The organism is Bacillus sp. FJAT-42315 (genome assembly GCF_002797375.1).
GTDB lineage: Bacteria > Bacillota > Bacilli > Bacillales > Domibacillaceae > Bacillus_CE.
This window is the reverse complement of the sequence record NZ_KZ454941.1, coordinates 3,308,425-3,366,095: the sequence shown is the minus strand read 5'-3', so window position 1 is coordinate 3,366,095 and position 57,671 is coordinate 3,308,425. Positions and strand designations below refer to the sequence as shown.

53 protein-coding genes, 2 pseudogenes and 3 riboswitches (1 of these 58 running past the window's edge) are annotated in these 57,671 nt (G+C 39.0%); of the genes and pseudogenes, 37 read left to right on the top strand and 18 right to left on the bottom strand.

The features are described from left to right. The 3 genes in view from CEF22_RS16385 to tatC are tightly spaced (at most 49 nt apart) and all read left to right on the top strand, a layout consistent with a single transcriptional unit that may run on beyond the window. A protein-coding gene (locus CEF22_RS16385) for a redox-sensing transcriptional repressor Rex (RefSeq protein ID WP_100403713.1) crosses the window boundary here: on the top strand, positions 1-592 show its 3' portion. Its footprint begins 68 nt before the window's first position; the window shows 592 of its 660 coding nt (coding positions 69-660); its start codon lies beyond the left edge, outside the window; it ends in the stop codon at positions 590-592. 49 nt (positions 593-641) lie between these two features. Next, positions 642-821, top strand: coding sequence for a twin-arginine translocase TatA/TatE family subunit (locus tag CEF22_RS16380; RefSeq protein ID WP_094833896.1), 180 nt, complete (start codon positions 642-644; stop codon positions 819-821). 16 nt (positions 822-837) lie between these two features. Then, positions 838-1,590, top strand: a complete 753-nt coding sequence (gene tatC, locus CEF22_RS16375) for a twin-arginine translocase subunit TatC (protein WP_095478772.1) — start codon at positions 838-840, stop codon at positions 1,588-1,590. A gap of 60 nt (positions 1,591-1,650) precedes the next feature. Here the strand turns inward: tatC and CEF22_RS16370 are convergent, their stop codons facing one another. Further along, positions 1,651-1,851 (bottom strand): YdiK family protein, encoded by a 201-nt coding sequence (locus tag CEF22_RS16370; protein ID WP_095478771.1) that lies wholly within the window; start codon positions 1,849-1,851, stop codon positions 1,651-1,653. A 29-nt stretch (positions 1,852-1,880) separates the two neighbouring features. Continuing rightward, positions 1,881-2,615 carry a CPBP family intramembrane glutamic endopeptidase gene (locus tag CEF22_RS16365; RefSeq protein WP_100403712.1) on the bottom strand — a complete coding sequence of 245 codons (735 nt, stop codon included), beginning with the start codon at positions 2,613-2,615 and terminating at the stop codon, positions 1,881-1,883. A 238-nt stretch (positions 2,616-2,853) separates the two neighbouring features. Between CEF22_RS16365 and groES the strand changes: the two genes are divergently transcribed. Together groES and groL are read left to right on the top strand one after the other, a co-directional pair. After that, on the top strand, positions 2,854-3,141 hold the full coding sequence (groES, locus tag CEF22_RS16360; RefSeq protein ID WP_094833892.1) for a co-chaperone GroES: 288 nt from the start codon (positions 2,854-2,856) through the stop codon (positions 3,139-3,141). Between the two features lie 43 nt (positions 3,142-3,184). Then, positions 3,185-4,816 carry a chaperonin GroEL gene (gene groL / locus CEF22_RS16355; RefSeq protein WP_095478769.1) on the top strand — a complete coding sequence of 544 codons (1,632 nt, stop codon included), beginning with the start codon at positions 3,185-3,187 and terminating at the stop codon, positions 4,814-4,816. A 113-nt stretch (positions 4,817-4,929) separates the two neighbouring features. Here groL and CEF22_RS16350 read toward each other — a convergent pair whose 3' ends face one another. Beyond that, positions 4,930-5,382: a VOC family protein gene (locus CEF22_RS16350; RefSeq protein WP_100403711.1), complete on the bottom strand. Its 453-nt coding sequence runs from the start codon at positions 5,380-5,382 to the stop codon at positions 4,930-4,932. A 105-nt stretch (positions 5,383-5,487) separates the two neighbouring features. On the opposite strand from CEF22_RS16350, the gene CEF22_RS16345 reads away from it, so the two are divergent. Next, positions 5,488-5,967, top strand: a complete 480-nt coding sequence (locus tag CEF22_RS16345; protein WP_100403710.1) for an Lrp/AsnC family transcriptional regulator — start codon at positions 5,488-5,490, stop codon at positions 5,965-5,967. A 102-nt stretch (positions 5,968-6,069) separates the two neighbouring features. On the opposite strand, the gene CEF22_RS16340 is transcribed toward CEF22_RS16345, so the two are convergent. Continuing rightward, positions 6,070-6,609 carry a hypothetical protein gene (locus tag CEF22_RS16340; protein ID WP_232726149.1) on the bottom strand — a complete coding sequence of 180 codons (540 nt, stop codon included), beginning with the start codon at positions 6,607-6,609 and terminating at the stop codon, positions 6,070-6,072. 487 nt (positions 6,610-7,096) lie between these two features. Between CEF22_RS16340 and CEF22_RS16335 the strand changes: the two genes are divergently transcribed. After that, entirely contained in the window at positions 7,097-8,287 is a 1,191-nt protein-coding gene (locus CEF22_RS16335) for an RNA-guided endonuclease InsQ/TnpB family protein (protein ID WP_100403709.1), read from the top strand. Positions 8,288-8,536: 249 nt separating this feature from the next. Here the strand turns inward: CEF22_RS16335 and CEF22_RS16330 are convergent, their stop codons facing one another. Together CEF22_RS16330 and CEF22_RS16325 are read right to left on the bottom strand one after the other, a co-directional pair. Continuing rightward, entirely contained in the window at positions 8,537-9,334 is a 798-nt protein-coding gene (locus CEF22_RS16330; protein ID WP_100403708.1) for a dihydrodipicolinate synthase family protein, read from the bottom strand. Between the two features lie 177 nt (positions 9,335-9,511). Then, the gene (locus tag CEF22_RS16325; protein WP_100403707.1) at positions 9,512-10,045 is read right to left on the bottom strand and encodes a cupin domain-containing protein; all 534 of its coding nucleotides are present in this window, start codon (positions 10,043-10,045) and stop codon (positions 9,512-9,514) included. A gap of 287 nt (positions 10,046-10,332) precedes the next feature. On the opposite strand from CEF22_RS16325, the gene CEF22_RS16320 reads away from it, so the two are divergent. Together CEF22_RS16320 and CEF22_RS16315 are read left to right on the top strand one after the other, a co-directional pair. Next, a complete protein-coding gene (locus CEF22_RS16320) occupies positions 10,333-11,220 on the top strand; it encodes a LysR family transcriptional regulator (protein WP_100403706.1) in 888 nt (295 codons plus the stop codon). An 80-nt stretch (positions 11,221-11,300) separates the two neighbouring features. Then, the gene (locus CEF22_RS16315) at positions 11,301-11,726 is read left to right on the top strand and encodes a Fic family protein (protein WP_232726148.1); all 426 of its coding nucleotides are present in this window, start codon (positions 11,301-11,303) and stop codon (positions 11,724-11,726) included. Between the two features lie 45 nt (positions 11,727-11,771). Here the strand turns inward: CEF22_RS16315 and CEF22_RS16310 are convergent, their stop codons facing one another. Together CEF22_RS16310 and CEF22_RS16305 are read right to left on the bottom strand one after the other, a co-directional pair. Further along, positions 11,772-12,539 (bottom strand): gamma-glutamyl-gamma-aminobutyrate hydrolase family protein, encoded by a 768-nt coding sequence (locus tag CEF22_RS16310; RefSeq protein WP_232726217.1) that lies wholly within the window; start codon positions 12,537-12,539, stop codon positions 11,772-11,774. Between the two features lie 132 nt (positions 12,540-12,671). Next, positions 12,672-14,108 (bottom strand): alanine/glycine:cation symporter family protein, encoded by a 1,437-nt coding sequence (locus CEF22_RS16305; protein ID WP_232726147.1) that lies wholly within the window; start codon positions 14,106-14,108, stop codon positions 12,672-12,674. A gap of 215 nt (positions 14,109-14,323) precedes the next feature. On the opposite strand from CEF22_RS16305, the gene CEF22_RS16300 reads away from it, so the two are divergent. The 6 genes from CEF22_RS16300 to CEF22_RS16275 all read left to right on the top strand — a co-directional run bounded on the left by CEF22_RS16300 (position 14,324) and on the right by CEF22_RS16275 (position 19,097). Then, positions 14,324-15,040, top strand: a complete 717-nt coding sequence (locus tag CEF22_RS16300) for a basic amino acid ABC transporter substrate-binding protein (protein WP_100403703.1) — start codon at positions 14,324-14,326, stop codon at positions 15,038-15,040. 43 nt (positions 15,041-15,083) lie between these two features. Next, positions 15,084-15,740 carry an amino acid ABC transporter permease gene (locus tag CEF22_RS16295; RefSeq protein WP_100403702.1) on the top strand — a complete coding sequence of 219 codons (657 nt, stop codon included), beginning with the start codon at positions 15,084-15,086 and terminating at the stop codon, positions 15,738-15,740. Continuing rightward, positions 15,737-16,459, top strand: coding sequence for an amino acid ABC transporter ATP-binding protein (locus CEF22_RS16290; protein WP_100403701.1), 723 nt, complete (start codon positions 15,737-15,739; stop codon positions 16,457-16,459). The genes CEF22_RS16295 and CEF22_RS16290 overlap by 4 nt, the downstream gene beginning before the upstream one ends. Positions 16,460-16,562: 103 nt before the next feature. Beyond that, entirely contained in the window at positions 16,563-17,234 is a 672-nt protein-coding gene (locus tag CEF22_RS16285; protein WP_100403700.1) for a response regulator transcription factor, read from the top strand. After that, positions 17,231-18,223: a sensor histidine kinase gene (locus CEF22_RS16280; protein ID WP_100403699.1), complete on the top strand. Its 993-nt coding sequence runs from the start codon at positions 17,231-17,233 to the stop codon at positions 18,221-18,223. Before CEF22_RS16285 ends, CEF22_RS16280 begins: the two co-directional genes overlap by 4 nt. Before the next feature lie 145 nt (positions 18,224-18,368). Continuing rightward, positions 18,369-19,097: a Fic family protein gene (locus CEF22_RS16275; RefSeq protein WP_100404048.1), complete on the top strand. Its 729-nt coding sequence runs from the start codon at positions 18,369-18,371 to the stop codon at positions 19,095-19,097. A 186-nt stretch (positions 19,098-19,283) separates the two neighbouring features. Here CEF22_RS16275 and CEF22_RS16270 read toward each other — a convergent pair whose 3' ends face one another. Further along, positions 19,284-19,826 carry a pyridoxamine 5'-phosphate oxidase family protein gene (locus tag CEF22_RS16270; protein WP_100403698.1) on the bottom strand — a complete coding sequence of 181 codons (543 nt, stop codon included), beginning with the start codon at positions 19,824-19,826 and terminating at the stop codon, positions 19,284-19,286. A 125-nt stretch (positions 19,827-19,951) separates the two neighbouring features. Between CEF22_RS16270 and pdxR the strand changes: the two genes are divergently transcribed. From pdxR to CEF22_RS16250, 4 genes are all read left to right on the top strand, one after another. Next, positions 19,952-21,382 carry a MocR-like pyridoxine biosynthesis transcription factor PdxR gene (gene pdxR, locus CEF22_RS16265; RefSeq protein ID WP_100403697.1) on the top strand — a complete coding sequence of 477 codons (1,431 nt, stop codon included), beginning with the start codon at positions 19,952-19,954 and terminating at the stop codon, positions 21,380-21,382. A 346-nt stretch (positions 21,383-21,728) separates the two neighbouring features. Next, a complete protein-coding gene (locus CEF22_RS16260) occupies positions 21,729-22,241 on the top strand; it encodes a GNAT family N-acetyltransferase (RefSeq protein WP_100403696.1) in 513 nt (170 codons plus the stop codon). A gap of 19 nt (positions 22,242-22,260) precedes the next feature. Then, entirely contained in the window at positions 22,261-23,970 is a 1,710-nt protein-coding gene (locus tag CEF22_RS16255) for a M28 family peptidase (RefSeq protein ID WP_157843257.1), read from the top strand. 113 nt (positions 23,971-24,083) lie between these two features. Beyond that, positions 24,084-25,631 (top strand): BCCT family transporter, encoded by a 1,548-nt coding sequence (locus CEF22_RS16250; protein ID WP_100403694.1) that lies wholly within the window; start codon positions 24,084-24,086, stop codon positions 25,629-25,631. A gap of 111 nt (positions 25,632-25,742) precedes the next feature. Here CEF22_RS16250 and CEF22_RS16245 read toward each other — a convergent pair whose 3' ends face one another. From CEF22_RS16245 to CEF22_RS18610, 3 genes are all read right to left on the bottom strand, one after another. Beyond that, the gene (locus CEF22_RS16245; protein ID WP_198508085.1) at positions 25,743-26,999 is read right to left on the bottom strand and encodes a D-alanyl-D-alanine carboxypeptidase family protein; all 1,257 of its coding nucleotides are present in this window, start codon (positions 26,997-26,999) and stop codon (positions 25,743-25,745) included. Positions 27,000-27,121: 122 nt separating this feature from the next. After that, positions 27,122-28,492: a sodium/glutamate symporter gene (locus tag CEF22_RS16240; protein ID WP_100403692.1), complete on the bottom strand. Its 1,371-nt coding sequence runs from the start codon at positions 28,490-28,492 to the stop codon at positions 27,122-27,124. A gap of 425 nt (positions 28,493-28,917) precedes the next feature. Further along, complete coding sequence (locus CEF22_RS18610) at positions 28,918-29,088, bottom strand: hypothetical protein (RefSeq protein WP_157843256.1); 171 nt, start codon at positions 29,086-29,088, stop codon at positions 28,918-28,920. A gap of 114 nt (positions 29,089-29,202) precedes the next feature. Here CEF22_RS18610 and CEF22_RS16235 point away from each other — a divergent pair, with 114 nt between their 5' ends. Then, positions 29,203-30,873, top strand: coding sequence for a voltage-gated chloride channel family protein (locus CEF22_RS16235; protein WP_100403691.1), 1,671 nt, complete (start codon positions 29,203-29,205; stop codon positions 30,871-30,873). 349 nt (positions 30,874-31,222) lie between these two features. Next, on the top strand, positions 31,223-31,987 hold the full coding sequence (locus tag CEF22_RS16230) for an SDR family NAD(P)-dependent oxidoreductase (protein WP_100403690.1): 765 nt from the start codon (positions 31,223-31,225) through the stop codon (positions 31,985-31,987). 215 nt (positions 31,988-32,202) lie between these two features. Here the strand turns inward: CEF22_RS16230 and CEF22_RS16225 are convergent, their stop codons facing one another. Further along, positions 32,203-33,363, bottom strand: coding sequence for a LuxR C-terminal-related transcriptional regulator (locus CEF22_RS16225; RefSeq protein ID WP_100403689.1), 1,161 nt, complete (start codon positions 33,361-33,363; stop codon positions 32,203-32,205). Between the two features lie 448 nt (positions 33,364-33,811). Between CEF22_RS16225 and CEF22_RS16220 the strand changes: the two are divergent. Both CEF22_RS16220 and CEF22_RS16215 read left to right on the top strand, forming a co-directional pair. Next, positions 33,812-34,576, top strand: a pseudogene (locus tag CEF22_RS16220) (DUF4352 domain-containing protein); the annotation flags it as partial. Positions 34,577-34,663: 87 nt separating this feature from the next. Further along, positions 34,664-34,927, top strand: coding sequence for a YiaA/YiaB family inner membrane protein (locus CEF22_RS16215; protein ID WP_100403687.1), 264 nt, complete (start codon positions 34,664-34,666; stop codon positions 34,925-34,927). A 31-nt stretch (positions 34,928-34,958) separates the two neighbouring features. Here the strand turns inward: CEF22_RS16215 and CEF22_RS16210 are convergent, their stop codons facing one another. The 3 genes from CEF22_RS16210 to CEF22_RS16200 form a co-directional block, all read right to left on the bottom strand. Continuing rightward, a complete protein-coding gene (locus CEF22_RS16210; RefSeq protein WP_100403686.1) occupies positions 34,959-36,041 on the bottom strand; it encodes a metallophosphoesterase in 1,083 nt (360 codons plus the stop codon). A 147-nt stretch (positions 36,042-36,188) separates the two neighbouring features. Beyond that, positions 36,189-37,355: an ABC transporter permease gene (locus tag CEF22_RS16205; RefSeq protein ID WP_100403685.1), complete on the bottom strand. Its 1,167-nt coding sequence runs from the start codon at positions 37,353-37,355 to the stop codon at positions 36,189-36,191. Continuing rightward, positions 37,348-38,094 carry an ATP-binding cassette domain-containing protein gene (locus CEF22_RS16200; RefSeq protein ID WP_100403684.1) on the bottom strand — a complete coding sequence of 249 codons (747 nt, stop codon included), beginning with the start codon at positions 38,092-38,094 and terminating at the stop codon, positions 37,348-37,350. Before CEF22_RS16200 ends, CEF22_RS16205 begins: the two co-directional genes overlap by 8 nt. Positions 38,095-38,257: 163 nt before the next feature. Between CEF22_RS16200 and CEF22_RS16195 the strand changes: the two genes are divergently transcribed. The 7 genes and pseudogenes from CEF22_RS16195 to CEF22_RS16165 all read left to right on the top strand — a co-directional run bounded on the left by CEF22_RS16195 (position 38,258) and on the right by CEF22_RS16165 (position 43,991). Further along, complete coding sequence (locus CEF22_RS16195) at positions 38,258-38,959, top strand: LytR/AlgR family response regulator transcription factor (RefSeq protein ID WP_100403683.1); 702 nt, start codon at positions 38,258-38,260, stop codon at positions 38,957-38,959. 13 nt (positions 38,960-38,972) lie between these two features. Next, positions 38,973-39,917 (top strand): GHKL domain-containing protein, encoded by a 945-nt coding sequence (locus tag CEF22_RS16190; protein WP_100403682.1) that lies wholly within the window; start codon positions 38,973-38,975, stop codon positions 39,915-39,917. Between the two features lie 72 nt (positions 39,918-39,989). Continuing rightward, the gene (locus tag CEF22_RS16185) at positions 39,990-40,178 is read left to right on the top strand and encodes a hypothetical protein (RefSeq protein WP_100403681.1); all 189 of its coding nucleotides are present in this window, start codon (positions 39,990-39,992) and stop codon (positions 40,176-40,178) included. A 58-nt stretch (positions 40,179-40,236) separates the two neighbouring features. Beyond that, a pseudogene (locus CEF22_RS16180) lies at positions 40,237-40,437 on the top strand (metallothiol transferase FosB); the annotation flags it as partial. Positions 40,438-40,524: 87 nt separating this feature from the next. Next, complete coding sequence (locus CEF22_RS16175) at positions 40,525-42,156, top strand: putative polysaccharide biosynthesis protein (protein WP_442857376.1); 1,632 nt, start codon at positions 40,525-40,527, stop codon at positions 42,154-42,156. Between the two features lie 69 nt (positions 42,157-42,225). Continuing rightward, positions 42,226-43,548: a DUF2252 domain-containing protein gene (locus CEF22_RS16170; protein ID WP_100403678.1), complete on the top strand. Its 1,323-nt coding sequence runs from the start codon at positions 42,226-42,228 to the stop codon at positions 43,546-43,548. Further along, a complete protein-coding gene (locus tag CEF22_RS16165; RefSeq protein WP_100403677.1) occupies positions 43,545-43,991 on the top strand; it encodes a 2-thiouracil desulfurase family protein in 447 nt (148 codons plus the stop codon). The genes CEF22_RS16170 and CEF22_RS16165 overlap by 4 nt, the downstream gene beginning before the upstream one ends. Positions 43,992-44,061: 70 nt before the next feature. Here the strand turns inward: CEF22_RS16165 and CEF22_RS16160 are convergent, their stop codons facing one another. Together CEF22_RS16160 and CEF22_RS16155 are read right to left on the bottom strand one after the other, a co-directional pair. After that, entirely contained in the window at positions 44,062-45,171 is a 1,110-nt protein-coding gene (locus tag CEF22_RS16160; protein WP_100403676.1) for an ABC transporter ATP-binding protein, read from the bottom strand. A 117-nt stretch (positions 45,172-45,288) separates the two neighbouring features. Next, the gene (locus CEF22_RS16155; RefSeq protein ID WP_100403675.1) at positions 45,289-46,188 is read right to left on the bottom strand and encodes a PucR family transcriptional regulator; all 900 of its coding nucleotides are present in this window, start codon (positions 46,186-46,188) and stop codon (positions 45,289-45,291) included. A gap of 252 nt (positions 46,189-46,440) precedes the next feature. Beyond that, a riboswitch (cyclic di-GMP riboswitch) is annotated at positions 46,441-46,526 on the top strand. A gap of 55 nt (positions 46,527-46,581) precedes the next feature. On the opposite strand from CEF22_RS16155, the gene CEF22_RS16150 reads away from it, so the two are divergent. The 7 genes from CEF22_RS16150 to CEF22_RS16120 all read left to right on the top strand — a co-directional run bounded on the left by CEF22_RS16150 (position 46,582) and on the right by CEF22_RS16120 (position 57,570). Beyond that, the gene (locus CEF22_RS16150; protein WP_100403674.1) at positions 46,582-47,754 is read left to right on the top strand and encodes an ATP-grasp domain-containing protein; all 1,173 of its coding nucleotides are present in this window, start codon (positions 46,582-46,584) and stop codon (positions 47,752-47,754) included. 25 nt (positions 47,755-47,779) lie between these two features. Beyond that, positions 47,780-49,465 (top strand): methyl-accepting chemotaxis protein, encoded by a 1,686-nt coding sequence (locus CEF22_RS16145; RefSeq protein WP_100403673.1) that lies wholly within the window; start codon positions 47,780-47,782, stop codon positions 49,463-49,465. A 126-nt stretch (positions 49,466-49,591) separates the two neighbouring features. Beyond that, positions 49,592-50,419 carry an ammonia-dependent NAD(+) synthetase gene (nadE, locus tag CEF22_RS16140; protein WP_100403672.1) on the top strand — a complete coding sequence of 276 codons (828 nt, stop codon included), beginning with the start codon at positions 49,592-49,594 and terminating at the stop codon, positions 50,417-50,419. A gap of 309 nt (positions 50,420-50,728) precedes the next feature. Continuing rightward, positions 50,729-52,108, top strand: a complete 1,380-nt coding sequence (locus CEF22_RS16135; protein WP_100403671.1) for an alanine/glycine:cation symporter family protein — start codon at positions 50,729-50,731, stop codon at positions 52,106-52,108. 44 nt (positions 52,109-52,152) lie between these two features. Continuing rightward, positions 52,153-53,829: a M20/M25/M40 family metallo-hydrolase gene (locus CEF22_RS16130; protein ID WP_100403670.1), complete on the top strand. Its 1,677-nt coding sequence runs from the start codon at positions 52,153-52,155 to the stop codon at positions 53,827-53,829. 149 nt (positions 53,830-53,978) lie between these two features. Beyond that, positions 53,979-54,080, top strand: a riboswitch (purine riboswitch). A 130-nt stretch (positions 54,081-54,210) separates the two neighbouring features. Continuing rightward, complete coding sequence (guaA, locus tag CEF22_RS16125) at positions 54,211-55,731, top strand: glutamine-hydrolyzing GMP synthase (RefSeq protein WP_232726216.1); 1,521 nt, start codon at positions 54,211-54,213, stop codon at positions 55,729-55,731. A 302-nt stretch (positions 55,732-56,033) separates the two neighbouring features. Next, positions 56,034-56,135, top strand: a riboswitch (purine riboswitch). Between the two features lie 100 nt (positions 56,136-56,235). Then, the gene (locus CEF22_RS16120; RefSeq protein ID WP_100403668.1) at positions 56,236-57,570 is read left to right on the top strand and encodes an NCS2 family permease; all 1,335 of its coding nucleotides are present in this window, start codon (positions 56,236-56,238) and stop codon (positions 57,568-57,570) included. Positions 57,571-57,671: the final 101 nt, after the last annotated feature.

The window sequence follows — 57,671 nt, the reverse complement described above, 5'->3', positions numbered from 1 at the left end:
CCAAAATTTACATTCTTCTGGAAAACAAAGAGTCTCTTCAGCAGAATTAAGTGAGGCCGTTAAAGTGGACTCAGCAACGATTCGCCGGGACTTTTCTTATTTCGGAGCACTTGGAAAAAAAGGGTATGGTTACAATGTCAGCTATTTGCTATCTTTCTTTCGGAAAACATTAGACCAAGATGAAGTGACCAATGTAGCGTTAATCGGTGTAGGGAATTTAGGGACGGCTTTTTTGAATTATAATTTTATGAAAAATAATAATACGAAAATCCAAATGGCCTTTGATGTAGCTCAAGATAAAGTAGGGACCATTATCGGGGATGTTCCGATCCATCATTTAGATGATTTAGAGGAAAAGCTGAAGGAAGAAGCGGTGCAGGTGGCTATTTTGACTGTTCCATCTCAAGCGGCTCAAGGCATTACCGATCGGCTAGCCGCTTCTAACATTAAAGGACTATTAAACTTTACACCAGCAAGGTTAACGGTCCCGGCGTCAATTCGAGTTCATCACATTGACCTTGCTGTCGAACTGCAGTCATTAGTCTATTTTTTAAAGCATTATCCAGAAGCAACAGAAGAAAAGTCGCAATAGAAATATGGCGAAAAATGGGGTATGATGAAGGGAAGGAGGTGTTGCACGGATGACAATGGGTATAGGCAGTATCATATTAATCGCTGTCGTAGCACTATTGATTTTTGGACCGAAAAAGCTTCCTGAACTTGGACGGGCAGCTGGAGATACATTAAAGGAATTTAAACATGCAACAAAAGGGTTGGCAGACGATGACGACAAGCCAGCAGATAAAAAAGATCCCCAGTAATGAAGGATGAATGATCATGAGTCGACAAGACATGACGGTATATGAACACATTGGCGAATTGCGAAAACGGCTCATCATAGTAGTCGTTTTCTTCTTCTTTGCTATGATCGCTAGCCTATTTCTAGCAGAACCAATTATTCGTTATTTACAGCACGCCGATGAGGCGAAGGAATTAACGATGAACGCTTTTCGGGTAACAGACCCATTAAAGATTTATTTTCAAATGGCTTTTGTGCTGGCCATTATTATGACATCACCGATGATCCTCTTTCAGCTTTGGGCATTTGTTAGCCCTGGATTATTAGAGAAAGAGAGAAGGGCGACGCTTAGTTATATTCCGGTATCGGTGTTGCTTTTTCTAGGGGGACTGTCATTCTCTTACTTTATTTTGTTTCCGTATATTATTCATTTCATGATGAATTTATCAGGGCAATTAAATATTGAGCAAGTGATTGGCATTAATGAGTATTTTCAATTTTTGTTTCAAATTACGATTCCATTTGGTTTTTTGTTTCAATTGCCTGTTGTCACTTTGTTTTTAACAAGATTAGGCATTATCACTCCGATGTTTTTGTCGCAAATTCGTCGATATGCCTATTTCGTCTTACTAGTTATTGCTGCACTTATTACGCCGCCAGATATCATGTCCCACATGATGGTGACTGTACCACTGTTCGTTTTGTATGAAGTGAGTATTTGGATTTCGAAAATCGGTTACAGAAAAGCGATAGCGGCAGAAATTGAAGCAGAGAATGTAGAACACGAATAAAAAAGGCTGTCCAAAGGGCAAGTCCTCCGAATTAGAGGACCATCCCTGTATGGAACAGCCTTATTTTTTTATGCCTTTCTTTAGACGGAAATGCATAAACACTAGGCGAATACCTGAACCGATATCCATGGTAGCCAGTAAAATTAACACATAAGTGAAAAAGCCAAAGCCGCTAGAGTTGACCGTTTCAATCGCCCAGTAAGTAAATAAAACACCGAGAAATAAATAGAAAATCCCGGCATTTAATGGTGATTGTCTCATTCAAATTCCTCCAAATTTAGTTAAACAGGCTATGAAAGCCAGGCAATGATACTTTGTAGCTGTTCTGCTTCTTTCATCATTCGTTCGATTTCATCTTTAAAAAAGTATTGCACTATTACAACGGTCGAATTCATTGCCACATGGGCAAAAATCGGCACGATCAGCCTTTTCGTTTTCACATACAGAAAAGCGAATGTAAAGCCCATAGCGGAGTATAATAAGATGTGTTCTAACTCCATATGTGCAACGGCAAATATAACGGAGCTAAGTAGTGCCGAAATCCCGAAAGAAAATTTTTCATGCAAGCTGCCAAAGATAATTTTACGAAAGACAATTTCTTCTAAAATCGGGCCAAGTATAGCAACCGCTAGCATTGTAGCGGGGAAAAGCTCGATCACATCAACAATCATTTCCGTATTTTCAGACCCCATTTCAACTCCAAGCATCATTTCAATCGAAATGGCAATTCGTTGAGCGAAAAAGGCAAGAAACACGCCAGCAACCGCCCAAAATATAGATGGCCCTACAGGCAGCGGCTCCATTCGTTCTAAACGATTTTGGGAAGTTTTACGCAAAATGATCCACACAATCAAGAGCGTTACAGCAAAACTAATTAAAATCCAGTAACCAGGGGCTAATTCCTTCATTCGAATGGGATCAACGCCAAACGCTACACCAGCTTTATACGTAAGCGGTAAACCAATAAAGCTAGAAAGTTGCATAATCAAATACACAATGAGAATATAACCATATTCTTTTTTCAAATGAGAAGAGCTCCTTTATAAGAAATTCAATTAAAGCTTATTTTACTAATAAAAGATGTGGGATTCAAACAGAATGATTAGAGGGATATTTGGCAAGAGGGAATGATTTGTAAAAAAAATTAGGCTTCTTGCTTGCAAAATAATTCCGAATTAATTATTATAATAATTGTGTTAGCACTCATGATTAGAGAGTGCTAATAAATCAAAAATTACATACATTATGAGGAGGTTGTTTCACTTGTTAAAACCACTAGGTGATCGCGTTGTTATTGAACTAGTAGAATCAGAAGAAAAAACGGCTAGCGGGATTGTACTACCAGATTCAGCAAAGGAAAAGCCGCAAGAAGGCAAAATCGTAGCGGTTGGTACAGGCCGTGTTCTTGAGAACGGTGAGCGTGTAGCGCTAGAGGTAGCTGTTGGAGATCGCATCATCTTCTCTAAATATGCTGGCACAGAAGTGAAATACCAAGGATCAGAATACTTAATCCTTCGCGATAGCGACATTCTTGCTGTCATCGGAGAATAATAGACGAATACGAATATAAAAAATAATCAGGGAGGTTTTACACATGGCAAAAGAAATTAAATTTAGCGAAGAAGCTCGCCGTGCAATGCTTAGCGGGGTAGACCAATTAGCAAACGCTGTAAAAGTAACTCTTGGACCAAAAGGACGCAACGTGGTGCTTGAGAAGAAATTCGGTTCACCGTTAATCACAAATGACGGTGTAACGATTGCTAAAGAAATCGAACTTGAAGATGCATTCGAAAACATGGGTGCAAAGCTTGTAGCAGAAGTAGCAAGCAAAACAAATGACGTAGCGGGTGACGGTACAACAACTGCAACTGTACTTGCACAAGCAATGATCCGTGAAGGCTTGAAAAACGTAACAGCTGGAGCAAACCCAGTAGGCGTTCGTAAAGGTATGGATCAAGCAGTTCAAACAGCTGTTGAAGCGTTAAAAGAAATCTCTAAACCAATCGAAGGCAAAGAATCAATCGCTCAAGTAGCGGCGATCTCTTCTGCTGACGAAGAAGTTGGTCAATTAATCGCTGAAGCTATGGAGCGTGTAGGTAACGACGGCGTTATCACAATCGAAGAATCTAAAGGCTTCACTACAGAGCTTGATGTTGTAGAAGGTATGCAATTCGACCGCGGATATGCATCTCCATACATGATCACTGACTCTGACAAGATGGAAGCGGTTCTTGACAACCCATACATCTTAATCACAGACAAGAAAATCGCTAGCATCCAGGAAGTTCTTCCTGTCCTAGAGCAAGTGGTTCAACAATCTAAACCACTTCTATTAATCTCTGAAGATGTAGAAGGTGAAGCATTAGCTACGTTAGTAGTGAACAAGCTTCGCGGTACATTCAATGCAGTAGCAGTTAAAGCTCCTGGATTCGGTGACCGTCGTAAAGCAATGCTTGAAGACATCGCTATCTTAACTGGCGGTGAAGTGATCACTGAAGATTTAGGACTAGACCTTAAATCTGCTAACATCACTCAATTAGGACGCGCAGCGAAAGTTGTTGTTTCTAAAGAAAACACAACAATCGTTGAAGGTGCTGGCGACGCAGCTCAAATCGAAGCTCGCGTAAACCAAATCCGCGCTCAATTAGAAGAAACAACTTCTGAGTTCGACAAAGAAAAATTACAAGAACGCCTAGCAAAATTAGCTGGTGGCGTAGCAGTAATCAAAGTTGGAGCGGCGACTGAAACAGAACTGAAAGAGCGCAAACTTCGCATTGAAGATGCATTAAACGCGACTCGTGCAGCTGTTGAAGAAGGAATCGTTTCCGGCGGTGGTACGGCACTAGTAAACGTATATAACAAAGTCGCTGCTATCGAAGCAGAAGGCGACGTAGCAACTGGTGTGAACATCGTTCTTCGCGCATTAGAAGAACCAATTCGCCAAATCGCTCTAAACGCTGGCCTTGAAGGCTCTGTCGTAGTCGATCGCCTAAAACGCGAAGAAATCGGCATCGGCTTCAACGCAGCAACAGGCGAGTGGGTCAACATGATCGAAACAGGTATCGTAGACCCAACAAAAGTAACTCGTTACGCTCTACAAAACGCAGCATCCGTAGCAGCTATGTTCTTAACAACAGAAGCTGTAGTAGCTGACAAGCCAGAAGAAAACGCTGGCGGCATGGGCATGCCTGATATGGGCATGGGTGGTATGGGCGGAATGATGTAATTCAGCCATTGAAACCCTAATAAAGGTTTTAAGTAAGATATAAGAACTTTTAGAGAGGTGTCTCATAAGTTATTCAAACTTGTGAGACACCTCTTTTTTGTTCACAAATGCCATTAAGAGCTGATAATATTGAAGTCTGTTGTTTCAATAATTTCAATTACTTCTCCGTTTAATCCTTCAAAAAGGGCGTTATGTACAATTAGTTCTAGCTGGCCTAATGTTAAGAAGTCTGGTTTTGCTATTTCCACCGCCTTATTGTCTAAAGCCCTTTGGTACACTTTTTCAACATCTGAAACGTAGATGGCAAAGTGGAGTAAGGCACCGTAGCTGACATCAGTTCGGTCTGATGATTTTCTACCTTGAGCAGGTACTTCAGCTTTGCGATCAAATATTTCAATGCAAGTTACTTTATCTGGAGAAACTAACATAGTCGCTTCATCAATTTTATAAGAAGGTAATGTCCATTTATGTCCTTCTGTAAAACCAAAAACGGTTTTATAAAATCGAATGGTTTCCTCATAATCATTTGCCATTAATGCAATATGTGCAAGTCCTTGAGTTTGCATATCCTCATTCCCCTTTCTTATAATCATTGTATGGGATGAGCTAACAGATAAACATAAGAGAATCAAGGCGATTCCAAATATAACTTGCATAAAATAAGGAAATAAATGAATAAACTTTACTTAAATAAGGTGGCTTGTAGCATTGTGAATAAATCCAACCGTTTAGATCAGCTAGATTATCAAATACTATCTATATTAAAAGAAAATTCTAGAATACCTATTTCTGCGATCGCTAAAAAAATACATATGTCACAACCAGCAGTAAAAGAGCGGTTAATCAAAATGGAAGAGTCGAAGGTAATAGACGAGTATACACTTAATCTTGGAGAAACCATTCAGGGAATGATCACATTTATTTTGTTAAAAACAAGCATGTGTATGGAAGTCGAGAAATTTTGCAAAGATCATAAAAATGTTGTAGACCTTCATCGAATTAGTGGAGATGATAACTATTTATTGAAAGTGAGCACAAAAGATACAGACGAACTGACCAATTTCCAACAACAATTAGTGAAATACGGACCATCGAAATCATTGATTCGAACGAAAAGGATATTTGAAGACAATTACTCTTTGATGGATTGAGAGCATTTAGTTAGACCAGACTTTATTGATCTGGTCAAAAAGGAAGTCCATGATTTGCTTGATCTATACTTAGGTGCACTAAATTAAGAAATCCCGCATTCATCATGCGGGATTTATAATAATTTCCCCAGTATTTTTTGCTGTTTCGATCAGTTCAAATACTCTGGAGTAAGAGTCTTCGATAGTTTCTTTAGTTTCTTTGTGATCATACAAGCCGACGCCGAAATATTGCTCGTTATAATAGCCAATCAAATAATCACCGGACTTTGAGTCATGTGAATCTTCATAAGATAGGTCTTTATCTATAAAGGCTAAGTATACTTTGTCCGAGTTGATAAAGACAATGGGAACGAGGGAGTTTAAATAGACGTCCGCGTATTGACTGTTAGCTGCTTCAGGTAGGTGCTTTTTGGTGATAAAAACAGCATCTAGATTTTCGAATTTTTCTGCTACTAGATTATTTAGAGTCAATGATACGAACTCAACGTTTTTCTCTCTGACTTTTGGAGCTTCTCCTATGATACCGATCGTTAATGGTTCACCTGTGTAGGGAGGTGATAGAACATAGGTATTTGATTGGCAAGCTATTAGAAATAATGAGGTTAATAGAGCGTTTATAAAAATAAATAGAATTTTTTTCACTCGAATCCTCCTTGTTATAAATTACTAATAAATTAAAATTTTCACTAGGATTTATTATACAATGAAGAAGAGCTCGGTGAAATAATTCCCTGACACCTTAATGTACAAGAAATGAAGTGCTTAGGGTCAATGAAAATATTATTATTCAATTTAAGCCGCATTCTCCTATTGAGAATGCGGCTTAAAAATAGGTATCTTCTTAGTATAGTTTCATCATTTTCTATTTAGCAGTTACTTTAAAGTCTGTTCATTAAAATAAATAAACTCTTGGAAATTTAACATAATCCGAGAGAATTTCCCTTCCTCAAGAAGCGTGAAGGGCACAGCCCAGCGAGTAGGGAGGGGATGAATGTCGGTTCAGCACAGCCGAAAAGCATTTAGTGGAGGACCTCCCGAACTTTGTCGAAAGAAAAAAGGATGAAATTTTCCATTTGTTATTGATGGGAATATATGTTCTTTATATAATGATGACAAGGGAGGGGATCTCATGTATCGAACGTTGAAAACGGGCTTTACAGCGCCACAGTCAACACTTCAACAATTGTTTCACCTACGTCGGATTTGCGGAACGATTTGGAATGACTGCGTGCAGCTGGCTCGGTATTATTACCGGATTTATGGCACATGGATCAATAAAAGCGACCTTCAATCCGAACTAAAAGGCTTGTATCCTCTTCACAGTCAGACGATACAAGCCGTGTGTCACAAGTTTTTGCGTGCCCGAGAAGGGGTTCGCCAAGCGCGGAAAACGAACAAGTCCATCCGATATCCATACAAAGAAAAGTTCGTGTTCCATCCTAAATGGGTCGACAAATCCTTTGTACTCAAAGGACGCAAGCTGACGCTCAGCTTCGGCCGTTGGAAGGGAAAACAACAGACACCGCTCGTGTTGACACTCGCCTCAGTCCCAACCGGCACGGTCAAAGAAGTGGAACTCGTCTATGACGGACGGTGGCATGCCTGTTTGTCGTATGAAGACGGCATCGATCCCGTACCGATTCAAGACGGTCATACAGCCGCGATTGATCCAGGTGAGATTCATACGATTGCCGCCGTCAGTACTAGTGGACAAGCGCTAGTGATTTCTGGTAGGAAGATGCGCAGCGTTCACCGATTGCGAAACAAAAAAGTGAGAGAACTGCAAATGCTCATGAGTCGGTGTCAAAAAGGGTCCAGGAAATGGCGACAATACAACCGGGCGAAGAAGTACATTCTCTCAAAAAGCGAACGGCAGCTAGGAGATCTCCTACATAAGACGACTCGTGCTTTTGTGAACTGGTGCGTGGAGCAAAAGGTCGGGCATGTCGCTCTTGGTGATGTGGAAGGCGTCCAGCGACACACAAGCAAGCGAAACAAAAAACGAAAACGAATCCGTTCCAAACAAATCAACCAAAAACTTAGCAACTGGAGCTTTGGAAAACTCATCAAACAGTTGGCCTATAAATTAGAAGCGGCTGGCGTCTCATTATCGAAAGAAAATGAAGCCTACACGACGCAAGCATGTCCTGCTTGTGGAAAACGGAACAAAGTCCGTTCACGAAACTACCAATGCTTTTGTGGATATGAACGGCACCGGGATGTCCACGGGGCAGGAAACATCTTATCCCAGTATTTGCACGGGAAGTTTCGAGAAATGATGCTGACCAGTATCATGTATCTACGTCCTGTACAGGCGTAGTAGATGGGTAGAACCGCCCCAGAGGGAGATGGCCGTGTCTTCGATTTTCTCTCTGTTACTTACGGTGGCAGCAAGCCGTGGAAGAGACTTCTTGCGTCAAGACCACTGCTTCCATATGGGAGCGTCAGTCCCCGAGAAAGACGAGGGTGTCGTGTACACCTATGGACATCGTCCAGCTTCTGATTTCGAGGGGATCGACAAGAAACCCCCACCTCAAGTGCGAAGCGATAGGTGGGGGAGGTTCATATATTATTTAATAGGGGAACGGCAAGTCCCTACTTTTATACCTAAAGAATTATAGTGATTTTTTATGTTTACAATTGATTGATGACGTGTAACTTCGTCAATCAAATGATTGATTTTCTGAAGATCAATAGGTCTATTCATTAATAAGTCGTTAAAAGTTTGCTTAATTTCTTTTGGATAAACATTTCCTACCATACTGGAAAGTCCGTTACAACCATCAGTCATCTTTGTTGTGAGGTTCACGTCTCCACCAGCAAACATAATGAAATCATCAGGTAATTTTGTATTGTTATGACGTTTGACATCGCTCTCTTCTTTAAGTCCTACAAGATTAGAATGTTTTTGAGCGACAAGAGTCTTAAATGATTCAGCATCCAAGTCAAATCCTGTTCGAAAAGGGTTATTATAAAGCACAACGTTTTTGGTTGTGTGTTCCAGCAACTCATTAATATAGAGAATCGCTTGTTGTTGAGTCGGTTGGATATAAGGTGGGAATTGGATTAGAATTGAATCAAAAACAGAATTTTCAATCTTATCAATGAGTTTTATTGCATCTCTTGTTCTTGTAGCCGATACACCAAACATAAGTTCAACATGATTAAAATTTTGCTGGTTAAAATAATCGATGATTTCCATCCGTTCTTCAATACTCATTGAATTTTGCTCACCTGTCGTACCAGATACAAGTAATGATTCTATTCCGTTATCTGTTAAATATTCAACAATAGGATTAAAGCCTTCTAAATATAAACTTTCATCATCATGAAAGGGAGTGGGAATAGCAACATTTAAATTTTTCATCAATTATATCCTCCAATACCCATATACATTCCAAAAACTAAATTGGATATAAGCGTAAACATTCAAGTCTTTTACACAACATCCAAAAAGTATAATTAGAACAAAATGTCATATGGTCCTATTTAAATTTATCTTGTGTAGAGTTTGTGCAAGCTTTTAACCATTAGCTAACAGATTTTATTTTTTCTCTGTCTGGGTAACTTGCTTTACTATATGTCGTGGTGGAGTACCCACTGGCTCTTCTAAAAACCATGTGCCCATTGAAGTAAGAACCGGTACATCCTGAAAAGTAAAGAAAATGGCATCCTCTGTTTCTGAAGTGTTGCAATGTTCATGGGAAGACCATGGAGGAGCTAAGAATAAATCACCCTTTTCCCATTCGATCTTCTCACCATCTACAATACTAAATCCTTTACCTTGAAATACGAAATTGAGGGCTACATTAGTATGGCGATGGGGCTTATTGTGCTCACCAGGCTTGAAAATTTGTACTACCACATTCATTGTTGATGAAGTTCCATACGCATCTCCTGTATCCTTATGAATGAGTGATAGTGTTCCACGTCCAGCTTCAAGAAAGTCCTCCGATACCGATTCTTTAAGTAAGGGATAAATGTCTTTCCATTTCCAAGAACATGCTCTGATCGCAGGCTTCCTGCTTTTTTTTAAAAACTCACTGTAGTTAATAATATCTGTTGTCTGATTACTCATTTTGTTATCCTCCTCAAATTTTTAATCTACTCTTACTTAACTCATTCCTACTAAAACTTAAAAACCTCAAAATTTTACAATTTTGAAAAGTTGCCCACTCTTTAAATGAAGGAATTTAAAAAAATGGGGCTTTATTTAATTAAAAGTTTAAAATAGTTCGATTAATAGTTCAATTCAATTATTTATATGATAATAATAGGTATAACCTATGATGTAATCCTGATAAATACAGATTGTTAGGTTATATAGGAAAAAATTCACGAATCATTTAGATTGGAGGCCTTGAAATGGAATTAAGACAACTTGAATATTTTTATGCAGTATGCCAAGAACTTCACTTTACAAGAGCTGCAGAAAAGGTTGGCATTTCTCAACCTTCTTTAAGCCAACAAATTCGGTTGTTAGAACATGAACTCGGAACACCTTTATTTGATCGAATTGGTAAAAAGACGGCTCTTACAGAGTCAGGAAAACTACTTTTAAAGTATACTAGCAATGTTTTTTACGAATTAGAACAAGCAAAAACTTCAATAAATGAATTGAATGGGCTTGAAAGGGGAACAATTTCTATCGGCACATTGTTAACAGTTGAAAATTATCTTATTCCACCTGTCTTACTTAATTTTCATCGTCTATACCCCGGTATTAAGATAACTGTACTTGGGCTACGCACGGGGGACATTCGTCAATGCTTGTTAGAAAATAAGTTAGATTTAGGAATTGTTTTTTTGCCTATGAAAGGAGATGAATTAGAACAAATTTCTTTATATACAGAGGAAATGGCATTTGCAGTACCTATTGGACATCCGTTAGAGAAACAAGATATGTTAGGATTAGAAGCATTGCAAGCAACAACTTCCATCTTACTTCCAGAAAACTATTTTATAAGACAACTTATTAATAAAGGTTGTAAGGAATTAGGGTTTGTTCCTGAACCAGTCTTTGAAATTACGACAATGGAGTCTTTAATTAATATGGTTATTAAAGGAGTAGGGGTAACTATATTACCTAAACCCTACCTAGAGTACCTTAACAATCCTAATATAAGAATTATTCCAATTCCGAACTCTAGTCTTACTCGGGAAATAGGAATCGTCTACAGAAAAGACAAGTATCTATGTGCTGCTACACATATTTTTATGAATCAGTTAAAGGATACATCGCTTAAATTATAGTACGCATAAAAATAAGAAATGTAAGTTCATTAAGAGAGGCGATTCGCTATGTCGAGGAGATTGTTCAATGTGCTGAAGAGTTGTCGGAATGGCAAATTAAAGGCTTACATCGTCTTGTGTTAAAAGGAATCGACGATGAATATGCGGGAGTTTATCGTGATCAACAAGTGTTTATTGCTGGTGCGAAGCATACTCCTCCAGCCCATTACTTAATTAAAGAACAGATGGAGAGCTTGATGGAATGGTATGAATCAGAGGGTCAGCATTTGCATCCTGTTACACGAGGGACTATGCTTCATGCTATTTTCATCGGTATTCATCCGTTCATTGATGGAAACGGTCGTACATCACGATTATTGTTAAATTCAGAGTTAATGAAAGGAGGCTTCCCTCCAGTCATTATCAAAGTAGAGAATCGTCTAGCTTATTATGAAGCGTTGGATAAAGCTCATATAAGAGAGCCCAAAATGTTTCCAAATTGGGCTCTTGGAATGATTCCTTACTAGCTGAATGATAAGAATCGCATGAATCAAGAGGTTCACGTACTTGTTTTATGAACCAATAAATTCTTTGGCTTTGCTGCGTTTGCAATAATCGACGAATAGCTTAAAAAGTTTTAGTTGTTCCTGATGGACTTCGAACATCATCTCTGGGTGCCATTGAACTGCGACGACAAAAGGGTAGTCTTTGTGAACAATTCCCTCGACGACCTCGTCCTCTGATAAGGCTGTGATTTCGAGCCCTTGACCAAGGGTGTCTATAATTTGGTGATGAAAGCTATTAACCTCTATTTCTTCTTTTTCGAAGCAATGATAAAACACTGAACCCTTGGCCAGCTTTACTTTGTGTGCAATATTCCATCTAGGCCCCATGTAACCTGCGTGGTTAAGATCTGTTTGATGATGCTGATCCATGTCTTGGATTAACGTGCCGCCAAAAAAAATGTTTAAAAGCTGTAATCCTCGGCAAATGCCTAGGATTGGTATTTGCTTTTTGATGGCCTTTTCAAGTAACTTCATTTCAAATGCGTCTCTCAATGGGTTAATGTCCCCAAGTCCTTTTTTATAAGGCTGACCATATAACTGAGGGTTGATATCGCTTCCTCCGGTGAGCAAAAGGCCATCGAGATGATCTACTATGGACTCAATGTAATCCTCATCATCAATAAGGGGGATAGCTATTGGAACGCCGCCTCCTTTTTGGATGCTAAGGGGATCATCAAGTGCGGACATGAAATGATCCTGCGCCACACTGAACCTTAATTTGTTTTCCTCGAAAGCGCTGACATAATAAGTGGTACACCCAATGAGCGGTTTCATCACTGACATTTCTCCTTCACATATATTGTTTCATGACAGTATACGTAAAGATTTCAGCAGAAAAACCAAGAAAATATGTGATCTCTTCCATAATTTACGATACCTATCACATGATTCATTAGACTTCTTTTGTTAATGGTCATGGAAAAGGGGGATTTCTTCATCTACTTCTTCGGCCTTCATGTATCTTGCTTTGTAATCCAATAAGAGTTTCTTGAATTGATGGCTTAACACTAATAAAACAAAAATGTTAATAATCGTTGGAATAGCTGTGGTGATGTTAGACATTAACCAAATATATTTGTCGGGAAAACGAAAAGCGGTTACATAGGCAACGAACACGAATTCAGGAAACGCATAGAAAAATTTGAGATACTTTAATAAGATGCTTTTTAGCGACGGTGTTTTCCGTAGCAAGTGCCCGACGATCACCTCGCTATAAAAGTAATAGCCGACTGATGTAGTAAAAGCAAAGAAGAAAAGCAAAATGGTTACCATATATCTTCCTGGCATGCCAAGTATGGATTCAAAGGAATGTAAGGCCAATTCGATCCCTGAACCTCCAGAAACCCATTCTCCGGATACTATAATAACGATGGCGGTTAGGGTGCAAAGAATAATGGTAGTGAAGAACACCTCAAAGCAACCCCATAATCCCTGTTTGACAGGATGATCTACTTTAGCCGTGGAGTGGATAATGGGGGAAGTTCCCCAGCCGAATTCTCCGCTGGAAACAGCCTGCGTGACCCCCATCGTAATGGCTTGAAATACAGTAGCTCCTGCAAATCCCCCAATAGCCGCAGTGCCAAAAAAAGCATCTTCTATGATTAATTCAATGGCCGGCAGGATCATGTCAACATGTGTCACAATGATCATCAGAACTAAAGTGATATAGGACAAGGACATTACCGGTACAATGAACTTGGACACTTTCCCCAAATACCCAAGCCCTCGTCTAATTACCAAAAATACGGATGAAGCATAGAGAAAGGAGACAACAAAAATATTCTGTTCAAATGTTGAACTGATGGCGTGAGAGGCTACATAGTTTTGGATGGAAATAAAAACGGTTGAAATAATGCCAATCCCAAATAAGGCTGCCGGAACCCTCCACTTTTTAAAATTCATTTCCGTACCGATCCCTTTTTCAATATATAAAATAGGGCTTCCATATACATTTCCTTCTTCATCTTCCGTTCTATAGTGAACGGCAAGCGTCACTTCTGCCATTTTCACCATCATGCCTACAAATGCAGCAACCCACATCCAAAAGATTGCTCCGGGGCCCCCAATGGCTATAGCTGTAGCTACTCCACCTATGCTACCGATCCCGACTGTACTGCCGATAGTTATAGCTGCTGCCTCAAAGGAGGGGAGCATTCCTTTGCAGTGCTGAAATGTTTTGCTATAAGTTATGCTGTGCAGCAATTGGCGGAAAATATGTATGGTATACCTAAATTGAAATAAACCGTTTTCAACTGTGTAGTAAAAACCGGTGAGAAGAATAGCAAAAACTAGCGGAGAGTCCCATAAAAAGTTCCCTACAGTAGCAATTATCTTTTCAAGCAAGAGAGTCTCTCCTTTCTTTATTTAATAGAGAAGTCAGCTTCATGTATGTGAAAGAAACCATAAGATTTACGCAATTTCACACATTTGCTTGAAATTTATTTTACATTATTTTTTTAAAATTACAATAATTCAAAAAATATTTATAGGGGGGGCTTTTTATCAAAAGTTTAAAGAAGTTGTTGTTGTCAGTCGTTGTGAGTGTGGTGGTTCTCAGTATGGTAGGTTGTGCTTCACAGGAGACAAGCGGATCTGAAGAGAAAAGTTCTCTAGTATTCGCTACTGCACCGGATGGAGGGGCCTTTAGTGAAAAAAAGAATGGGGAGCTAGTAGGATTTGATATTGAGATTGTTGAGGAACTCGCAAAAAAAGCAAACTTTCAAGTTGAATGGAAAGAGATGAAATTCAACGGCATTATTCCTGCACTTCAATCAAAACAAATTGATGGCGCCGCCGCGGCTATTACAATTCGTGATGACCGCAAAGCAGTCGTAGACTTCACAGAACCTTATTTTGATTCCGGTCTCGTTCTTGTTGTAAAAAAAGGAAGCGCTATCAAAAAAGTTGAAGACATTAAAGGAAAGACGATTGTAGCAAAGCAAGGAACATCCGGTCTTGAAAAGGCACAAGAGCTTGCAGCCAAGCATGGAGCAAATGTGAAAATTTTGGAGGATGAACCGACTCTTTACATGGATGTAGAAAAAGGAGGCGCCGATGCCCTCGTCAATGATTTTCCATTTGTAGTAGAGAAAATCAATTCAGGGACTGCTGGTGACCTAGAAATTATAGGAGATAAATTGACAGGTGAGAACTATGGCATTGCCTTTGCTAAAGGCAATGAAGACATCGTGAAGAAATTTAATAAACATTTAAAAGAAATGAAGGAGAATGGTGAATATCAAGCTATTTATGACAAGTATTTTGGTTCCAAGTAAAGAGGGGCCTCTTACATCTAGCTCTCAGGAAAGGAAGTAGAGAATGGAAATTTTAAATTTGATTGCAGATTCGATGCCTCTCCTTTTGCAAGGAGTACAGAAAACTATCGAACTCGCCATTTTGTCTCTGCTCTTGGCAACAACCCTTGGTCTTTTCTTTGGAATAATGCGTGTATCAAAGAAAACATATTTACAAGTACCAGCTAAAATTTATGTCAGTATTATCCGGGGAACACCCCTTTATGTACAAATTATTTTTTTCTACTTTGGTTTGTTCCCCCTTATTTTCGGCCGGGCTACCAATCCGATCACTGCTGGCATCTTTGTACTTAGTCTTCATGCAGGTGCCTATCTTGTTGAAATATTCCGTGCGGGAATTGAGTCAATCGACAGGGGACAGTTTGAAGCTGGGAGAGCCCTTGGCTTTACTCACGGGCAAACAATGCGCTATATCATTCTGCCGCAAGCGATCAAAAGAATGATACCCGCCTTTGTGAACCAGTTTATTATTAGCATTAAAGACACTTCTCTTCTTGCTACGATTGGTATAGCAGAACTGACATACTCTGCCCAGACGATTTATGCTGTCAATTTCAAAGCATTTGAGTTTTTAGCTGCCGTCGGAGTCATGTACTGGGTAATCATCAATGTTCTTACTTGGTTTTCTCATTGGGTTGAAAGGCGGTTGTCTGCTGTATGATTAAAGTGAACAATCTATGTAAATCATTTGGAAGTACACAAGTTCTTAAAAACATTAATGTTGAGATTCATAAGCAAGAGGTTGTCTGTATTATTGGGCCTTCCGGTTCAGGAAAATCCACCTTTTTACGCTGTTTAAATAGGTTGGAAGAACCAACGTCGGGCGAGGTTTGGATCAATGAGAAAAATATTATAGATCAACAAGAGAACATAAATGCAATCCGGCAAAATGTCGGGATGGTATTTCAGCATTTCAACCTCTTTCCGCATAAAACAGCCTTAGAAAATATTACACTTGCTCTTCTAAAAATAAAAAAGTACACCAAGGAGGAAGCGGAGCAACATGGCATGAGGCTTTTGGAAAAAGTCGGGTTATCGGAAAAAGCCGATCAGCATTCCCACAACCTTTCTGGAGGACAGCAGCAGCGAGTTGCCATAGCAAGAGCTTTGGCTATGGAGCCGGAAGTGATGCTGTTCGATGAGCCGACATCCGCTCTTGACCCTGAAATGGTAGGAGAGGTTTTACAAGTAATGAAAGACTTAGCTAGAGAAGGCATGACAATGGTTATAGTAACTCATGAAATGGGGTTTGCAAGGGAAGTAGCCGATCGCATTTTGTTTATGGACGGCGGTTCTATTCTAGAAGAAGGCCGGCCGAACGAATTGTTTTTACAGGCCAAACAAGAGAGAACACGAGAATTTATAAAAATGGTCTTGTGAGTGATATTTTCAAAAGGCCCCTGAAATGGACGAGTTCAGGGGGCCTTTTTGGCTTTTCTTCTTGTATAATAAATCATTATATGATGCGAAGGAGTGGTTCTGTATGCCTAATGTAATATATCTAGTTGAAGATAATGAAGATTTAAATTCAATTTTGAAGACCTATTTAGAGAGAGAAGGATATGTAGTGGAAGGCTTTTTAGATGGGATGTCTGTGCAACATAAACTACATTCGCCGCCAGATTTGTGGATTTTGGATATTATGCTACCAGATACGACTGGTTACACTTTATTTAAAGAAATTAAAAAGGTCCATCCGCACACCCCTATCATATTTATTTCTGCTAAAAATCAGGAAATTGATCGAGTAGTAGGCCTAGAACTTGGATGCGACGATTATATCTCCAAGCCATTTTTGCCAAGAGAATTAGTTATTAAGACAAATAAATTAATCGAGTTAACCTATGGATCGAAACATACTCATCATAAAATAATTAAAATCAATGATTATGTCATTAATCGTGAAAATTACACAGTTTCTTATAATGATGTTTCATTATCTTTATCTAGCAAGGAATTTGAACTGCTATTATTCTTTATAGATAATGCAAACCAAGTCTTTTCAAGGGAACAAGTTCTTGACCACCTGTGGGACAAGAATTATTTCGGTTCAGACCGAGTGGTAGACGATACAGTCCGCCGTTTGCGCAAGAAGATACAGAATATTCCCATAGAAACAGTCTATGGCTACGGATATCGGTTAGTAAAACAATGAAAGATAAACCTTTTGGGTTGCAAATTTGGGTGATGATGACAGGCTTTCTTGTGTTTATCACGCTGATTACCGCTCTTGTGCTAGTTAACTATATATCTATAGATTTGTTGGGAAACTTAATTCGATTTCTTGTTATTTTGTCTATTGTAAATATTTGCATCGCTAAAATTATTTCTAACAAAATAACAGAGCCTTTACGTTATTTAGAGAAAAGAGTGAAGAAAATCGCAGACAAAGAATGGGGGGAACCAATCACTCTAGACAGGGGAGATGAGTTTGGCAAATTAGCAGCATCTATTAATATGATGCAGGAATCGTTGAAAAAGATGGAGCTAGAAGAAGAAGTTTTTTTACAGAGTGTTTCCCATGATCTTAAAACACCTATCATGGTAATAAGAAGCTACGCGCAAGCTCTGCAAGATAAAATCTATCTCCACAATTCTTTTGAGGATACAGTTTCAATTATCATAAAAGAGGCTGCAAACTTAGAATGTAAAGTAGAAAAATTATTATACTTAAATAGTTTGGACTATATTCTTCAAAAAAAGAATGAATTTAAAAAAATGAATATAAGCCTTATTTTACAAAATCTAAACATAAGGTTTTCGCTAAACCAAAATCATATAAAAATCCAAACAAAATTACAGAAGATAGAACTTTGGGGGAATGAAGAGGAACTAATTGTCGCTTTTGAAAATATACTTGAAAACAATATAAGGTATGCGGCATCGACTATTTGGATAGCAACACATACTGTAAGGCATGAAGGGGTTGAATATGTAAGAATATCCTTTGAAAATGACGGGCCGTCAATTGAAGATAAAACGCTGGAGCAATTATTTAATCATTTTTACAAAGGAAGGAGCGGAAAATTTGGTCTTGGTTTATTTATCACAAAGAAAATTATTCAGTTTCACAACGGGGACATCGAGGCAAGAAATACAGATTCAGGGGTCAGCTTTAACGTGTTTCTTCCGCTGGAAAATTGAGGAGGCAATTCTGCTGACATTGCATCTCTTCATCGTAATTGGTAAATGTTTGTAAGTATTGTTTCCACCTCCCTGTCAAAAGCCTTAACAATCAGGTAAAAGACTGAATGAAAGGTTATAATAAAGGGGGAGAGAGGTGAAGCCGATGTTTGAACAAATAGATCGCAAGAAAGCTCAATTAGATGCGTTACGACCATTGCCGAAATATATGGTGAAAAGTTTACGGGAGAAGCTTCTGCTAGAGTGGACATATAATACAAATGCTATTGAAGGTAATACGTTGACGTTGAACGAGACAAAAGTTGTATTAGAAGGAATTACGGTCGGTGGCAAAACGATGCGAGAGCATTTAGAAGTTATTAACCATCGAGAGGCGATTCGCTATGTCGAGGAGATTGTTCAATGTGCTGAAGAGTTGTCGGAATGGCAAATTAAAGGCTTACATCGTCTTGTGTTAAAAGGAATCGACGATGAATATGCGGGAGTTTATCGTGATCAACAAGTGTTTATTGCTGGTGCGAAGCATACTCCTCCAGCCCATTACTTAATTAAAGAACAGATGGAGAGCTTGATGGAATGGTATGAATCAGAGGGTCAGCATTTGCATCCTGTTACACGTGGGGCTATGCTTCATGCTATTTTCGTCGGTATTCATCCGTTCATTGATGGAAACGGTCGCACATCACGATTACTGTTAAACTTAGAGTTAATGAAAGAGGGCTTTCCTCCAGTCATTATCAAAGTAGAGAATCGTCTAGCTTATTATGAAGCGTTGGATAAAGCTCATACAGTAGAGGACCATTCAGACTTTATTGATCTGGTCAAAAAGGAAGTCAATGATTCACTTGATCTATACTTAGGTGCACTAAATTAACAAATCCCGCATTCATCATGCGGGATTTACAATAATTTCTCCAGTATTTTTTGCTGTTTCAATCAGTTCAAATACTCTGGAGTAAGAGTCTTCGATAGATTCTTTAGTTTCTTTGTGATCATCCTGATTCCTATCTGTGCAGGTTTCAATATCCTGCCTAAAAGTTGAATTTACTCTCTCATCCGGTCAATCACCCGAAAGGTAATTGGGCTTAAACATTTTTTCCTCTTCAATTGGACTTTCTTTTGCTGTTAGATGGTGCGGGTTGATTCTGTAAACTTGGACTGCCGATCCATAAACGGATGATCTATACTTATCAACATGTTGTTTAGAAAGTGGACGGTTATAGTAACCCGGGACGTATTTATCCATCATCTCCTGCAAAATACTTGTCGCTTCTTTTAAATCCATGATAGGCTCCGCTTCCCCGAAAAGCATGACACTCATATAAGCTGTATCTGTCTTTGCTGGAACGGGATCGGTAATGGTTCCATATTCTGCGCATACTGTGAAACAAACTTCAGAATTTTCCTTCATGATCTGGTTCCTTCTTCCCTCTCCGGCGCCATGAAAATAAATCTTGTCATTCAACCACACATAATTTAGAGGAACTACATATGGATGTTTTCCATCTGATAGACCAAGGTGGCCAATTCTGGAAGTGCGTAGAAAATCCTCGATTTTTTTCTGATCCTTACACTCACGAACCTTATAACTCACTGAATTCAATTCGAAATCACTCCTTAAGCATAAGCATATTTTTTCAATTCGCTTGTAGTATAGCAATAATTGGAATGGTATGATATATCCAAAACTGTAGGTTTTTATCAGTCCATAAAGGGGTGCAACGCGTAGTGATGAAAATAGATCGACACGATGATAAGCCAATTTGGAAACAGCTGCTTAATCAAGCTGTTCACAATATTACGAGTGGAAAATGGAAAGCTGGTTATCGGCTGCCCCCGACTCGCGAATTAGCACAGCAATTAGGAGTCGCTCGCTCAACGGTACAGACAGTGTATGAAGAGTTGTTTAGTAGAGGTTATACTGTTACGTCGCGCCGTGGAGGGACACGGGTAAGCGACTGGAGTCAGCCCATCATATCAAAGGAACAAAGAAGGCTCCATCACTTGACTCCACCATCCTTTCCTGCTTTAGAAGAAGCAGTAGGCAGATTCCATGATTGGTCCGAGGGAAAAAGGAATAACGATGTCGATATCGATTTTTCCCCCCATGAACCTTACCTAGATTCTTTATTTCTGAAAAAATGGAGGCAATCATTTCTCCAAGCGTCGGACAAAGCCGGCTTGTCCTGCTGGACGTATGGAAACTCTTTCGGCTATGAACCTTTACGATACCAAATCCAAAATTTTTTATCAGTTTCAAGGGGAATCCATGTTGATATTGAACAGATCTTACTAACATCCGGTGCTCAGCAAAGCATAGACTTAATCTCGCAAGGACTTCTCTTGGAGAGGGACACAGTAGCTGTCGAGGATCCAGGATTTCCTCCTGCTTGGCTGACAATGATGTACCGAAACAGAAATGTCGTGCCTGTCCAAGTCGATGAACAAGGTATAGTTGTCGAATGCATTCCAAAACAATCTAAACTTATCTTTGTTACACCTTCCCACCAGTCTGCAACCGGTGTGATCATGTCTGTTAAGCGGAGAAGACAATTATTTGAACTGGCCATTCGCAACGAAGCTTGGATTATAGAAGACGACTATGATGGCGAATTTAGACATAGTGGTGAGCCGCTTCCGACATTATTTAGCCAAGAGCCTGAGCACACAATCTATCTGATGAGCTTTTCCAAAATGATCGCTCCAGGAATTCGTATTTCAGCCATTATTGGGCCAGTTGAAGCAATAGCCCAATTAGCTCGCGTCCAAAAACTCACTTCCCGGCATCTTCCCATCATGGAGCAGTTAACCCTTGCTCATTTTATCGAGCATGGCCATTTCATGCGACATATGAGACGAGTCAGAAATATCTACCGGCGCAGGCATGAGGCTATGATAAAAGCGATTGCTTCAACCAAATTAGAAGAAGTGTTTTCAGTCAAAGGCGTGGAAACTGGTCTGCATATGTTACTGGAAGCCGGTGAAGATTTTAATGAAGAAGAAATGACAAATAAAGTATTAGAGAACGGGGTACGTGTCTATCCTCTCAGCTCTTACTGTTTGGAAAGCGAACGAAAGGGGTGGGTGTTGGGGTATTCTAAAGTAAATGAAGAGACGATTATGCGTGGCATTAATCAATTATCTAACATTATTAGATGATCCCATCATATAAGTTGCTCTAGTTTGCAACTGGACAATTTATACTCACTTATATAATTGTCATCCTCACTTTTATCGTAATATTCGGACATTACTATAGGCAAAGTACCCATACTCATGTTAAGGCTAGTAAAATCAGTGTTGCTTTTTTCGGGCTGTTAGATAAACTCGACAACAATAAGTTTACCTACAGTCTTTTTTGTTGGCAATGAGAAACAATAAACCACTTGATTTGTTCTTTATAAAGAACTAAAATAAACATAATAAAGAATTTGTAAAGAAATAGAAACAATAGGATTCGTTTTCACTAAAGTTAGGGAAGAGAAATTTAAGGGGGTATAAATAAATGGTTGTTGGAGTAAGTGCTGTTGATAAGTATCAAACAACTTTTCAAAGAAAGGGTCTTGAGTTACGTATGCTTCGTAGGGAAGCTTCTTCTGTGGAAAGAATTGTTGAGTTGCTCAAAAATATCGAGTCAGAGTTTTTATTTCCAACTGATTCAGAGGAAATGCTACATATGTATGCGGAAAAGCTGACTGAGCATGCTTATAACTTTGTGTTGATGAAGGAAGGTTTAGATGTGGGGCTTCTTTCAGTTTATGCGAATGATTTTACAACGAAGACGGCATTTTGTAGCACGATCGGATTATTACCATCCTACCGTGGGGGATATACGATTGTTACTTTCATTAAATTTGGCATTGAGTTTTTACAGGAGGCGGGGATGAAGTTCTGTAAAGCGGAAGTTTCTAAAGACAATACAAAATGGATTGCGCTGTTAGACAGATATGGATTCCGGATTGAGAGCGAAACGAACCAAAATTCTTATATTATTGTGAGAGATCTTGCAAATGTCTGAACGGGCTATGAGGACCGACATGGAACCAGAAGCTGTTGAGAGGCTTCCGATTTTGAATAGTGGATCATTTGTAAAAAATGGAAGTGTCCTTATTGTATTACTATTAGTGATTTCTGCGGCTGTATGGCTTAGTTTTCTACAGTTCCGTTCGCCAGAAGTTGTTCCTAAAGAAGCGGACTTTGAAGAATTTTCGGCTGGACGGGCGTTGGAGGATTTAAAGGAGTTTGCGGTGAAACCACGTCCGCTGGGATCTAAAGAGCATGATCGAGTGAGAGATTATTTAATGGCATCTTTGACGAACTTAGGGGTGTCTCCTGAAATCCAAAAAATCGAAGGACCGGATAAAGTAGAGAATATTATTGCCAGAATACCGGGAGAAGACTCTTCAAGCGCAGTGATGATTGCTACGCATTATGATTCTGTCCCAGAAGGTCCGGGTGCAGCGGATGCGGGTTCCGCTGTTGCTTCTATTTTAGAAACAGTCAGAATTTTAGTGAAGTCTGAACCTCTCAAAAATGATGTCATTATTTTAATCTCTGATGGGGAAGAAGTTGGGTTGCTTGGGGCAAAAGCATTTGTGAAGTTTCATCCTTGGGCAAAAGATGTCGGAGTAGCGTTGAATTTTGAGGCGCGTGGCAGTATGGGCCCTTCCATCTTGTTTGAAACGAATGAGGGAAACGAACGAATCATATCTGAATTTATTAAAGGAGCTCCCAACCCAATTGCTCATTCCTTTCTATACGATTTATATCAGCAATTGCCGAACAAAACCGACTTTACTGTATTTAAGAATGGGGGGATGTACGGCTTAAATTTTGCTTTTGTTGAGGGATTAAAACATTACCACACTCCAAATGATACGGTAGAGAACTTAAGTGTAAACAGCTTGCAGCATCATGGGGAGAATATGCTTTCTTTAGTTCGGCACTTTGGGAATATGAACTTAGTGGCGGAAGATGATGGGAACAACATATTCTTTAATGTGATCGGGCATAAGGTTGTTACTTATTCGGAAAAGCTTGTTATTCCCCTGATGGTATTTTTAATTATAGGTTTTATTTTTACGTTTGTTCATGGGTATAAACGAAAGAAGCTAACGATCTTGGGGACGGTTGCTGGGCTTATTCTCTTTATTCTTTCATTATTATTAAGTTATGAAATTGGTGAACTAGCTAAAACGGTATTAACCAATATTTTCTCAGAGAACGTGTGGATGATTCAGTCTGAAATGAGCATTAGTCATCCGATGTTTATTGGCTTGATTTTCATTGTATTTTCGATCATTGCTTTAATCAATCAATTCGTAGGGAAAAAAATCAATTTCTTTAATCTCACAATGGGTGCTTGGCTTGGTTGGCTTATTCTTGTTATCTATGCCAGCTTTCAATATCCCGGATCAAGCTATATTTTTGCATGGCCATTATTATTCGGGTTAATGGGCATGAATCTACTTTTTCTTTTAAAGAATGCGGTTTCCATCAAGGGCTATTCCATTACGATTGCCTTTGCAGCATTAGCGATCTTGATCACTGTGCCTGCTCTGTATGTAGTATATATATTAGTAACGATAGAATACATTAGTGTCTTATTAGTTCTCACGGCATTATTAAGTGCTTTTATCGTGCCAATCATCGTTACATTGCGATTAAAAGTGACCGCTGGATTATCTTGTAGTTTACTTTTGATTGGGATTGTGATGATTGTTGGAAAAACGATGCATTTACTTTAAAAAGAAGGCCATTTCTTTCCAAAGAGGAGAAGTGGTCTTTTTTTGATATTTCTATTTTGTGTTTAACTTATCCATAAAAGGGTACTGTTTTACATATCATAAAGGAGGTAAATATGTTTCATAAGGTTTGGAAAAATCCTGTATTTGTTATATCAGCTTCAATGATTTGTGTTTTCGTTTTGCTTGGAAGTTTGGTTCCAACGAGATTTGGAGACGTGGCTGGTGAATTGTTTACGATGACGACGATGAATTTTGGATGGTTTTATTTATTAGCTGTTTTTGTTATGGTTGTTTTTCTTATCGGGCTTGCGATGAGCAAGTATGGAAATATTCGTTTAGGAGGACAAGAGGAGAAACCGGAATTTCCGTTCTTTACGTGGATTGGTATGCTTTTTTCGGCTGGGTTTGGCGCTGGGTTAGTATTCTGGGGTGTGGCTGAGCCGATGAGTCACTTTTTCTCGACTCCGTTTGCCGGAGTGGAGCAGCAAACGCAGGAGGCCGCTCGTTTAGCAATGGGTTATTCCTTCTTTCATTGGGGAGTGAGTCAATGGTCAGTTTTCACAATTGTAGGCTTGGTAATCGGATTTTTGCAATTTCGCAAACAAAAAGATGGACTTGTTTCAACGGCGCTAGAGCCTGTCACCGGTCATAATCCGATTGTGAAGCATACAATTGATTCACTTGCTGTCATCGCGACGGTGATGGGAGTGGCTACTTCTTTAGGTTTGGGGGTTTTACAAATCAATGGTGGTATGAATGCTGTATTTGGGACGGAGCATTCAATGACCACTCAGCTCATCGTTATTTTAATCATGTTTGCGACATATATGTTGTCTTCAACAACCGGATTGAAAAAAGGGATTCGATATTTGAGTAACTTGAATTTAGGGTTAGCAATTGGCCTTTTATTATTCGTTTTCTTTACAGGTCCAACAGTGTTTATTTTAGAAACGTTTACGCTCGGAATTGGTGATTATTTAGGGCGTTTCATCGAATATAGTTTACGGTTGCAGCCATATCAAGGCGGGACTTGGGTGAGAGATTGGACGATTTTTTATTGGGCGTGGGCGATTGCTTGGTCGCCTTTCGTTGGAGCTTTTGTTGCACGGGTATCTAGGGGAAGAACGATTCGTCAGTTTATTGTAGGGGTGATGGTCGTCCCTCCATTAATTGCTTGCCTGTGGATTGCTGCCTTTGGAGGAACCGCATTATGGCATGATTTATATGAGAATACATCGATTGCTGAAGCGGTGAATGCCGATTTATCTTCTGCTCTTTTTCAAACATTTGAATACGTGCCATTAACAGGGCTGATTTCGGTACTTTCCATTTTGCTTATTTTCACCTTTATTATTACGTCGGCGGATTCAGCTAGTTATATTTTAGCTAGTATGACGACAAAAGGAAGCTTAACACCACCGATGTTTGCGAAGGTGGTATGGGGGATTTTGATTGCAGCTATTTCAGCAGTGTTATTGTATGCAGGTGGTCTGGAAGCTTTACAAACAGCTTCCCTCGTTTCAGCCTTGCCTTTTACAATCATTTTATTATTGTTAATGATCGCTATTACGAAATTACTTGGAAAAGAGCCTTTGCCGATTAAAAAAGCGGATATAAGAAGGTTTCGACGGTTAGAAGAGAAATCGAGACAAAGCCAATAATACGGATTAGTTAAGTTGTTAGAGCATGTCTCATATACAAATAGGTAATAAACAAAAAAGAAATCCACAAGTTTTTCGTATAGGGCTTGTGGATTTCTTTTTATTTCTCGTTTAAAAAATCGACTTCCACAATAATATAAACCAATTTTCTTTCTCAACGGATTCTTTAGCGACGATATTGACCGTAGCTTGTTTCTTCAGTTCTGATGTTAAGTATTGTTCAGTTGGCCCCGTGAGTTCCATTGTGCCGAGTTTTTTTCCTTTTTCAATCGGTGCTTGCATGCTTTCTTCATTTAGATGTAGTTTTCCTTTAGGCTGTTGGTCAGCTACTTTTGGGATCATCATACAAGATTTATTAGTCGTGTCGATGGCGATCGTTTCTTGTTTACCTTTTTCGACGTTTGGTTGTTGCACGTAGTCAGCCGGGTCTACAGATTGGCATTCCCATTGTTCAAAGCCGTAGTCGAGCAGTTTTTGCGTTTCCATAAACCGTGCTTTTGAACTTGGCTGCCCATCTTTTGTTTGTCCGCCGATCACGACAGAAATAAGTTCGATGTCGCCTCGTTTCGCGTGTCCAGTGAAGCCGTGTCCTGCTGCTTTGTTCATGCCAGTTTTCATTCCGAGAATGCCTTCATACGGATATTTCCCACTTGGTAGCATCTCGTTCGTGTTCACCATATCAATGACTAAATTGTCTGTTATGTAGAAAGACTTCGTCTCAGTTGTCTCCACAGCAAGTTCTTCTGGGAACTCTTTTGTTAAGTGGTAGGCGAGCAGAGCAAGATCCTTTGCTGACATATGGTTCTCATCTGTTGGGTTTGTGCCTTTTACTTCATATGGATGAATATCTTCATTATTTAATCCCGATGTATTCACAAAGTAAGAATCATGGAGCTTTAGTTGTTTTGCTTGTTCATTCATCATTTGTACGAATTGCTTATCTGTTTTTCCGGCCATTTCGCCAAGTGCCCGACTTGAAGCATTGGCGGAGACAATCATCATCGAGTCATATAATTCTTTAAACGTATATTCTTCACCTTGATAGAGGGGGATATTGCTTAATCCTGGCTTTGTCGATAACAGTTGATCGATTTCATGGGCTTTATACACATCATCCCATGAAAGTTTCTTCTCTTTTATTTGGTTGAGTACGACATATTGTGTCATCATTTTTGACATACTGGCAACAGGAAGGGATTGCTCAGCATTTTTTTCATAAAGGATTTTTCCGGTTTTAGCATCAACTAAAATAGCGGCTTTTGCATTAAGGTCAACTGGAGTTTTTGCGAGTGATGGTTGTGGTAACATCAAAATCATGAAGGTTATGCATACTAAGATGGCTGTCCATCTTCTGAGATGTTCGTTCATTAGGAGGCTCTCCTTTTCTATGTATTTAGCAAAAACCATTATAACATATGTGCATTGTTCTAAATGGTTTAAGGAAAACAAAACAACTAAACGGCACCGTATCTTGGCGCCGTTTAGTTAGTTTAAGCATTCTTTTTCAAGACTTCGGAAGTGGTAGTTGCTGATTGCCCCCACCATCCTTTTAATCGATAGACAGCAATAATAGCAATTCCTACAAGTAATAAGGTTGTTGGAAACACCCAAGGCAATCCGCTCATGTAGAGGATAGGGGCCATAGAAATAATCGTCATTTCGACAGGGATCATCCCTAAGTAAGCAATGGCGTAATCGTCCATCGTCTTGCTTTTGAGCTTAGGATCGACAATGCGTAAAAGGGCGAGGCCCATTGCCACGGTTCCGGTGCTCCATCCCCAACCGAACAATGATTTTTCAAACCAGTAGTGCTGAAAGATGTTTGGCCCGATGAAGCGGAAGATCATATACGCCCAAGCGATCCCAAAGGTAAATAGCAAGGTTAATGGTACGGCATAATCGACGACGACAGAGAGGTTAATCGATGCCATCCCGAAAGCGACAAGATAGTCTGTTGCGCTTCCTCCGATTCGGTTCATAATGTGATGGTCTACATATTGATCAGCACCCGTTTTTCTCAAAAGGGTTTGTAGAAGTAATCCGACGATGAAGGCGATGCTGAATAAAGGAAGAGCAATGTTGCCTAAAAAGTCTTGTGAGACATTCGATAGCCAATAAGCTACACCAACAACAAAAGCCGTTAGTGATAAATGAAGCACTAAAGGATCAATAGAGTTAGAGGAAACAGTCTCCTCTCCCATAGAGCTTCTGTTATGAGTTGGAACTAGTCCTGTTTTTAATTCATTAGGTAGGTCGTGGAAACTAGAAATAAAGTTTGTATGTCCTTTTTTAGTATGGCGTTTAATAATGAATAAGCCGCCAAGAATAGCTACTAATATCCCGACAGTAGCTGAAGTCATTCCTAATGTAAGAGCTTCTTCCCACCCTTGCTCACTGAATGCTTCTCCTAATGCAGCGGCTGTTCCGTGTCCCCCTAAAAACCCGGCTCCTAGCATTAACCCAAATCCAGCGTGTAAGTCACCGAATAGTTGATTAATGACGATAAGGCCAAATAATGCGCCTCCTCCCCACATGAGGGTAGTGAGCAACATCGAGTAAGACCACATGTTGCGAACGCGACCTAGTACATGCTTCATCTTCACTGTTTTGGCACCTATAGGAAGGGCAGCAAAGATGACAGCGATGAGCAAGCCTGGGTAGGTGGACATTTGCGCTGAGAAAGGTAAAATATTGAGGCCACTTGGACCTAATCCTAATCCTAAAAATCCAGCCAACATACTTGCTGGAAGAAATAAAGACTGTATCCACTTCACTTTTGCCCTAAGAATAGTGCTGATTAATAATAGTCCTGAAATAATACTAATATCTAACATGAGACTCCAAATTGAAAAATTATCCATATAGTTCCTCCTTTGATGTGTGAAAATTGTTGAAAAATTGAAGTTGTGATACTTCGGAATAAATAGTTGGGTGTGATGTCGATCTCTAGTAAGTTAAGGGTACTGCGTTGCATTACACGTTGTGCGGAGATAGACGAGAATCGTCCACGGGTTTTTAGACGTTCATCGCTTAATGATCAACCCAGTTAATAGAGGATGAGGCTTTTCCATAAAGGGGAATGGATCTTAAAAGGATATGTAATAGAATCTTCATTATTATTACATATTGCTTTAGAGAGAGCCTCTTTGATACCTAACAATTGCATTTAAAGCACATACTAAAATGTATTATACTCTTAAAATAGTTTAAGGTTCAATACAAATTTAATTTATTTGTATAAAATGGAAATTACAGGTGTTTGGGATCGTATTTAAAAAGGACAAGCTCATAACGACTTGTCCTCTTTCAAACAATAAACAATATACATAGCTTGACCTAGCATAAATAGCACAAACAAAGGAATAGACAAATATAAAATTCGCTTGTGCCAGTCTATATTTCCTTTCATCACAATGGCTGAAGCGATGAAGCTCATCAAAAAATTTACTATTACCATTAGAAAACCTCCTTTTTTAGGTGCCTGTCACTCCCCGAATTTTGTCTAATAATGAAACTTTTTCACCCTTTTGTCCGTAGGTATAGGTAGACCATTTTTGAAGGGAGTTTGTGTATGGGGAGTATTCTTTTATTTTCATTTATTGTAGGATGTGTTTCTGGGCTTGTTCTTATTCCTATTTCTAAACATAAACGAGAAGTGAAACGGCCAGTGAAAGGGTTAGTGATCGGAGCAATTGTTTTATTCGTGCCGCTCGTATTTGCTTTTTATTACATAACGAATATCGATCATCGTATCGCCGCTACTTGGCCGTTGTTGCTACTTGTGTCGGCTGTTGGAGCGGTGTTTGCGACTGGAACGGAGCGCTTAATTAAAGCGGGTATCTTCGCTGTCAGTTTGATTATCGGTATGTATTTCTTAACAGCATTTGTATTCAATGCGGATGAAAAATTTGAAGTAGCTAAAATGGAAGAGAAGGTAGAAATTAAGCCTTTCGATGAAAAAGAAACACCGGCAAGTGTACCACCGAAATTTGCACGAAATAAAATGAAAAAAGCCTTTGGTCAAGTACCGAATACAAGTTATTACGAGCTTGGCAGGCTGCAAATTCAAAAGGTAAATGGGGAATATGTGTATATTGCTCCAGTGGAGTTTTCGGGATTTTTCAAATGGTGGAATGGAGACAAAACACCGGGTTACTTTACGATCAGTGCTACCGATTCCTCGGCGAATCCTAAGTTTGTGAAGACGGACATGATCTATACTCCATCGGCCTATTTTAATAAAAATATTGAGCGCCATATTCGTATGAACTATCCGAAGTATATTTTTTATGGCGAGCCACAATTAGAGATTGATGATGAAGGGAAACCTCATTATATTCGCACATATGGTGAATTTATTTCCGCGCGTAACGGATTTAAGGTGAAAGGGATTGTATCGGTTGATCCGAAAACGGGCAAAACGGCCGCTTATTCGCCGTCTGAGATTCCCGATTTTATAGATGGGGCGATCTCTCCTGAAACGGTCAGTCTACAAAATAGTTATTACGGAAATTACGTCCATGGATTTTGGAACAGTATATTTGGTAAGTCAGATGTGAAGCTCCCTTCTGATGAAGGAACAGAGGTCAATGTCAGTCCGATTTTTAACGAGCAAGGTGAGATGTATTACTTTACTGACTTCACGAGTCCAAAAGAAGGTGTGGACTCTATGCTTGGGTACTCGCTGACAAATGCGAGAACAGGCAAGGCTACTTATTATACAGGAAACTTAGAAGAATCATATATGGATTCTCAAGGGGCTTTGCAAATTATTGAGAAGAAATTTATCGAGAAGAAATGGAAAGGACAAATGCCGATTCTCTATAATTTCTATGGGGAGGCTAGCTGGTTAACACCTGTATTGGATGCTAATGGTTTTCTGCAAAATTACTTTATCGTATCTGCTGCTAACCCAGAGATTTCTGTATCGGGTACGACGCCAAATGATGCATTAAAGCAATATAAAACAGCGTTGCAAAGAGGCGGAGGAGCAGTTAATGGCAGCTCGAAAGCAGAGGAAAAACAAGTTAGTGGAAAAGTTCTAAGAGTCTACAAAGAGAAATCTGGAGACTTTACGGTCGTTTCTTTCTTATTAGAGAACCGTCAAAATTATATCGTTTCTTCTGAAAATGCTCCAATCGCCATTTATTTAAAAGAAGGCGATCAAGTAAACGTGAAGTATTTAGAGACAGGAGAGCAATTTTTACCTGTTAAAGAACTAGTCATTAAAGGGTTAGAGTGATATTAAAAAAGCGCGATGATGAGTTCATCGTGCTTTTTTGATATTATTGGAAGATGATCTGTTTTTTTGTGAATAACTTGTGAACTTTTTATAAACGCTCTTTATACTCGAGCAGAATGATGCTATTATATAACAACTTAATTAATTCTGGCTGTGTATAGTCTCAGTTGAGTATAAACAAGTCTATGCTCCATTCTTTTATCTGAAATCCCCCACTTTTGGGCGTATAATCTGTGTGAATTTCCCTCCTTATTTAGGAGGTTATTTGTCGTTGCATTAATATAAAATAATTGTGTCAACAAAAATAAATCAGTATTTAAAATTACAAAGGTGTATGGAGGGAACAGATATGAGATTAAAAGATAAAGTGATCGTTGTAACAGGTGGTACAGGCGGTATCGGCAAAGAATCTGTTTTGAAAATGATTAAAGAAGGCGCTAAAGTTGTCGTTGGAGATATTAATGTTGAAAAAGGCAACGAAGTAGTAGCTGAAGTTAAACAAGCTGGTGGGGAAGCAACATTTGTTCAAACAGATGCATCGAAATATAGCGATGTTGAGAATTTAGTTCAAAAAACAGTTGATACTTACGGAACAATCGATGTTATGTTTAATAATGCGGGAATCGTTATTCCAAAGCCGTTGTTAGAGCATGTTCCTGAGAAAGATTACGATCCAGTCGTTTCCATTAACCAAAATGGAGTATACTACGGAATTTTAGCAGCAGCTAAAAAGATGGTTGAACTTGGTGTAAAGGGTACAATTATTAATACAGCATCTGTGTATGCAATGATGGCTGCCGAGTTAACGTTCTCTTACCATGCGTCAAAAGGTGCGGTTCTAATGATGACGAAATCCGCTGCTTTAGAACTATCGAAGCATAAGATCCGTGTAGTAGCGATTGCTCCAGGTCGTGTGGACACACCTATGTTACACGGTTTGAAAGATTTAGGTGTATGGGACAAGGTAGTGAGTGAGCAAATGCGCGGGTTGACTCAACCAGAAGAAATTGCCAACGTCGTTGCGTTTTTAGCTTCTGATGAATCCAATGTAATTAACGGTACATGTGTCATGGTTGAAGACGGATATACAAGCTTTAAAACACCTTTACTATAAAACTAACTTGAAATTAAGTAGGCTGTCTTAAAAGGGAAGTTCTCTTTTAAGACAGCCTTATTTATCCCGCATTAACGGGCTATAAGACCCCCACCTCAACATGGCAGAAGGAGCGCAGGCATGTAGGTGGGGGATCAACAGCCCGTAAACGCCCGATCTGTTCATCTAACAATCCGTGGGGAATGGAGAAAATCCCCACTGATTGAAGTTTCACTTTATTTTACATAGCCTTTTCGGAAGCCGATTGCTACGATTTGTGCTCGGTTTTTCGCATCGAATTTGACCATTAAATTACTTATATAATCTTTCACCGTATGCTCACTTAAATGTAATAATTCACCTATTTCTTTATTGTTACATCCTTCTGCTAATAAATGAAGAACATTCATTTCACGTTCCGTTATATGAAGATGGGGCTCCGTTGAAAATTCTTTATCACATCGTGTTAAATAAATGCCGATCCGATCTCCTACTTTTTCTAATATATCAATCATTTCAGGTTTGAATTCTAATTCTTCACCGACATTATCAAAAATGAGCCATCCGTAAAAAGTCCGGTCGAACACCGGAATAATGAAAAATGATTTTATATTGAACCATTTAATATATTTCTCATCAAGATATTGAGAAGGGTTCTTTATAAATACCGGCTTTTTAGTCAACATGGCGGTTTCAAGCGGTTTAAGGGCATGTAAAGGTTCTTTAATACTCTCCATCTTTGCAGGTTCTGCTCCAATCACGCCATGTACCTCTTTAGACCAAGGAATGTAAGAGTAAAATGAGCTCCGGTTAAATCCTAACAATTTCTCACAATGCTTCAAAATATGAATAAGATCATTCATTCCGTTCGAGCGAATCAAAAGTTCATCGATTTCCTCGATCAGTGACGTATGTTTAAATGTTTGTTTCAAAGATAAACCTGAATGAGATAATGACTGTTCCTTCGACAAATGAATCTGTTCGTTATATGTTGCCATGAGATGTGAGAGAATTTCTTGAATAGAGCTAATAACAGGCATCACTTTATTTGTTTTCATTTTTAAGATTAATGGCAACATCGCTTTCCATAATATAAATGAAAACGTTTGAAGTCTAGCGTTAGTTAGTAACGACAGATTAGGGTATAACCACATTTCGTAAAACTGTTGATAAAAAAGGTCGATTTCTTCTCTATATAAATGATGTTTAACTTTTGAAAATGAGTGAAAAAGTGAATCAGAAAGTGTTTGAAGAGCGACTTGCTCTTCTTCGGATAAAGAATCGTCGAAGACAATAAAAGTCGTAATGTTTTTTTCGATTGTAGTAGACTGACTTTGTAAAAATAGTGATAAATCATTGGCAGAGATTCTTTCGTTATGTTGGGTGACTCTTTTCATATGATCAATATCCTTCCTATTTATCTATTTGATTTTAACATATTTATTGAAGCGGTTTCATAAATCAGGTGGAAATTGAGCCTTTTGATGAAAAAAGAAACACAAGTAAGTGTTCTTGCCGAAATTTGCTCGCAACAAAACGAAGAAAGCGTATGGATGAGTAGAGAGAAGAGATGAAGAAAATCAGAAAAAGCTGCTTAAAAAGTGGATACTTTTGAGCAGCTTTTCTATTTGTAGAAGCATTTTGGTCCTACTTACCTATAAATCAATTTAACTATCATGCTTTTTTATACAATTGACACATTAACATTATACTATTTTTTGAATAACAGTTAAAAAAAGTATAATGTTTTGTTGTTTTTTAGGTTATTAGCAATTAATATGTTAAATAATATAGTATTTGTTTTTTATCATACTATTTATAAGTATTAGATTGAAATAGGTAAATATAAAGCTGGAGGATCAAATACCAACACAATTAGATTATAAAACAAATTATGTATTAAAAACTGGCGAGACTGTTACTGGTTATATGGCTTATCCATTTGGGAAATCAGATTTAACGAAAATTCAAGAATTGTCGACTGTAACGGTGATGGTACCTCCGGCGCTATTAGAACAAAATAAAGTCAATTCAGCTGTTGGTTCAGAAGGTAGGTTTAATCTAGCTTTAAATAAGGATGGAGCTGAAAAAGTAACGAGTAACAGTTCTTTTTATCAAGATAAAGCGACATTGAACAACATGGGTGAAAAGAAGATGCTGAAGGAAAAGAGCGGCATCAATGAAAGTCAGCAGTTAGGAGATGTCAATGTGACATTAGATGGTTACCAGTTTGCGGAGTTCACTCCAAATGAAGTAGAAGCACCTCGATTCACTTCTTTCCCGAATGGAGTCGTTTTATTGACAGTGAAGTTTCAACTAGATAATAAAGGAGCAGAGCAAATTGGCTTGTCATCGATGAGCTCAAAATTAATAGTCAATGATGGGGCTCAATATTCACGTAATGAGGGCATGCTATTGAACTATAAGTATAGTGAGGTCATCAATTCTGGGGAAAAGGGTGAGCTTTTACAAGTCTTCGTGTTAGATAAAGAACAGTACGAGAAAATTTGGAAAGACAAAGCTTTTGAACTTGAAATCGGCCCAATCAAAAATCAAGAAGCAAAAGATATTTCTAAAGGTAAAGTAGCAACCTTTACTTTACCAAATTAATTGAGGGAGTGCACGTCACTCCTTGAAGCATTTTATGATGATCATTCTCATAAAATCATAATGATAATAAAAAAGGAGGGTAGATTTATGCAGAGATATAGGCGCAGAAATACACCTGCTTTCACATGGTTATCTTATTTCACATTTTTTGCTGGAGTGGCTTTATTCAGTATTGGATTATACAATGAAGATAGTTTGGAGCTTAATGAGAAGGGGTACTATGTTGCAGTCATGATTCTCGTAGCAGTCGGTGCGATTTTAACTCAAAAAGTAACGAGAGATAACGCTGAGGATAATGAAATGATGGCTGAACAAGACAGAATGCAGAACTTATCCAATAAAGTCGATTAAAAAGAAGGTGCTAAAGAGGCACCTTCTTTTTTTAAACAAACCGTACATCTACTTGCAAAATTTCCGAGCGGCTCCCAATTCGAATCGGCGGTCCCCAAAAACCGAAGCCGGATGACACAAAAGCGTGTAGTTGTTCTTTTTGTAAGTAGCCCCAGTCGAGCTCATACATTTTCTTAGTAATCAAATGATTTGGAGCCATTTGTCCGCGATGAGTATGGCCAGAGAATAAAATATCCACGCCGCTTTCTTGCGCTTGTTTCAGCTCAAACGGCTGGTGATCCATGGCGATAATTGGATAAGCACGATCGACATTTGTCAGCAGGTCGGCAAATGATTGTCTGTCTTTATCCGTTTTATCTTTGCGGCCGATGAGATGAAAGCTATGATCGATCGTTAGTTTTTCATCTAACATAATATTAATATTGATCTTCTTCATTTCCTCAATAAATTCCGCAACTTGCCCGCCGTACACACCTAATGGAGCCTGCAATTCGCCCATGATCGTGCTCATGTTTTTACGCTTAAAAGCTTCAAGGTCGTCATCAATGATATCGCCAGGTAAAAGAATTAAGTCGGGTTCGATATCTTTCACTTTTTGGATGAGTCTCTTTAAGTGAGAGGTTCCGGATAGTGCACCGAAATGCATATCAGAGGCCATGGCAATACGTAACGAGTCTCGATTGCCTTGCTTCTTCGGCACGTTAATCTGATAGGTTCTGATCACAGGGCTGTAAGCATTAAATAATCCGTAAGCAAAAATGATCATGAATAGGGCAAGTGTTACATTTCCAACGACCAAAATCGCTGTAGATAGCGGAACGGAAGCAAGTGTTAACAGAAACACAGCGAGGTCCGCTAACGGCAAAAGTAAGAGACTGTATTGAATGACGGCTAACCAAATGTAGCCGATCACGCGAAAGTTGGATAAAAACTTCGTCATTCGACTAGCGATAAAAGAATACGAAAGAAAAATAAAAAGCACGCTATACAGCAATGGGTTTTGGGCATCAAAAGCCACCTTTAGCCACACCCATCCATTCCAGCCGATATAAAACAATAAACTATTAAATAGAAGAAGTATGAGAATAAAATGAACCGTTTTAAATTTTGTCATCCACTGTTTCTCCTTTTTGAGGTTGTACTTGATTTTAACATACCTAATGGAGTGGTTTCAGAGGTTTGGATTGTTGGAGAAATAGAGTGAGGGTATTGTTTGTACAAAAAATCTGCCCCCAACTTAGTTGAGGGCGATCTTTTATGATTATTTTCCGATCATTAATTTATGATTATGGAACAGTTTATTAGCAATTGGGAAGATCAGAACGATCAAAATGAGGTAGCTGGCAACGGCCACTCCAAATGCTGCGAATGTCATTTGGTCATTAAATGAATCTCTTACGAAAAGGAACAAGTTAAGGGCAGGAATCGCATATAGCTTGAGATTTAAAGATTCTTCAATGAATGTAATTGCAAGTAACGGAAACGTCATACAACCTACAACGGGAGTTATATAGTAGCCAGCTTCCTTCACTGAATTCGCCAGCATGCTTAATATCATTTCAATTTCGGTGATGAAGACGGCAAATAAGATAATAAGAACGGCGCTCATTCCAATGAATGCTCCTAAGTTTGGAATGATTTCAATTCCCTTTTTCAGCTCTGTTGTAAAGTTAATCTCGATGCCCATAATAACGAGACAAAGCAACCCGGTAAAAATACCAAGCAATGAGATCGTCAACCATTTAGCTAGTAATATTTTTATCGGTTTGACTGGTGCAATTAACAATGCTTCCATCGTTTTCTTTTCTTTTTCTCCAGCAAATAGCTCGGTTGCTGCAGGATAGGAACCGTTGGCAATAGCGACTGAAATTAACAGCGGCAATAAAATGGCTAGCATGTAAGAAGCGGCGGCATTATCTTCATTTTTAGTTGGTACTTCTTTCATGTTAAATACTTGAATCACTTCTGTAGGTATTTCTTTGTCTGCTAGTCGCACTTGAGTCTCTTGCGTTTGCCATTGGGATAAAGCACTCATGATCACATTTAGAGCGCCTGATGACTCTTGGCTACCAGGATCATAGATGATCTCTACGTCAATGGGGATTTGTTGCTCAAATTGTGTTTTCCATTCAGGTGCTACCTTTAGCCCAATTTGTACTTCTTTGTCTTCAACGGCTTGTTTCATCTCATTTGTTTTCTTAATATCGGCATCTGGTATCAATGTTTCAAGTTGAGTTACAAAGGTGGAATCTAAGTCAGGCTCAATAGCTAGCGTAAATTCGGTATTATCATCGTGCATGCTTAACAGTTTTTCATAAACGAAAGTTAATGCTGACATCATGACAAGAGGGAGGATAATGAGTAAAGTAATACTTCGTTTATCACGTAACACATCCTTCATCTCTTTTAGAAAAATTGTTTTAAACATATAAATCCCCCCTGACGATCTTTGATGTGAATAAGTAGTTTAAGTCACGACTTTTCTCTTGTTCATATAGCTCTTCCAATCCACCTTCATAGACGATTTGTCCTTTATGCATCATAATGACATCCTCACAAAGGTGGGCGATTTCATCCATAATATGAGTCGAGAAAATAATCGTTTTTCCCTCTTTTTTGTATTGATAAATGACTTCTCGAAAGATATTAGATGAGGTAATATCAAGCCCAGTCGTTGGCTCATCGAATAATAAAATATCGGGATCATGGATTAACGTGCGAGCAATGGCAACCTTTTGTTTCATTCCTTTAGAAAACCCTTCTACTTTGCGATCTAAGTATTTGCGCATCCCAAATCGTTTAGAAAGCATATCAATTTGATTTTTCGTTTCATGGGCTGTCATACCGTAAAGGCTGCCGAAATATTCAAGATTTTCCCGAGCAGTTAACCGATTATAAAGGCCGGTTTCCGCTCCGAAGAGGACGCCTAGTCGAGAGCGAACCTGTTCTTTATGTTTAAAATTATCCATGCCATCAATCGTGATCGTGCCTTCATCTGGTTGAACAAGTGTACAAATCATGCGTAGTAACGTCGTTTTACCAGCACCGTTTTCACCGATTAATCCGACCACATGCCCTTTTTTTACAGAGAAGGACACATAATCAATCGCCTTTACTATTTGTTTCTTGTCTTTAAATTGCTTGGATACATTTTCAATATGGATCAATGCTTCTCACTCCTTTTCGCTGTTTTCTTACGCTTATTGTATCGAATACAGTTTTTTTGTCTGCGATTATGTTGTGAAGGGGGCTTTACTTGTCGTGAAAAGGTCTGTTTTTCCATTCGTTTGTATTATAATATTGGTAAATTTGTAAAAGGGGCTATAATTGATGATTAAGGCAGGCATTGTCGATGACCGCAAAATTGACCTCGATAAATTGCGGTTTTTATTAAAAGATATAGAAGATATTGAGCTCGTGTTTGCGACGACAAACTCAGAGGAGGCTTACGAAGAAATACAGAAGCAAGAGATTAATTTATTAATAGCCGATATTGAAATGCCTGGGATTTCTGGTTATGAATTAGCTGACTTTATTGATACACACGGGTTATTAGTAACGGTTATTTTCATCACGGCTAAAAGTGGTTATGCTGTACATGCCTTTGAATTGAATGTGCATGACTACATTATGAAGCCTTATACGAAGGAGAGGCTTTTGCAGTCACTCGAACGTTATCGAAAGAAACAGCATTCGGGAAATGTAACGGGCAGACTTGTGTTAAAGCATAAGGGACATATTGAAATGGTACCGAAAAAAGAAATTATTTTTATTGAACGAACAGGACGGACATCCACGATCCATACGACGCGTGGAACACATGAAGCGTATTTAACGCTGAACGAGCTAGAAGGCAGTTTGCGCGAGCACCATTTCATTCGCTCTCATCGCTCGTTTATCATTAATTTGCATTACGTGAAAAGCTTCTCTCTTTATTCGAAAAAATCATACAGCGCTTCCTTTGAAGGAACGAAAGCAACAGCGATCGTCACGAAAGAAATGATTGATCATTTACAAACGTACTATTTTTAAGGAGGGTCCCTACGTGTCTATCTTTCTCACACTAATTATTTGGCTGTTAGCTATCGTATGGACCGCTTCTTTACATAGTTTTTGGATGATGGGCTTATTGATTGGCTTAGCAGTGGTGCAGTTGGTGGATACTTGGAGGAAGCAGCAGGAGTATCCGCGAGCGTGGCAGTGGACATTGCTCGGTTTGCAAGTGGCTTGGCTAGTCGCCACTTATTGGACAACTGAGCCATATCTTCTAGCAGGTCTGTTTATACAGTGGATTGGAATGAAGGTAATGGCATGTCCCCTTCAGATCGCAAAAGAAAAACAAGCCGTTTGGCAAAACAGTTATGATCAGCAAGCGGCTTTATTAAATGAACTAAGGCATCAGCGCCATGATTTACATAAACATTTGACGGCGATGCAATATGCGAGTAGCGGTTCTATTCATTCCTATGAAGAAAGCTTGCAAAATCGCCATGCCGAGATTGATCATGTGTTGCGAAGTGAGATAAATGTCGTTGCCGGGGCATTATATGCATATCAACAGCAGGCAAAGGAAAAAGATCTTTCGCTTTATTATCATATACAACAGGCGATTTCCGGCCTTCCACTGCCAGAGCATGAGCTCGTCTCTTTGCTAAGTAACGTTTTGTGTAACGCTCTAGAAGCGGCCGAACAATATCAGCTGCAAACGCAAAATAAAGCTCGTGTCCAGCTCACTTGTCGCAAACAAAGTGGGATTTGGGTCATCGTTTGTCAAAATCATACGATTCCTTTAGCAAATGAAACAATCGAACGGATATACACGAAGCGAGCCATATCAACAAAAGACGATTCTCACGAAGGACTCGGTACACAGCAAATCCAGAGAATTGTTACACAAGCCTCGGGGAATTTAGACTTTATTGCAAAAGGTGAACAATTCACATTGAAAATTAAAATTCCTGATATACAATCAAGTCATTCAAATGATTAGGGTGTATTTGGATAAAAGAGCGCTGGATGATATAGTGATAGTAGTAACCAATTAATAGGAGGGTGGTTCCTTTTGAGTGCATGGGTTGCTTTAGTGATCGTCAGCTTGGCTGTGCTTGTAGACTGCTTTTGGTTGGATATCGACGGGAAAAGATGGGGCTGGATGAAAAGTTGGTCTAAAACTTACAAGATACTATTTTTTGCAGGTTTTATCGCTGTTTCTATTGCTATCTATCTTGCTTTAGGTGTGGAGTATGTTTAAAGTCAACATTTTAGGTGTTGGCTTTTTTGTTTTTAGAAGCGTATGTATTATGGTATTTGCTTTTTCGATTGATGAAAAAGACTTTGATCAAGTGCTTGATCAGCTAAGAAACTTAAATGTGAATAACCTTCCTAGTTGTTTAAGAACCGATCAAGATGGTCAAAAATTTGAATTTCATACAGGTACTTTACAAGACCAACTAGATCACTACAAACAAGAGAAGCAACATACGAAGTTTTATATTGAAAGAACCATTTAACAAGAACATTCCAATCCCTTCCTGTATAATGGTATTATTTACTTATTATGTATACATATAGAGCCAGTCACAGAAGGGATGAAGGGTGTGTCATATTCGAATATAGTCAAGGGGACTTTGTTACTTAGTAGTGCCACTTTAATATGCAGAATATTAGGGTTTATTTACTTTTTTCCTTTTCAGCTGTTAGTTGGGGTAGAGGGGGTCGCTGTATATACTGCTGCGTATAGTTGGTATGGCGTGTTGTTGAGTTTTGCCACGGCTGGTATGCCCCTGGCTGTATCAAAGTTTGTAGCGAAATATAACGCCATGGGGGATTATGAAACGAGCCGAAAAATGTATCGGGCTAGCTTTCTATTGATGGTTGTTTTAGGAGCGATCGGTTTTTTAGCTTTGTACATATTAGCTCCTTATATTTCAAGTTTGATGATTCGGTCAGAACAGCCAAGTCAATCCTTTCTTGATTCGTTAACATTGACGATGCGGGCGTTAAGTTTTGCTTTGTTGATTGTGCCGCCGATGAGTATTACACGAGGTTATTTTCAAGGGTTTCAACAGATGAAGCCGACTGCTTATTCGCAACTAATGGAGCAAGTTGTTCGCGTGGTGTTTATATTAGCAGGTAGCTTTTTTGTTGTTCGTGTGATGGGAGGGCCGATGAAATGGTCTGTCGCTGTGGCGACTTTTGGAGCGGTCGTTGGTGCGTTAGCAAGTGTGTTCGTCTTAGTTTATTTTTGGAAAAAGTATAATGGCTTAAAAGTAGTGACCGAAAAGAAGGCGACCACTTTAACGACTAGAGCAATGTTTTTAGAGCTATCCAAATATTCTTTTCCTATCGTTATGGTAGGGGTCGCCATTCCTTTATATACTTTGATCGATCAATATACGGTGGCTGATATTTTGAGGGGAATGGGCTATTCAGAGAAGGAAGCGAAAGCGGTGTTTGCCTATGTGACGAACTACTCGCAAAAGCTGATGATGATTCCAATCTCGTTGGCGACAGGGCTTGCACTAAGTATTATGCCAGCCATTACGCAAGCGTTTGTTGAGCAAAAAACAGAAGATCTCAAACAGCAAATTTCAAAAATTTATCAGTTATTGTTGTTATTTACGATTCCGGCAGCTGTCGGATTAGCTGTTCTGTCTTATGATATTTTTCGAGTGATTTATATTAATCTCGAAGTGGCTATAGAAGGTTCTCCTTATTTAGTCACATCCGCTCCTGTGGCGGTATTAGCGGCTGTTTTTACTGTTTCCGCAGCGATATTACAAGGGTTAGATTTGCAGAAAAATACGATTTACGCGACGATGGCAGGTGTGGTTTGTAAGCTTTTATTCAATCCTATGCTTTTGCATCTATTTGAAGGGCATGGAGCTATTGTTGGTACGATGATTGGTTTTTCCGTTTCGAATCTTATTATGGTTGTGATTATTGTCAAACATACGAAGCTTCACCTACTCGCTTTAGTGAAAAATCTCTTTTTCATTTGTGTATACGCCCTTATGATGATGACTAGTATTCTATTATTGAAATGGGGAGGAGCTTTCATGTTAGATGGAGAGCGGTATATCGATTCGTTGATGATTGTTCTTGCTAGTGTAGGAGTCGGCATTTTTGTCTATTCTGCTTTGGTTATGAAAAGCTCGCATGCGTTAGATGCTGACACGAAAAGGATGATCTTACATAAACTGAAGCTGCCTACATTTGATCGTGGATAATAGCCATTAACCGACAAATACAGTAAAATAGTGATAGATATATATTCTGAAGATTCAGAGGTGGAATGAATGATTCATTTAGGGGAACGTGTTAAACAAACGAAGCGGACGTTACGCATGGACACGCTAAAGAAAATTTTAGTCGAGTTTGATCAAGAAATTATGGGGCTGTCAGAAGAGAGTCGTCGAGCGAAATATGAGAAGATGTCGCAAAGTCCATTTATCTTTTTCCGGGGCAGTGCTTATTTATTTTACTATGATGTAGCGAGCCATTGGTTCCCATATCATACGCCACAAGATCGACCGACGTGGATTCAAGGGGATTTGCATTTTGAAAACTTTGGCGCGTTTCATAATGAAAAAGGCAAGCTCGTATTCGATATTAATGATTTCGATGAAGGCTATTTAGGCTCTTATTTATATGATGTATTACGCATGTCCGTTAGCATTGCGCTCGTTTGTCGCGAGTTAGGGTATGGGGTTGATGAGCAAATTAATGTGATCGAGGCATACTTGCAGGCGTATCATAAACAAATGGTTCGCTTCCGAGATCGCAAAGATTTACCGGAAACATTTTTCGTGACGAAGAAAAAAGCCGATGGGGCGATTCGCAAGCTATTGAAAAAGCTTGAAAAAAGAAGTGAGGCTCATTTATTAAGTAAAGTAACGACTTATTTCCAAGACGAGCGCCAATTTGCTGAGTCGGATGAAATTCAGCCATTAAGTGACGAAGAGCAAGCGGTCATTGAGCAAGTTTGGTCTCAATACTTGGAGACGGTTGAGAAATTGGAAGATGAAACGAAATATGAAATTAAAGATGTCGCGTTTAAGCATGGGTCAGGGACGGCATCGATTGGATTAGACCGCTTTTATATATTAGTAGAAGGTGGACAACAGCAAGAGGATTTAGATGATTTAGTTTTAGAAATGAAAGAAGTGCGTCTGCCGATTCCAGCTTATTTCATGCCTTATAACGAAACGTTTTGGGAGGCGTTCCCTCATCAAGGCAAGCGCGTGATTATGACGCAGCGAGCCATGCATCACCAAGCGGATCCGCATTTAGGTTATGCAACGATTGATGGGCGTGATTTTTATGTGCGCGAGCGCTCTCCGTACAAAAAGAAATTAAAGCTGGAAGCGATTAAAAGCTTAGAAGATATGATGGAGACGGTGGAGCAAATGGGGGCGATTACCGCAAAAGTTCATGCTCGAGCGGATGCCGATATTAATGAAGGAATCTTGTCGTATCATAGCGAAGAGGAAATTTTAACAGCTATTGGAGAAGATGCGGATGAGTTTGTTCATTATATTTCGCATTGGGCATTCTCTTATGCGAATCAAGTCGAGAGAGATTATGAATACTTTATGGAACACCTTGAGGGTTCTCGATGATTTTAATTAGTTCATGTTTAGCGGGGGAAGCGGTCAGATACGATGGCGCACACTGCTTACATCAATCACTAAAGAAGCTACTGGAAGAAGGAAAAGCGGTGATGGCTTGCCCAGAAGTCATGGGGGGACTGTCTATTCCGAGAGAGCCTGCTGAAATCATCGGAGGAGATGGCGGGGATGTTCTCGCTGGCCAAGCGAAAGTCGTGACTAAATCAGGAAAAGATGTCACCGAGGAATTTATTAACGGTGCTTATCGAATGCTGGAAAAAGCCCAACAGGTAAACGCCACTGTCGTCGTGTTAAAAGAAAACAGTCCTTCGTGTGGCAGTCACATGATTTACAATGGTGAGTTTGCTGGTAAAAAGATCGCAGGTGATGGCGTAACAGCCGCTTTATTGAAACAACATGGATTTCGTGTGGTTTCTGAGATAGATACAATATGATAAAAGTAGCGTCCTTCTTTTTAGGAGGACGCTACTTTTATGAGTAGATCAGTAAATTCCTTGATCTAGTTTATTTCTCCTCATCATGAATCCGCTTCTCGCTTTCGGCATCGAAAAAGTGAGCTTTTTCCATATCAAAGGCAAGCTTAATTGTCTCGCCTGGTGTAAATTCGGAACGAGAATCTAAACGGGCAATGAACTCTGTGCCGTTGATACTAGAGTAAATCATTGTTTCAGCGCCTGTTAATTCTGAAACTGAGATTTTTGCATCGATTGTTGACTGTGGAAAAGCGTCAATGAAGGCAGATTCATAATGAATGTCCTCAGGGCGAGCACCGAAGATGACTTCTTTTCCAGCATATCCGAGTTTTCGCAACATACTCATTTTTTCTTTCGGAATGGCAAGCGAGGTATCGCCAACCATGATTTGTCCTTCTTCTAGTTTGCCACGAAAGAAGTTCATAGCGGGAGAGCCGATAAAGCCGCCAACAAACACATTAGCTGGTTTTTCATATACTTCTTTCGGTGTTCCCACTTGTTGAATGACGCCATCTTTCATCACGACTAAACGAGTGGCCATCGTCATCGCTTCTGTTTGGTCATGGGTGACATAAATGGTAGTTGTTTGGATTCGTTGATGGAGCTTAGAAATTTCCGCCCGCATTTGCACACGTAGTTTTGCATCAAGGTTAGACAACGGCTCATCCATTAAGAATACTTTCGCGTCACGAACGATCGCTCGACCTAAAGCGACACGTTGGCGTTGCCCGCCGGATAAAGCTTTAGGTTTCCGGTCTAAATAAGTTTCCAATCCAAGAATGGCTGCTGCATCTTTTACCCGACGATCTATTTCTGATTTAGAGAATTTCCGTAGCTTTAAGCCGAATGCCATATTGTCGTAAACCGTCATATGAGGATATAGGGCATAGTTTTGAAAGACCATGGCGATGTCTCGATCTTTCGGAGGAACATCGTTCATACGCTCACCATCAATATAAAAATCTCCTTTAGAAATCTCCTCAAGCCCTGCGATCATTCGTAAAGTAGTGGATTTTCCGCATCCAGATGGACCAACAAAGATAATGAATTCTTTGTCTTGAATATGTAAATTGAAGTCTTTCACCGCTGTTACTTTGTCGTCGTACATTTTGTAAATATTCTTCAATACGATCTCTGCCATGTTGTTAAAGCCTCCTAAATTTGTGCTGTTGTCTTAACATAAGCTTAGCTGAACGTGTGAAAAACCTATATGGTCAATGTGCCTAAAAATCATCGCAGGATTTTTAGGCAGGTTGCCTTACTGTCGATCGTGCTGATAAAGTAGACAAGCGAGATAGATGGTAAACGCACTGTTGAAATCTTTGAGCTGAACGCCTGTTTTTTCTACAAATTTGTCTAGTCGATATTGAAGAGTGTTTCGATGAATAAATAGTTTTTTAGCTGTTAATGAAGCATTTAAATTGCTTTCTAAATATACCTTAAGTGTTTGGAGAAGATCTGGCTCATCTTTAAAGCTTGGGAATAGGTTTATAGAAATTGCCTTACGTAATTGTGTAGGCATTTGTAAAGCTAAAGCAGAAGGAAGAACCTTTTCAAATGTGAACACATGTTCATTAGGTAAAAGCTCTAATCCTAAATGAAAGAATTGTTTTTCTTGTAAAAATTGATGCTTTGTCTCTTGAGAGGGAGTGAAAAACTTTCCGACATAAAAGGATGGTGTCATAAAAAAGTCGCCAGTAAAGGTTTGGATGATGGAATATAAGTCTTCCGTTGACACAGCATCTGTTTCCTCTTCAATGAGTACTCCTTTTTTTGTATTCTCCCAAAATAAAATCGTATCTCTTGCAAAAAATCCTTTTAGTGCTAGTTCTAAGTCACACTTTTCCCAAGTGGTATCATCACATGTAAATTGAATGATTCGTTGCCTTCCTGGATGGACTTTTTTCGGCACTTCTCCGTTTGAAAAAAGAAAATGATACCAGCTTTCTGCGTATATATGAGCTATTGAAGGTTCATGGCGCTCGAATAGGTTTTCAAGCAGTTGTATCTCTTTATTGGATACATCTTTGATAGGAATAACAAGCCATCCTTTTTGTTCTGCGTCGTATAGCCATAAATATTGATGTGGACGGGCGATTTCTGATGGGTGATAAACTATTTGGCTGTTTTGATAGACATTTTTTAATTTATTAAACATAAGAAGACCTCATTTAGTAGGTGGATTTTAGTTCTACTCCATATGATAGGGCACAGAAGAGGAACTATTCAAATAAATAACCTAAAGAGTATTTGTGATTGTCGTAGGTGTTTTTTGTCGAAAAAATCTGAAAAATAAAATAATTATCATTTATTGTCGAATAAGTAAATATTATAGAATTAATGATTCCTAAGGAGTATAATAATCAAGGTGATATTTATTAGATTAATGATTATTGCACCATGACTATATCCCTCATAAGGGCAAACCTATTGAAAGGTAGGGACGCAAAGCTACGGGTCTAAAGTGGGAAAAACCATGACAGCCGGGCCGCCAAATAGCATGTTAGTTGCTGGTTTTACATCAATGAAAAATATTTGAGGAGGGCAATTTATGATTATTTTAGACAAGCCATATGTTTCGCACTTACTTTCATCTTCTATTAAGGATCTTCAAATTCCTGTCATTAAAGTAAATGATGTAGAGATCCCAAATGAAGACGAATTATTTTTAACAGAAAAAGAGCTGTTTTTACAGGAGTTCTCAAGTTCGGAAACTCCGATCCTCTTTAACTCAGAAAACGGTTTATTCATGTTGAATGAATACTTACCTGATCATCAGCTGACATCTCTTGCTGCTACGTTAAAAAACAAAGCAGAATTTAGAAGGACGCTAACAACTCATTTCCCTGAATTTTTCTTCCGTGAACTTTCTTTTGCTGAATTAGATACATTGGATATTAACACGCTTCCGTTTCCGATCATTATTAAGCCGGTTGTTGGCTATTCTAGTATTGGTGTGTATCGTATTGATCAAAAGGAAGATTTTATTGATTCCATCAACAAACTGAAGCAGGATATGTCGATGGCTGGCAGTGCTTACCCTAAGGAAGTGATCGATAGTCAAACACTGATTATTGAAGAGCTGATCGAAGGGGATGAGTATGCTGTTGATGTCTACTATACGGAAGAAGGCAAACCGGTCGTTCTCAACCTTTTTAAACGGATGTTCAGTCACGAGAAGGATATGAGCGATCGAATTTATTTCACAAGTAAGCAAGTGTTAAAAGAGGCACTGCGAAAAGTGGAGATATTTCTTGAAAACATCGGCCCAATATTTGGGTTGCAATCCGCGCCTATACATATTGAAGTACGCATGAATAGCCAAGGAATCATTGTACCGATTGAAGCCAATCCATTACGGTTTGCTGGCATTGGTACAACAGAGCTTGGTGTCCATGCTTATGGTGTCAATGTATATGAATATTATTTCAAACAGCTAGCACCTGATTGGGAAAGTATCATGAATGAGATGGACGATTCTATTTATAGCTTCTGTTGTGCTGAAGTCGACCCTTCCATCGATTGTAAAGCAATTGGAGCGGTCGATCATGAAGCGTTTAAGAGCAATTTTGAGGAGATTTTAGAATATCGTCCGATGGCATTTAATGAATATTCTACGTTTGCGGTAGTCTTCCATAAAGCGCCCGACTTTGAAGAAAATAAACGAATTTTGCAGCTGGATTTAAATGATTTTCTTACAATGAGAGAACTTCAATTAGTTTAATCAGTGAGGATAAAGGAGTGTTACAGTGTTTAAAACCAAAAAAACAATCAACGGAAAAATAATGTCGGGGATATTAATTCCAATTATTTCATTAAGCATTATTTTCAGTGTAGTACTTTTTTTAGCATCTGAGTACATTATTGAAGAGCATCTTGTTCCTGCATTTGAAGAAGGATTAACGACAAAAATGCACCAATTTAATGGTCTCTTTGATGCAGAAATGGTGAACGAAGCAAAAACAGATCGCAAAGTATATGCACAACTGTTAGAAAAAGCGAATAATTTCCAAAAAGCGTTTGACCTAGAAAATGTGTATATTATGAGTAAGGTAGACGGCCAGGAAGTTATTTTATTACTCGGGAATGCCGATGAGCACTTAACTCCGCTTGCCTTTACCGAAGATCAAGCGAAAGCTTTGACGACAACTGATATAGTCAAAAGCGATTTTTATCAAGATGATTATGGCACGCATAAATCTACCTTTTTACAAATTGAAGGTACTGATTCTGTTCTTGGGTTAGATGAAGATGCCGATTTCATTAGTGATTTAGAGAATAATTTAATGATCATATGTATCGGTTTATCGGTTCTTTTTATCGTCATTAGTTACTTCGTTTCACGTTTTATTTCGAGAAGAATCTCGAAACCGATTAATGAGCTGGTAGGTTTCACAAAGTTAGTTGCCAGCGGTGATTTAACGAAGGAAATTTCGATTGAAAGTAATGATGAAACTGGACAATTAGCTACTAGCTTTAGTCAAATGCAGCAGCAATTAAAGGATACGCTTCAGCATGTGACGTCTACATCAGATCATGTCGTATCATCTTCAGGTGACTTGTCTCAAAGTGTTGGACAAGTGACAGAGGTGATTAATCAAATTTCCACAACGATTCAAGAAGTGGCTGCCAATAGCGATACGGTGACGAGTGGTGCGATACAAAATCAAGCGGCGATACAAGAGATTTCAGAAGGTATTTTAGATATTTCTAAATCGACGGTGAATGTGACGGATGAGACGTTAGAAGCATCGACGGAAGCAGAGCAAGGAAACAAGGCGATTCAAGAGGCTGTTGAAGGGATAGAGGCTATTAATGCGTCGGCGAAATCCTCTATGGAAGTAACGCAACAGATGAATCAACGCTCCAATGAAGTTGGAAACATTACACAAATGATTACGAATATTTCTGATCAAATTAATTTACTCGCTTTAAATGCAGCGATTGAGGCTGCTCGTGCAGGAGAATATGGGAAAGGTTTTGCCGTTGTGGCGGAGGAAATCCGACATTTAGCGGAGCAATCTGCTACTTCCGCGAGTGAAATTTCTAAGTTAATTAATGAAATGCAAGCGGACTCGAACGAATCGGTGTTATCGATTTCCAAAGTTGTAGAGGAGATTGATAAAGAAACGACAGCGATCCGCCATGCTGGAGACACTTTCCAGAAAATTTCTTTATTAATTAGCAACATCACCGGAAAAATGCAGTCTGTTGCGGCAACGGTTGAAGAAATTTCAGCTGGGTCGGAACAAGTGTTAACAACGACGAATATGACAGTCCAATCGTTAGAAGAAACATCTGACTACACACAAACGGTGGCAGCTTCGATGGAAGAACAGTCTGCTTCGATGGAAGAAATGCTTGGAACGGCTAATCAATTGCTTGAGATGGCGGAGCATTTAAAAGGACAAATTTCACATTTTAAAATTAAATAAGGTCAAAGAGCCAACATTTTATTGGAGAAACCAGGAAATGTTGGCTCTTTTTCATTTGCCGAAAAGATTCAAGCGGTAAAAAACGTGGTATGATAGTTATAATAGGATCAAAGCAGAGGAGGAGCCATGATGGATTTGCAAAAGCAAATAATAGAAGAGTTAAAAGTTCAACCAATGATCGATCCGCAAGAGGAAATTCGTAAAAGTGTTGATTTTATGAAAGCCTATTTAAGAAAGCACTCTTTTTTAAATGGATTTGTTCTAGGTATTTCTGGCGGGCAGGATTCGACGCTTGCTGGTAAGCTTGCACAAATGGCAGTGAGTGAGCTGAGAAGGGAAACTGGCTCGGATAAATATGTATTTTGTGCTGTGCGACTTCCATATGGTGTACAACAAGATGAGAATGAATGCCAAGATGCTCTTGCTTTCATTAAGCCGGATAAAGTCTATGGCGTGAATATTAAGCCCGCTGTTGATGCCAGTGAAGCCACTTTGAAGAAAGTTGGTGTTGAACTAAGCGATTTTGCCAAGGGAAATGAAAAAGCTAGGGAACGGATGAAGGTACAGTATAGCATTGCAGCCATGAAAAGTTGTGTAGTGATTGGGACGGATCATGCGGCAGAAGCGGTTACTGGATTTTACACGAAGTATGGGGATGGCGGAGTGGATATTGTACCTCTATATCGCTTAAATAAGCGTCAAGGGCGATTGATGTTGAAAGAACTTCAGTGTCCAGAGCATCTATACTTGAAAGTGCCAACTGCTGACTTAGAAGAAGATCGTCCACAGCTGCCAGATGAAGTCGCTCTTGGTGTGACATATGAAGACATTGATGATTATTTAGAAGGTAAATCTGTGTCCGATGCAGCGAGAAAACGAATTGAACAATTGTATATGAATTCTCAGCATAAACGGCATATGCCGATTACGATTTTTGATGATTTTTGGAAGTGAAAAACGAGCGTCCTTGCTAGTGGGGACGCTCGTTTTGTTTTTTGTCGTAATACATAAATTCTAAATATTACGCAAATTATTTTTGCGCCAAAAATTAAAGCATTTGTAATTTTCGCAAAAAATATGGACTATTTTTTGTTTATTTGTTAGACTTCTATTTAATTAACGCGTTTTCGTAATATTACGAAATAGATTTATACTAAATATTTTTGTATGATTATTCATTGGAGGTAATGAAAGCGGTATCATTAAAGTTTGACATCACTTCTTTACCGTAATAATGAACAAAACATCTTAAGGGGGCACAATATGGAGAAATTTGAGCAAGTGATTGTTAACATCACAGGATGGATTTGGGGATTACCGATGATATTATTACTGCTAGGTGGGGGTATATTTTTAACCATCCGCATCGGCTTCTTTCAGTTCCGTTATTTCCCACATATCATGAAAGAAACATTCGGAAAAATCTTTTCGAAAGATGATGCACCAGGGTCGGTGACACCGTTTCAGGCTACGACATCTGCGCTAGCTTCCACAATAGGGGCAGCAAACATTGTTGGTGTACCAGTAGCGATTGCTTTAGGGGGACCAGGAGCGATTTTCTGGATGTGGTTAGTTGCTATGATTGGGATGGGTTCTAAATATGCGGAAGTAGTCCTTGGGGTTAAATATCGTACGAAAAATGAAGCGGGTGAATGGACAGGGGGTCCGATGCATTACATTGAAAAAGGGCTTGGTTGGAAGCCAGTTGCTAGCTTTTTCGCCTTCTTCCTTATGTTAGAGATTGTAGCAAGTACAATGGTTCAATCGAACTCTTTATCACAAATGGTCGAATCTTCTTTTAGTATCCCACCGGTTGTAACAGGGGTGATTGTCTTAGTATTAGTAGGGCTTGTTACACTAGGAGGAATTCAACGTATTGGTTCAGTCACTGAGAAGTTTATTCCGTTAATGGTTATTATCTACTTAGTAAGCGCTATCATTGTTTTAGCTTTTAATGTGACGGAAATTCCAGCTGCTTTTGCTTTAATTTTTAAATCAGCCTTTACACCTATTTCTGCGGCAGGAGGATTCGCAGGAGCAGGAGTGGCTGCGGCTATTCGTTGGGGACTTGCTCGTGGGATTTACTCGAATGAAGCGGGGATGGGAACGGCTCCGATTGCTCATGCGGCAGCGAAAACGGACCACCCAGCTAAACAAGGTTTATGGGGAATTTTTGAAGTTGTAATTGATACTTTAGTTGTTTGTACAATGACGGCTTTGGTTGTATTAACGTCTGGGGCTTGGCAAGAAGTAACGGCAGATAAAGCATCTACAATGGTTGTGGAGGCATTATCAACGGTAATGGGAAGCGGTATAGCTGGAACATTAATCTCTATTTGTTTATTCTTCTTTGTCTTATCAACGGTCGTTGTTATCGTATTTTACGGAGAGAAGCAGGCAGAATACTTATTTGGTCTTCGATTTGCGATGGTAATGCGATTCGTTTATTTAGTAGCTATTGTCGTAGGAGCAATTGGTGGTTTACAGTTTATCTGGCAATTCCTTGACTTAATGCTAGCAATGATTATTGTACCAAACGTTATTGCTCTTCTATTCTTGAGTGGAGAAGTGAAAGAGTTGACTCAAGATTATATAAAAAATTATATTGATCAAGGGAAAGCAAATAAGAAACATACAGCATAATTTATTTTACTAGTTTTTTAAAAACAACAGAGAGGAATAGAGGCATGTATAGAGAATTAAAAAACTTAAATTTACAGGATCAAGTGGAGAAGTTAACGAGATCATTAGTGGCAATTCCGAGTGTGAATGGTTCAGAAGAAGGGGAAGTAGTCGTAGCTGATGCAATTTTGGATATTTTGCGTTCCTATCCATACTTTCAAGAGAACCCAGCGCTTGTATGGGAACAAACAGCGATTGATGATGCATTGAATCGAAAAAATGTTTTTGCTTTTGTAAAGGGTGGAGTGAATACGAAGCAAACCATCATTTACCATGCGCATATCGATACGGTAGGCATTGAAGACTTTGGTGCGCTTCGTCAACACGCATTTGATCCAGATGCATTGCAAAGTTTCTTCAGTGAATTTGATCAAGACAAAGATGTGCAAGCAGATGCTCGTTCAGGAGAGTGGATGTTTGGTCGTGGATCGGTTGATATGCAAAGCGGGGCAGCTGTACATTTAGCCAACCTTCTTTATTTCTCTGATCATCGAGAAGAGTTACCTGGAAACATACTTGTAATGTTTAATCCAGATGAAGAGAGTCAGCATGCTGGTATTAAAAGTGCTGTCTTTGAATTAGAACGTTTAAAGCAAGAGTGGGATTTAGAATATGTAGCGGCAATTAATGATGATTTCATTACTCCACAATATGATGGAGATAATACGAGATATATTTATACAGGTGCTGCTGGAAAGATTCTTCCTAGCTTTTATATTTATGGTCGAGAAGCGCATGTAGGGGACACACTTCAAGGAGTAGACCCTAACTTTATCGCAGCGGAATTAACGAGAAGAATTCATAATAACGTTGAGTTATGTGAAAACATTCAAGATGAAATGGTGTTGCCACCAACATGCTTATTCCAGCGCGATAATAAATTTACGTACAATGTTCAAACGGCAACTAGCAGTTATTTATATTTTAACTATTTCTTATATCGCGATTCTGCCGCAGATGTCATGAGAAAATTGCAAAATGTAGCGGCGGACGCTTGTGAAGAAATTTCTCATTATTTATCTAAACAATACGAAGAATATTTGCAACGAACAGGTCTTCCTCGTAAACAATTAAACTGGGATATCGAAGTGGTGTCTTTAGAGGAGTATAGCAAAGAGTTAAAACAAAGAGGCATCGATGTTGACAAAGTGTGTGCTGAGGTCGTAGAAGAACATAAAATGCTCGATTTACGAATGGTTTCCTTTAAAATTGTCGAAGTGCTAAATGAACTTGATCCGATTAAAAAGCCACGTGTCATTATGTTCTTTGCTCCTCCATATTTACCGCATAACTTCTTAAGAGAAGATGATCAAGCGGAGCAAGCGATCTTAAAGACGATTAAAAACGTGTTAGAAGAGGCGGAAAAAGAAAGTGGCGAAACGTTTGCTGTGAAGAAGTTCTTCCCTTATTTAGCGGACGGTAGCTACTTATCGATTCACGAAACAAATGAGGAACTACAAAGCTTATTAAATAACTTGCCTAACCTTGGACGACTTTATACATTACCAGTAGAAGAAATTCGCCGATTAAATATTCCTTCTATTAATATGGGGGTATACGGAAAAGACGGCCATAAATGGACGGAACGAGTATATAAGCCGTATTCATTCGGTGTTTTACCGAAGCTGATTAGAGACGCGACGATTAGTTTGTTGAATCATGTACCTGTTAAAGTAAGATAATGAGAAAAGCTGCTGAGAAATCGGCGGCTTTTTACATGTGAAAGATGCTATTAATGAGTTAGCTATTCATTTTTATTCAGAAAATTTAATTAAATAGAGATCAGCTTGACCGCATGGTATGATAACGATAAAATGATGTCAAATTAGCTCGAATAAATGACTAGTTCCTTCATATATTTTCGATAATATGGATCGAAAGTTTCTACCAAATCACCGTAAATGATTGGACTATGGAGGCAGGTTCTTTGTGAAGACAACTAGAATTCTGCTTTCTTGTAAGGGAAGGGTTCTAGTTTTTATTTTATTTATATGTCGAGCGGTTCAGTGCATAACAAAGGAGTGGAAAGTGTGGCAGGAAAATCAGAATTACAAAATCAAGAAATGATTCTTGTTCTAGACTTTGGAAGTCAGTACAATCAGTTAATCACTCGCCGAATTCGTGAATTAGGTGTGTATAGTGAACTTCATCCTCATACGATCACATTAGAGGAAGTTAAAGAAATCAATCCTAAAGGAATCATCTTTTCCGGTGGACCTAACAGCGTGTATTCAGAAAATGCTTTCCATTGTGACGAAAGAATTTTCGATTTAGATGTACCTATTTTTGGTATTTGCTACGGCATGCAATTAATGACGAAACATTTTGGTGGAAAAGTAGAGGCGGCTTCTCACCGTGAGTATGGAAAAGCTTCTATTGAAGTGAAAAATGAAACAGCTCTATTTAAAGATCTACCGAATGAGCAAGTCGTATGGATGAGTCATGGAGACTTAGTTGTAGAAGCGCCAGAAGGCTTCTCTGTTGATGCAGTAAGTCAATCCTGCCCAATTGCTTCTATGAGCAATGAAAAAGAAGGTCTATACGCGGTACAATTCCATCCTGAAGTTAAGCACTCTGTGTACGGAAACGAATTATTGAAGAACTTCGTATTTGAAGCTTGTGGCTGTAAAGGCGACTGGTCAATGGAGAACTTCATTGAAATCGAAATGGAAAAAATCCGTCAAACAGTTGGTGACAAGAAAGTTCTTTGTGCATTAAGCGGCGGTGTCGACTCTTCAGTTGTAGCGGTGCTTATTCATAAAGCAATCGGTGATCAATTGACTTGTATTTTCGTTGATCATGGCCTACTTCGTAAAGGTGAAGCAGATAGCGTTATGAAAACATTTGCTGATGGTTTCCACATGAACGTCATTAAAGTGGATGCTAAAGACCGTTTCCTTAATAAATTAAAAGGCGTGTCTGACCCAGAGCAAAAACGTAAAATTATCGGTAATGAATTTATTTACGTATTTGATGATGAAGCGACAAAGCTTGAAGGTATCGAGTTTTTAGCACAAGGTACGCTTTACACAGATATTATTGAGAGCGGAACAGCAACAGCGCAAACAATCAAATCTCACCATAACGTTGGTGGTCTTCCAGAAGACATGCAATTTAAATTAATTGAGCCATTAAACACGTTATTTAAAGATGAAGTGCGTGCATTAGGAACAGAGCTAGGTATTCCTGATCATATCGTTTGGCGTCAGCCATTCCCAGGCCCAGGCCTTGGTATTCGCGTTCTAGGCGAAATTACAGAAGAAAAATTAGAAATCGTTCGTGAATCAGATGCGATTTTACGTGAAGAAGTTCGTCTAAACGGCCTAGAGCGTGAAATTTGGCAATACTTCACTGTCTTACCTGACATCCGCAGCGTTGGTGTTATGGGAGATGCGCGTACGTATGACTACACAATCGGTATCCGTGCAGTAACTTCAATTGACGGAATGACATCCGACTGGGCACGTATCCCATGGGATGTGCTTGAGAAGATTTCAGTGCGTATCGTAAATGAAGTATCTCATATTAACCGCGTTGTGTATGACATTACGAGTAAGCCACCAGCTACTATTGAGTGGGAATAATTAAATAACAATGAGAAAAAGCTTGGAGAGCCTATGAATAGTAGGGTGCTCCGAGCTTTTTTTATTTGGTGATACCGGATTGATGTCAATAATAATAGTTTTTATAGGGATAAATTTGAAGAGGAAGTTCGGATTTTGGAGACAAGTCTTTGTTAGGAGAGTATAAACTGTATAAAAGGCATTTGTTATGAAAAATAACAAATTATAGCTTTAAACACGAATGAATACGTTTTAAATATAAAATAATGTTCGTGTTTAATGTTGACAAATCGATAGTACATAGATAAAATGAGAGAGAATTAAATCAATCTAACATATTACATCGTATAAAGTCGGGAATATGGCCCGAAAGTTTCTACCAAGCTGCCGTAAATAGCTTGACTACGAGGTAACAGGATAGATAGGTCTCTCTATCTTTCCGTCACCTATAGTCACGCTTCGACCGTTTGGGGTCGAAGTGTTTTTTTATTGGTTTGGGATGAAAAGATGGAGAGGAGTTTACACATGAAGAAGTATTTTCAGTTTGAAGAGCTGGGTACGAACTACCGTCGAGAAATGATCGGTGGGCTGACCACATTTTTGTCGATGGCTTATATTCTAGTGGTGAATCCACTTACACTTTCTTTGCAAACAGTGCCTGATCTTCCAGACGCTATGAGAATGGATTATGGGGCGGTGTTTGTAGCGACAGCTATTGCTGCGGCGATCGGCTCGTTAATTATGGGGCTGTTGGCAAGATATCCAATCGCTTTAGCACCAGGAATGGGCTTGAACGCTTTCTTTGCTTACACTGTTGTATTGACTTACGGAGTTTCATGGCAGTCTGCTTTAACAGGTGTGTTATTCTCAGGACTTATTTTTATTTTGTTAACGGTATTAGGTATTCGGGAAAAAATTATTAACTCGATTCCCGCTGAGCTGAAATATGCGGTCGGAGCGGGTATTGGTTTATTTATTACTTTTATCGGTTTTCAAAATGCCGGTATTATTGTCAATAATGATGCGGTGCTTGTGGGGCTTGGTGATTTAACAGCAGGACCAACATTGCTAGCGATCTTCGGGATTTTCATCACAGTCATTTTAATGACAAGAGGAGTAAATGGCGGTATTTTTATCGGAATGGTGATAACAGCCACTGTTGGTATGATTGCAGGATTAATTGATCTACCGAAAAGTTTATTCGGTCCAATTCCAAGTGTGGAGCCAACATTTGGAGTAGCGCTAGAAAATATTTTTCAAGCACCGTCAGAGATCTTTACGATTCAAATGCTCGTCATTGTATTAACGTTCTTATTCGTTGATTTCTTCGATACAGCCGGAACGCTGGTCGCGGTAGCAAACCAAGCAGGATTAATGAAAGAAAACAAATTACCTCGTGCGGGTAAAGCGTTGTTCGCCGATTCTTGTGCAACTGTAGTGGGAGCGATTCTTGGAACATCTACTACTACTTCTTACATTGAATCATCAGCAGGGGTAGCAGCCGGAGCAAGAACAGGCTTTGCTTCTGTTGTCACAGCTGTACTTTTCTTATTATCACTGTTCTTCTTCCCATTATTAGAAGTCATTACAGCACCGGTCACAGCGCCTGCTTTAATTATCGTCGGAGTGTTAATGGTGTCTTCGTTAGGGAAAATCGATTGGACGAAATTTGAAATTGCTGTACCTGCTTTTCTAACAATTATCGCAATGCCGCTTACGTACAGTATTGCTACTGGAATTGCAACGGGCTTTATCTTTTATCCAATTACAATGATTATGAAAGGAAGAGGGAAAGAGATTCATCCGATCATGTATTTATTGTTTGTCATCTTTATTCTCTACTTCGTATTCATTAAATAATGACCACTATGCACGAAAAAAGGAGCTATCGAAAGTAGCTCCTTTTTTCGTGTAGTCAAATAAAATCGTGGTTTCTTATATAATTCTATTAAAAAATAAAA

Coding starts and splice junctions, on each gene's coding strand:
- CEF22_RS16380 (WP_094833896.1), top strand. CDS start 642: ATGACAATGGGTATAGGCAGTATCATATTAATCGCTGTCGTAGCACTA.
- tatC (WP_095478772.1), top strand. CDS start 838: ATGAGTCGACAAGACATGACGGTATATGAACACATTGGCGAATTGCGA.
- CEF22_RS16370 (WP_095478771.1), bottom strand. CDS start 1,851: ATGAGACAATCACCATTAAATGCCGGGATTTTCTATTTATTTCTCGGT.
- groL (WP_095478769.1), top strand. CDS start 3,185: ATGGCAAAAGAAATTAAATTTAGCGAAGAAGCTCGCCGTGCAATGCTT.
- CEF22_RS16350 (WP_100403711.1), bottom strand. CDS start 5,382: ATGCAAACTCAAGGACTTGCACATATTGCATTAATGGCAAATGATTAT.
- CEF22_RS16345 (WP_100403710.1), top strand. CDS start 5,488: ATGAATAAACTTTACTTAAATAAGGTGGCTTGTAGCATTGTGAATAAA.
- CEF22_RS16335 (WP_100403709.1), top strand. CDS start 7,097: ATGTATCGAACGTTGAAAACGGGCTTTACAGCGCCACAGTCAACACTT.
- CEF22_RS16330 (WP_100403708.1), bottom strand. CDS start 9,334: ATGAAAAATTTAAATGTTGCTATTCCCACTCCCTTTCATGATGATGAA.
- CEF22_RS16325 (WP_100403707.1), bottom strand. CDS start 10,045: ATGAGTAATCAGACAACAGATATTATTAACTACAGTGAGTTTTTAAAA.
- CEF22_RS16320 (WP_100403706.1), top strand. CDS start 10,333: ATGGAATTAAGACAACTTGAATATTTTTATGCAGTATGCCAAGAACTT.
- CEF22_RS16310 (WP_232726217.1), bottom strand. CDS start 12,539: ATGAAACCGCTCATTGGGTGTACCACTTATTATGTCAGCGCTTTCGAG.
- CEF22_RS16300 (WP_100403703.1), top strand. CDS start 14,324: ATGGTAGGTTGTGCTTCACAGGAGACAAGCGGATCTGAAGAGAAAAGT.
- CEF22_RS16295 (WP_100403702.1), top strand. CDS start 15,084: ATGGAAATTTTAAATTTGATTGCAGATTCGATGCCTCTCCTTTTGCAA.
- CEF22_RS16290 (WP_100403701.1), top strand. CDS start 15,737: ATGATTAAAGTGAACAATCTATGTAAATCATTTGGAAGTACACAAGTT.
- CEF22_RS16285 (WP_100403700.1), top strand. CDS start 16,563: ATGCCTAATGTAATATATCTAGTTGAAGATAATGAAGATTTAAATTCA.
- CEF22_RS16280 (WP_100403699.1), top strand. CDS start 17,231: ATGAAAGATAAACCTTTTGGGTTGCAAATTTGGGTGATGATGACAGGC.
- CEF22_RS16275 (WP_100404048.1), top strand. CDS start 18,369: ATGTTTGAACAAATAGATCGCAAGAAAGCTCAATTAGATGCGTTACGA.
- CEF22_RS16260 (WP_100403696.1), top strand. CDS start 21,729: ATGGTTGTTGGAGTAAGTGCTGTTGATAAGTATCAAACAACTTTTCAA.
- CEF22_RS16255 (WP_157843257.1), top strand. CDS start 22,261: ATGGAACCAGAAGCTGTTGAGAGGCTTCCGATTTTGAATAGTGGATCA.
- CEF22_RS16250 (WP_100403694.1), top strand. CDS start 24,084: ATGTTTCATAAGGTTTGGAAAAATCCTGTATTTGTTATATCAGCTTCA.
- CEF22_RS16245 (WP_198508085.1), bottom strand. CDS start 26,999: ATGAACGAACATCTCAGAAGATGGACAGCCATCTTAGTATGCATAACC.
- CEF22_RS16240 (WP_100403692.1), bottom strand. CDS start 28,492: ATGGATAATTTTTCAATTTGGAGTCTCATGTTAGATATTAGTATTATT.
- CEF22_RS18610 (WP_157843256.1), bottom strand. CDS start 29,088: ATGGTAATAGTAAATTTTTTGATGAGCTTCATCGCTTCAGCCATTGTG.
- CEF22_RS16235 (WP_100403691.1), top strand. CDS start 29,203: ATGGGGAGTATTCTTTTATTTTCATTTATTGTAGGATGTGTTTCTGGG.
- CEF22_RS16230 (WP_100403690.1), top strand. CDS start 31,223: ATGAGATTAAAAGATAAAGTGATCGTTGTAACAGGTGGTACAGGCGGT.
- CEF22_RS16225 (WP_100403689.1), bottom strand. CDS start 33,363: ATGAAAAGAGTCACCCAACATAACGAAAGAATCTCTGCCAATGATTTA.
- CEF22_RS16215 (WP_100403687.1), top strand. CDS start 34,664: ATGCAGAGATATAGGCGCAGAAATACACCTGCTTTCACATGGTTATCT.
- CEF22_RS16210 (WP_100403686.1), bottom strand. CDS start 36,041: ATGACAAAATTTAAAACGGTTCATTTTATTCTCATACTTCTTCTATTT.
- CEF22_RS16205 (WP_100403685.1), bottom strand. CDS start 37,355: ATGTTTAAAACAATTTTTCTAAAAGAGATGAAGGATGTGTTACGTGAT.
- CEF22_RS16195 (WP_100403683.1), top strand. CDS start 38,258: ATGATTAAGGCAGGCATTGTCGATGACCGCAAAATTGACCTCGATAAA.
- CEF22_RS16170 (WP_100403678.1), top strand. CDS start 42,226: ATGATTCATTTAGGGGAACGTGTTAAACAAACGAAGCGGACGTTACGC.
- CEF22_RS16165 (WP_100403677.1), top strand. CDS start 43,545: ATGATTTTAATTAGTTCATGTTTAGCGGGGGAAGCGGTCAGATACGAT.
- CEF22_RS16160 (WP_100403676.1), bottom strand. CDS start 45,171: ATGGCAGAGATCGTATTGAAGAATATTTACAAAATGTACGACGACAAA.
- CEF22_RS16155 (WP_100403675.1), bottom strand. CDS start 46,188: ATGTTTAATAAATTAAAAAATGTCTATCAAAACAGCCAAATAGTTTAT.
- CEF22_RS16150 (WP_100403674.1), top strand. CDS start 46,582: ATGATTATTTTAGACAAGCCATATGTTTCGCACTTACTTTCATCTTCT.
- nadE (WP_100403672.1), top strand. CDS start 49,592: ATGATGGATTTGCAAAAGCAAATAATAGAAGAGTTAAAAGTTCAACCA.
- CEF22_RS16135 (WP_100403671.1), top strand. CDS start 50,729: ATGGAGAAATTTGAGCAAGTGATTGTTAACATCACAGGATGGATTTGG.
- CEF22_RS16130 (WP_100403670.1), top strand. CDS start 52,153: ATGTATAGAGAATTAAAAAACTTAAATTTACAGGATCAAGTGGAGAAG.
- guaA (WP_232726216.1), top strand. CDS start 54,211: ATGATTCTTGTTCTAGACTTTGGAAGTCAGTACAATCAGTTAATCACT.
- CEF22_RS16120 (WP_100403668.1), top strand. CDS start 56,236: ATGAAGAAGTATTTTCAGTTTGAAGAGCTGGGTACGAACTACCGTCGA.